This window comes from Mycoplasmatota bacterium (assembly GCA_018394295.1).
Lineage (GTDB): Bacteria > Bacillota_I > Bacilli_A > Haloplasmatales > Haloplasmataceae > JAENYC01.
On the sequence record CP074573.1, the window covers coordinates 2,133,840 to 2,191,510 of the forward strand.

Annotated in this window: 54 protein-coding genes and 1 other annotated feature (2 of these 55 cut by a window edge); of the genes, 12 read left to right on the forward strand and 42 right to left on the reverse strand. The window is 28.4% G+C overall.

Going from position 1 to position 57,671, the window contains the following annotated elements:
• Both KHQ81_09795 and KHQ81_09800 read left to right on the forward strand, forming a co-directional pair.
• Positions 1-373: the 3' portion of a CpsD/CapB family tyrosine-protein kinase gene (locus tag KHQ81_09795; protein QVK17180.1), read on the forward strand. Its footprint begins 368 nt before the window's first position; 373 of the gene's 741 nt are visible here — the last part of the coding sequence; its start codon lies off the left edge, out of view; the stop codon is at positions 371-373.
• Between the two features lie 18 nt (positions 374-391).
• On the forward strand, positions 392-1,087 hold the full coding sequence (locus KHQ81_09800) for a hypothetical protein (protein ID QVK17181.1): 696 nt from the start codon (positions 392-394) through the stop codon (positions 1,085-1,087).
• Between the two features lie 63 nt (positions 1,088-1,150).
• Here the strand turns inward: KHQ81_09800 and fsa are convergent, their stop codons facing one another.
• The 16 genes from fsa to polA all read right to left on the reverse strand — a co-directional run bounded on the left by fsa (position 1,151) and on the right by polA (position 16,402).
• On the reverse strand, positions 1,151-1,798 hold the full coding sequence (fsa, locus tag KHQ81_09805) for a fructose-6-phosphate aldolase (protein QVK17182.1): 648 nt from the start codon (positions 1,796-1,798) through the stop codon (positions 1,151-1,153).
• Between the two features lie 177 nt (positions 1,799-1,975).
• Complete coding sequence (locus KHQ81_09810; GenBank protein QVK17183.1) at positions 1,976-2,341, reverse strand: type II toxin-antitoxin system PemK/MazF family toxin; 366 nt, start codon at positions 2,339-2,341, stop codon at positions 1,976-1,978.
• Between the two features lie 290 nt (positions 2,342-2,631).
• Complete coding sequence (locus tag KHQ81_09815) at positions 2,632-2,973, reverse strand: hypothetical protein (GenBank protein QVK17184.1); 342 nt, start codon at positions 2,971-2,973, stop codon at positions 2,632-2,634.
• Positions 2,939-3,487 carry a helix-turn-helix transcriptional regulator gene (locus tag KHQ81_09820; GenBank protein QVK17185.1) on the reverse strand — a complete coding sequence of 183 codons (549 nt, stop codon included), beginning with the start codon at positions 3,485-3,487 and terminating at the stop codon, positions 2,939-2,941. The genes KHQ81_09815 and KHQ81_09820 overlap by 35 nt, the downstream gene beginning before the upstream one ends.
• A gap of 98 nt (positions 3,488-3,585) precedes the next feature.
• On the reverse strand, positions 3,586-4,254 hold the full coding sequence (gene rplT / locus KHQ81_09825) for a 50S ribosomal protein L20 (GenBank protein QVK17186.1): 669 nt from the start codon (positions 4,252-4,254) through the stop codon (positions 3,586-3,588).
• Positions 4,255-4,285: 31 nt separating this feature from the next.
• Positions 4,286-4,486, reverse strand: a complete 201-nt coding sequence (gene rpmI, locus KHQ81_09830) for a 50S ribosomal protein L35 (GenBank protein QVK17187.1) — start codon at positions 4,484-4,486, stop codon at positions 4,286-4,288.
• A 23-nt stretch (positions 4,487-4,509) separates the two neighbouring features.
• Entirely contained in the window at positions 4,510-5,127 is a 618-nt protein-coding gene (gene infC, locus KHQ81_09835) for a translation initiation factor IF-3 (protein QVK19612.1), read from the reverse strand.
• Positions 5,081-5,199, reverse strand: a sequence feature (ribosomal protein L20 leader region). (Overlaps the previous gene by 47 nt.)
• 132 nt (positions 5,200-5,331) lie before the next feature.
• Positions 5,332-7,263 (reverse strand): threonine--tRNA ligase, encoded by a 1,932-nt coding sequence (thrS, locus tag KHQ81_09840; GenBank protein QVK17188.1) that lies wholly within the window; start codon positions 7,261-7,263, stop codon positions 5,332-5,334.
• Between the two features lie 32 nt (positions 7,264-7,295).
• Entirely contained in the window at positions 7,296-7,568 is a 273-nt protein-coding gene (locus tag KHQ81_09845; GenBank protein QVK17189.1) for a hypothetical protein, read from the reverse strand.
• A gap of 307 nt (positions 7,569-7,875) precedes the next feature.
• Complete coding sequence (gene dnaI / locus KHQ81_09850; protein QVK17190.1) at positions 7,876-8,796, reverse strand: primosomal protein DnaI; 921 nt, start codon at positions 8,794-8,796, stop codon at positions 7,876-7,878.
• Between the two features lie 15 nt (positions 8,797-8,811).
• Entirely contained in the window at positions 8,812-10,152 is a 1,341-nt protein-coding gene (locus KHQ81_09855; GenBank protein ID QVK17191.1) for a DnaD domain protein, read from the reverse strand.
• A 27-nt stretch (positions 10,153-10,179) separates the two neighbouring features.
• Positions 10,180-10,548 carry a hypothetical protein gene (locus KHQ81_09860; protein ID QVK17192.1) on the reverse strand — a complete coding sequence of 123 codons (369 nt, stop codon included), beginning with the start codon at positions 10,546-10,548 and terminating at the stop codon, positions 10,180-10,182.
• Between the two features lie 147 nt (positions 10,549-10,695).
• Entirely contained in the window at positions 10,696-11,310 is a 615-nt protein-coding gene (gene coaE, locus KHQ81_09865) for a dephospho-CoA kinase (protein QVK17193.1), read from the reverse strand.
• A 66-nt stretch (positions 11,311-11,376) separates the two neighbouring features.
• Positions 11,377-12,195 (reverse strand): DNA-formamidopyrimidine glycosylase, encoded by an 819-nt coding sequence (gene mutM / locus KHQ81_09870; GenBank protein QVK17194.1) that lies wholly within the window; start codon positions 12,193-12,195, stop codon positions 11,377-11,379.
• A gap of 161 nt (positions 12,196-12,356) precedes the next feature.
• Positions 12,357-13,505: a hypothetical protein gene (locus tag KHQ81_09875; GenBank protein QVK17195.1), complete on the reverse strand. Its 1,149-nt coding sequence runs from the start codon at positions 13,503-13,505 to the stop codon at positions 12,357-12,359.
• A 257-nt stretch (positions 13,506-13,762) separates the two neighbouring features.
• On the reverse strand, positions 13,763-16,402 hold the full coding sequence (polA, locus tag KHQ81_09880; protein QVK17196.1) for a DNA polymerase I: 2,640 nt from the start codon (positions 16,400-16,402) through the stop codon (positions 13,763-13,765).
• A 79-nt stretch (positions 16,403-16,481) separates the two neighbouring features.
• Between polA and KHQ81_09885 the strand changes: the two genes are divergently transcribed.
• A complete protein-coding gene (locus KHQ81_09885) occupies positions 16,482-17,447 on the forward strand; it encodes a M15 family metallopeptidase (protein QVK17197.1) in 966 nt (321 codons plus the stop codon).
• A 168-nt stretch (positions 17,448-17,615) separates the two neighbouring features.
• Here the strand turns inward: KHQ81_09885 and KHQ81_09890 are convergent, their stop codons facing one another.
• From KHQ81_09890 to KHQ81_09905, 4 genes are all read right to left on the reverse strand, one after another.
• Positions 17,616-18,170: a hypothetical protein gene (locus tag KHQ81_09890; GenBank protein ID QVK17198.1), complete on the reverse strand. Its 555-nt coding sequence runs from the start codon at positions 18,168-18,170 to the stop codon at positions 17,616-17,618.
• A 103-nt stretch (positions 18,171-18,273) separates the two neighbouring features.
• Positions 18,274-18,828 (reverse strand): peroxiredoxin, encoded by a 555-nt coding sequence (locus KHQ81_09895; protein QVK19613.1) that lies wholly within the window; start codon positions 18,826-18,828, stop codon positions 18,274-18,276.
• Between the two features lie 129 nt (positions 18,829-18,957).
• On the reverse strand, positions 18,958-19,653 hold the full coding sequence (dapD, locus tag KHQ81_09900) for a 2,3,4,5-tetrahydropyridine-2,6-dicarboxylate N-acetyltransferase (protein ID QVK17199.1): 696 nt from the start codon (positions 19,651-19,653) through the stop codon (positions 18,958-18,960).
• Positions 19,654-19,985: 332 nt separating this feature from the next.
• Positions 19,986-20,444, reverse strand: a complete 459-nt coding sequence (locus tag KHQ81_09905; protein ID QVK17200.1) for a hypothetical protein — start codon at positions 20,442-20,444, stop codon at positions 19,986-19,988.
• 197 nt (positions 20,445-20,641) lie between these two features.
• Here KHQ81_09905 and KHQ81_09910 point away from each other — a divergent pair, with 197 nt between their 5' ends.
• Positions 20,642-20,899: a hypothetical protein gene (locus KHQ81_09910; protein ID QVK17201.1), complete on the forward strand. Its 258-nt coding sequence runs from the start codon at positions 20,642-20,644 to the stop codon at positions 20,897-20,899.
• A 137-nt stretch (positions 20,900-21,036) separates the two neighbouring features.
• On the opposite strand, the gene KHQ81_09915 is transcribed toward KHQ81_09910, so the two are convergent.
• From KHQ81_09915 to KHQ81_09935, 5 genes are all read right to left on the reverse strand, one after another.
• Positions 21,037-22,251, reverse strand: coding sequence for an ATP-grasp domain-containing protein (locus KHQ81_09915; protein ID QVK17202.1), 1,215 nt, complete (start codon positions 22,249-22,251; stop codon positions 21,037-21,039).
• 4 nt (positions 22,252-22,255) lie between these two features.
• Positions 22,256-23,302, reverse strand: coding sequence for a YheC/YheD family protein (locus KHQ81_09920; GenBank protein ID QVK17203.1), 1,047 nt, complete (start codon positions 23,300-23,302; stop codon positions 22,256-22,258).
• Between the two features lie 342 nt (positions 23,303-23,644).
• The gene (locus tag KHQ81_09925) at positions 23,645-23,899 is read right to left on the reverse strand and encodes a hypothetical protein (protein QVK17204.1); all 255 of its coding nucleotides are present in this window, start codon (positions 23,897-23,899) and stop codon (positions 23,645-23,647) included.
• A gap of 449 nt (positions 23,900-24,348) precedes the next feature.
• Positions 24,349-25,731, reverse strand: a complete 1,383-nt coding sequence (locus tag KHQ81_09930) for a hypothetical protein (GenBank protein QVK17205.1) — start codon at positions 25,729-25,731, stop codon at positions 24,349-24,351.
• 137 nt (positions 25,732-25,868) lie between these two features.
• Complete coding sequence (locus tag KHQ81_09935) at positions 25,869-26,738, reverse strand: diacylglycerol kinase family lipid kinase (GenBank protein QVK17206.1); 870 nt, start codon at positions 26,736-26,738, stop codon at positions 25,869-25,871.
• 158 nt (positions 26,739-26,896) lie between these two features.
• Between KHQ81_09935 and KHQ81_09940 the strand changes: the two genes are divergently transcribed.
• Entirely contained in the window at positions 26,897-27,196 is a 300-nt protein-coding gene (locus tag KHQ81_09940; protein QVK17207.1) for a hypothetical protein, read from the forward strand.
• Positions 27,197-27,302: 106 nt separating this feature from the next.
• Here KHQ81_09940 and KHQ81_09945 read toward each other — a convergent pair whose 3' ends face one another.
• A complete protein-coding gene (locus tag KHQ81_09945) occupies positions 27,303-28,517 on the reverse strand; it encodes an ATP-grasp domain-containing protein (protein QVK17208.1) in 1,215 nt (404 codons plus the stop codon).
• 15 nt (positions 28,518-28,532) lie between these two features.
• Positions 28,533-29,912: a UDP-N-acetylmuramoyl-tripeptide--D-alanyl-D-alanine ligase gene (locus tag KHQ81_09950; protein QVK17209.1), complete on the reverse strand. Its 1,380-nt coding sequence runs from the start codon at positions 29,910-29,912 to the stop codon at positions 28,533-28,535.
• Positions 29,913-30,159: 247 nt separating this feature from the next.
• Between KHQ81_09950 and KHQ81_09955 the strand changes: the two genes are divergently transcribed.
• Positions 30,160-31,149 (forward strand): DUF2156 domain-containing protein, encoded by a 990-nt coding sequence (locus KHQ81_09955; GenBank protein QVK17210.1) that lies wholly within the window; start codon positions 30,160-30,162, stop codon positions 31,147-31,149.
• A 41-nt stretch (positions 31,150-31,190) separates the two neighbouring features.
• Here the strand turns inward: KHQ81_09955 and KHQ81_09960 are convergent, their stop codons facing one another.
• The 5 genes from KHQ81_09960 to KHQ81_09980 form a co-directional block, all read right to left on the reverse strand.
• The gene (locus tag KHQ81_09960) at positions 31,191-32,567 is read right to left on the reverse strand and encodes a UDP-N-acetylmuramoyl-tripeptide--D-alanyl-D-alanine ligase (protein QVK17211.1); all 1,377 of its coding nucleotides are present in this window, start codon (positions 32,565-32,567) and stop codon (positions 31,191-31,193) included.
• Positions 32,545-33,591 carry a YheC/YheD family protein gene (locus KHQ81_09965; GenBank protein QVK17212.1) on the reverse strand — a complete coding sequence of 349 codons (1,047 nt, stop codon included), beginning with the start codon at positions 33,589-33,591 and terminating at the stop codon, positions 32,545-32,547. The genes KHQ81_09960 and KHQ81_09965 overlap by 23 nt, the downstream gene beginning before the upstream one ends.
• Positions 33,592-33,718: 127 nt before the next feature.
• On the reverse strand, positions 33,719-34,591 hold the full coding sequence (locus KHQ81_09970) for an NAD(P)-dependent oxidoreductase (GenBank protein ID QVK17213.1): 873 nt from the start codon (positions 34,589-34,591) through the stop codon (positions 33,719-33,721).
• Positions 34,592-34,713: 122 nt separating this feature from the next.
• The gene (locus tag KHQ81_09975; protein ID QVK17214.1) at positions 34,714-34,977 is read right to left on the reverse strand and encodes a phosphocarrier protein HPr; all 264 of its coding nucleotides are present in this window, start codon (positions 34,975-34,977) and stop codon (positions 34,714-34,716) included.
• Positions 34,978-35,042: 65 nt separating this feature from the next.
• On the reverse strand, positions 35,043-35,708 hold the full coding sequence (locus tag KHQ81_09980) for a PTS transporter subunit EIIB (protein QVK17215.1): 666 nt from the start codon (positions 35,706-35,708) through the stop codon (positions 35,043-35,045).
• Between the two features lie 284 nt (positions 35,709-35,992).
• On the opposite strand from KHQ81_09980, the gene KHQ81_09985 reads away from it, so the two are divergent.
• Together KHQ81_09985 and KHQ81_09990 are read left to right on the forward strand one after the other, a co-directional pair.
• Positions 35,993-36,208: a hypothetical protein gene (locus KHQ81_09985; protein ID QVK19614.1), complete on the forward strand. Its 216-nt coding sequence runs from the start codon at positions 35,993-35,995 to the stop codon at positions 36,206-36,208.
• A 155-nt stretch (positions 36,209-36,363) separates the two neighbouring features.
• The gene (locus KHQ81_09990; protein ID QVK17216.1) at positions 36,364-36,546 is read left to right on the forward strand and encodes a hypothetical protein; all 183 of its coding nucleotides are present in this window, start codon (positions 36,364-36,366) and stop codon (positions 36,544-36,546) included.
• 80 nt (positions 36,547-36,626) lie between these two features.
• Here the strand turns inward: KHQ81_09990 and mgsA are convergent, their stop codons facing one another.
• A complete protein-coding gene (gene mgsA / locus KHQ81_09995; protein QVK17217.1) occupies positions 36,627-36,998 on the reverse strand; it encodes a methylglyoxal synthase in 372 nt (123 codons plus the stop codon).
• Positions 36,999-37,162: 164 nt separating this feature from the next.
• On the opposite strand from mgsA, the gene KHQ81_10000 reads away from it, so the two are divergent.
• Both KHQ81_10000 and KHQ81_10005 read left to right on the forward strand, forming a co-directional pair.
• The gene (locus KHQ81_10000; protein ID QVK17218.1) at positions 37,163-37,990 is read left to right on the forward strand and encodes a UDP pyrophosphate phosphatase; all 828 of its coding nucleotides are present in this window, start codon (positions 37,163-37,165) and stop codon (positions 37,988-37,990) included.
• Positions 37,991-38,169: 179 nt separating this feature from the next.
• Positions 38,170-38,634 carry a hypothetical protein gene (locus tag KHQ81_10005; protein ID QVK17219.1) on the forward strand — a complete coding sequence of 155 codons (465 nt, stop codon included), beginning with the start codon at positions 38,170-38,172 and terminating at the stop codon, positions 38,632-38,634.
• Positions 38,635-38,674: 40 nt separating this feature from the next.
• Here KHQ81_10005 and KHQ81_10010 read toward each other — a convergent pair whose 3' ends face one another.
• The 6 genes from KHQ81_10010 to KHQ81_10035 all read right to left on the reverse strand — a co-directional run bounded on the left by KHQ81_10010 (position 38,675) and on the right by KHQ81_10035 (position 46,540).
• Positions 38,675-39,151: a hypothetical protein gene (locus KHQ81_10010; protein QVK17220.1), complete on the reverse strand. Its 477-nt coding sequence runs from the start codon at positions 39,149-39,151 to the stop codon at positions 38,675-38,677.
• 89 nt (positions 39,152-39,240) lie between these two features.
• Complete coding sequence (locus KHQ81_10015) at positions 39,241-40,938, reverse strand: alpha-glucosidase (GenBank protein QVK17221.1); 1,698 nt, start codon at positions 40,936-40,938, stop codon at positions 39,241-39,243.
• Positions 40,935-41,807 (reverse strand): sugar ABC transporter permease, encoded by an 873-nt coding sequence (locus KHQ81_10020; GenBank protein QVK19615.1) that lies wholly within the window; start codon positions 41,805-41,807, stop codon positions 40,935-40,937. Before KHQ81_10020 ends, KHQ81_10015 begins: the two co-directional genes overlap by 4 nt.
• A gap of 296 nt (positions 41,808-42,103) precedes the next feature.
• Entirely contained in the window at positions 42,104-43,579 is a 1,476-nt protein-coding gene (locus KHQ81_10025; GenBank protein QVK19616.1) for a sugar ABC transporter permease, read from the reverse strand.
• A 703-nt stretch (positions 43,580-44,282) separates the two neighbouring features.
• The gene (locus KHQ81_10030; GenBank protein QVK17222.1) at positions 44,283-45,614 is read right to left on the reverse strand and encodes a maltose ABC transporter substrate-binding protein; all 1,332 of its coding nucleotides are present in this window, start codon (positions 45,612-45,614) and stop codon (positions 44,283-44,285) included.
• A 128-nt stretch (positions 45,615-45,742) separates the two neighbouring features.
• On the reverse strand, positions 45,743-46,540 hold the full coding sequence (locus KHQ81_10035; protein QVK17223.1) for a DUF1189 family protein: 798 nt from the start codon (positions 46,538-46,540) through the stop codon (positions 45,743-45,745).
• Between the two features lie 448 nt (positions 46,541-46,988).
• Between KHQ81_10035 and KHQ81_10040 the strand changes: the two genes are divergently transcribed.
• Positions 46,989-47,606, forward strand: coding sequence for an ECF transporter S component (locus tag KHQ81_10040; GenBank protein QVK17224.1), 618 nt, complete (start codon positions 46,989-46,991; stop codon positions 47,604-47,606).
• Between the two features lie 17 nt (positions 47,607-47,623).
• A complete protein-coding gene (locus KHQ81_10045; GenBank protein ID QVK17225.1) occupies positions 47,624-48,379 on the forward strand; it encodes a type III pantothenate kinase in 756 nt (251 codons plus the stop codon).
• 1,856 nt (positions 48,380-50,235) lie between these two features.
• On the opposite strand, the gene KHQ81_10050 is transcribed toward KHQ81_10045, so the two are convergent.
• From KHQ81_10050 to addB, 3 genes are all read right to left on the reverse strand, one after another.
• Positions 50,236-51,621 carry an HlyC/CorC family transporter gene (locus tag KHQ81_10050; GenBank protein ID QVK19617.1) on the reverse strand — a complete coding sequence of 462 codons (1,386 nt, stop codon included), beginning with the start codon at positions 51,619-51,621 and terminating at the stop codon, positions 50,236-50,238.
• A 157-nt stretch (positions 51,622-51,778) separates the two neighbouring features.
• Positions 51,779-55,330: a helicase-exonuclease AddAB subunit AddA gene (addA, locus tag KHQ81_10055; GenBank protein QVK17226.1), complete on the reverse strand. Its 3,552-nt coding sequence runs from the start codon at positions 55,328-55,330 to the stop codon at positions 51,779-51,781.
• On the reverse strand, positions 55,323-57,671 hold the 3' portion of the coding sequence (gene addB, locus KHQ81_10060; protein QVK17227.1) for a helicase-exonuclease AddAB subunit AddB. Its footprint extends 1,206 nt past the window's final position; only the last 2,349 of its 3,555 coding nucleotides appear in the window; its start codon lies beyond the right edge, outside the window; its stop codon occupies positions 55,323-55,325. Before addB ends, addA begins: the two co-directional genes overlap by 8 nt.

A 57,671-nucleotide genomic window follows, 5' to 3' on the forward strand; every position in this document is an offset into this window, starting at 1 on the left:
TGTTATACCAGTAGGAACTGAGGTTATAAATCCAACAGAAATACTTAGTTCAAAAAAAATAAAAGAATTGATTAATTTTCTGAAAAAAGATTTTGATGAAGTTATAATCGATTCTTCTCCAAGTGGAATCATTACAGATGGTGTAATTACCTCTACAATCGCAGATGGAACTGTTTTTGTGGTTGAAAATGGAAAAACAAAAATTGATATCGCTAAAAAAACGATTGATCAACTAAAAAATGTTGGAGTTAATATCCTTGGAGTGGTTCTTACTAAAGTTAAATACAGTCAAAAAAGATATGGGTATTATGAATATGGTTATGGAAAAAACAAAGATACAAATGATAATCGAATTAAAATAGATATTGAATAATTATTAGGAGGTTGCAAAATGGATGAGCATCAAAGTGAGACAACCATTAATTTACAAGACTTATTTTCATTGTTATGGAAAAATGTTTTATTGATAGCAGCTATAACGATTGCATTAACCGTTGTAGTAGGATTATATACAAATTATGGTGTTACAAAAAAATATTCAAGTGATACAACTTTACGTGTCACCGCAGTACAAAATGGAGAATCAGTTAATTTAGGTGATTTGCAAACTTCACAGAAATTAGTAAAAACCTATTCTGTCATTGCAACAAGTAGAAAAGTACTAACACAAGTCATCGGAGATTTAGATTTAGATTTAACCTATGGTCAATTAAAAGATAATATAGAAGTGACCTCTGTTCAAGATACAGATATCATTTCAATTAAAGTGACCTTATCAGATCCAGATTTAGCATCAACAGTAGCAAACAAAGTAGCCAGTGTTTTTATGAATGAAGTTAGAAATCAAGTTAAAATAAATACCTTAAGTTTACTTGATGAAGCAATTCCCAATGAAAGCCCTGTTAGTCCTAATCTTAAATTAAACATCGTCATTGGATTTGTACTTGGTTTAATGATATCTGTTGGTTTAGTTATATTAAAAGAGTTCTTAGATAGAACGATTAAAAATGAAAATGATGTAGAAAAATACTTGAATGCACCAGTTTTAGGAATAGTTCCTGAATTAGATAAACAATATATTAAATAAAAAAGAAGCATTTATTAACAAACATTAATAAATGCTTCTTTTTAATCTATATCCTCATTCATTTTATTTTGAAAAAGTCTTATCCCAGTCTTGCATGAATTTTTCAATTCCTTTGTCTGTTAAAGGATGTTTAGTCATTTGTTCAATAATTTTATATGGAACAGTTGCAATATGGGCACCTAATTTCGCAGCTTCTACAACATGCATGGTATGACGTATACTTGCAGCAATAATTTCAGTATCAATATTATGGATATCAAATATCGTAACGATATCATGAATTAATTGATATCCATCCATAGAAATATCATCTAATCGTCCAATAAATGGTGATACATAAGTAGCACCAGCAAGACTAGCAAGCAATGCTTGAGAAGCTGAAAAAATTAAAGTAACATTCGTTTTAATCTTATCTTTAGATAAAACACTAACTGCTTTTAACCCTTCTTTTGTCATAGGTATTTTAATCACAATATTTTTATGAAGTTTGGCAAATTCTCTACCTTCTTTAACCATCCCCTCACTATCTAAACTCAATACTTCACAACTAATTGGACCATCTACAATCTCACAAATTTCATTAATAACTTCTTTTAAATCTCTACCCTCTTTAGCGATTAATGACGGATTAGTTGTAACACCTTTTACAACACCTAATTCACTTGCTTTCTTAATTTCTTCTACATTAGCTGTGTCAATGAAAATTTTCAAAGTATTTCACTCCTTTATCTCTTTTTTTTTATTATATCACAAAATAAATTCTAATAACACGATTTACACACTTTCACAAATAAAATAAAAAAAGTGTTATCTGAACACTTTTAGTATTCATTTATTAACACTTTTTAATTAAAAAAATAGTAAAATATTTACTACAAGAAAAATATTTTACTTAAGATTACTAAAAATATATTCTTGAAAACATTGATATCTTTTCTTAAATTGTTTTAAAATATTTTTAGGTAACTCTCCAATTTTATTTCCTAAAGATGTTTTATTTTCAGTATAGATATTCGTAGTTTTTATAATTGACTTAGATTGCAAACCAATTTTAGAAGCAATGTCATCACGTATAACTACATCAAATTTTTCTTGAACTGAAGTTGAACTAATAACAACATAATTAATACTCTCATAATGAACAAAATCTTCATTGACACTTACAATTAAAACAGGTCTTGCTTTATATTTAGTATTGTCATTTGTCAATGGTACTAAAAAGGTCCATATTTCCCCAACTTTAACATCCTGCATTAAATTCACCCCAAATTTTCGTTTAATTTTGTTGTCTAGTCTATTGTACTATATAATTATGTATTATTTTGGCGAAAAACTATACATATTCATATATTTTTTTTGTTTAAATACCTATTATATCATATTAGAAATAACAAGGAAGGTTAATATATTTTAAGTAATTCAATAAATAATGGTAATAATTCTTTTTTTCATTATACCCTAATTTATCTAAAAATTCAAAATATAATTGAGAAAAAACGACTAAAACCATAATGTTTTAGCCGTTTATATTGTGATAAAGTTTCCTACATTTTTGATGCTACATATTCATTAAATAATTCTTTAATAACATCGTCGTCTAAGTATGGTAAAACTTCTTCTTCTTTAATATCTTCCACTTCACCAGCAATAATCTTTTGATATAAGTCTTTAATGATTTCATCCTCTAAAAATGGGAGTAAACTTGACATATCAAATGTTATTTCTTTATTAATATATCGATTGTATAATTCATTTATACTCTCTTCTTCTAAAAAAGGAATAACTTCATTTAAAGAAACATCATTTTCTTTTCCCTCAAGAATTAAATTAACTAACTTCTCTAAACTTTCATCATCTAAATATGGTAACATTTTTTTTACTTTCATTTTTTCCCTCCAAAAATTTTTTTTCATTAAATGATAATACAAAATACAAATTTCTCTTAAATTGATCCTTGAAAGCACTAATAATACGCATTCTTTCATCCAAAGTTAAATAGGGTAATATAGATACTAAATCTACTTTAATTGTATTTTTTATTATATGAGTAATTACAACCATTCTTTCTTCAGGACTGAGTAAATACAGTACCTTTTCTATTTTTACCTCTAAATTACCTTGTATTAACTGGTTAATGACATATTCCCTTGGATAACAGTTAAGGAGATAAGAGAAATCATCCTTAACTGACTTTTGTCCATAAAGCAAATCATCAATAGTTATATTAAATATTTTAGTTAATTCAACCATCATTTCAATACTTGGAATTGATTTACCAGTTTCCCACTTAGATACCGCCTGACGTGTCACATATAAACGGTCTGCTAAGTCAAGTTGTGTCATAAGGTTTCTTTCTCTGTGAATAGTAATAACTTGCCCGATAACCTTTAAATCAATCATAACTATCATCTCCCTTAACTCTAATTTCATTTTATCATAAAAAACTACCATATCAAGCAACCTTTCGTTGCATAAAAAAAAACGCATAACGCGTTTTTTTACTTACTAGATAATAATTCAACGATTGCTGCTTTACGTGAACCACTTGGAATCGCAATTCCACGTTCTTTTGCGATTTCTTTTAATTTAGCAACTGTTAACTTCGCTAATTCTTCAGCTGTTTCTGAAGTTTTAGTTTCTTCTTTTTTAGTTTCTTTAACTTCTACTACTTTTTCCTCTTTTTTAGGTGCTTCTTCTTTTACTTCTTTAACTTCTTTAACTTCTTTTACTTTTTTTACTTCTTTAACTTCTTTAACTTCTTTTTTAGGTTCTTTAACAGCTACAACTGTTTCTGTTTGATATTTATTTGGATTAACTAAAGCATCTTTTGCAACTTCAATTAATTTATTAAATCCATTTAAATCATTAACAGCTAAATCAGCTAAAACCTTACGGTTTACATCAATATTCGCAATTTTTAATCCATGCATGAATTTTGAGTATGAAACTTGTTGCATACGACATGCTGCATTAATACGCGTAATCCATAATTTACGGAAATTACGTTTTGTTTGCTTACGATCACGATAAGCATATGATAATGATTTCATGACTTGTTCATGAGCTGTTTTATATAAAATATGTTTAGATCCAAAATATCCTTTTGCTAATTTTAACGTACGTTTACGACGTCTTCTCGTTACATATCCACCTTTTACACGTGGCATAGTAACACCTCCTTATTAATTTTACTAACGATTAATCCTTATAAACTAATAGATTTTTAACGCGTTTGTAGTCAGAACTAGATACTAATGTTCCTTTTTTCAAATGACGTTTTTGTTTTGTTGTTTTTCTTGGAGCTAGATGTGAAGTGTAAGCATGATGACGTGATAACTTCCCAGAACCTGTACGTTTACAACGTTTAGCTGCTCCACGATGAGTTTTCATTTTTGGCATAATTTTTCAACTCCTTTAATATCTTACTTATTCTTTTTATCAATTGGGGCTAAAGTAATTGATAATTGTCTATTTTCTAATCTAGACTCTGTTTCTACTTTAGCGATATCTTCACATGCTGATGCAAATTTACGTAAGACTTTTCTACCTTGTTCAGTATAAGTAATCATACGACCTCTAAAGCGAACGGAAACAATCACTTTTGCACTTTTTTCCAAAAATTTACGAGCATTTCTTACTTTAGTTTCAAAGTCATGTGTATCAATCACTGGTGTCATACGTATTTCTTTGACTTCAATAATTTTTTGATTTTTCTTAGCTTCACGTTCATGACGTTGTTGCTCATATCGATATTTTCCGTAATTCATGATACGGCAAACAGGTGGTTTTGCCTTAGGTGCTACACAAACTAAGTCCAATTCTTTATCACGCGCTCTACGTTGTGCATCACGACTAGTCACTATCCCTAATTGTTCTCCGTCTACATCAATTAAACGAACTTCTTTGAATCTTATAGCCTCATTGACTAAAGTTTCATTTTTATCCCTACGGATACCATGGTTAATTGTGCCGATAAAAACACCTCCAAATTTTTTAACTAACAAAAAGTGGGTACAACAGTACCCACTAAATATATACATATATATATTATGTGACATCAACCTATCAATTTAAATCAATCAGGTGAGAAGTGGGTACTTCTTCTTTCCACAAATTCAACATTATTATTATACGTGTTCAATCTTCATTTGTCAATATTTTTTATAAATAAATGTGTCATTTGTTTCTCATAACACTATTATATTAACAATTTTTTTAAATATTATTAATATTTAAATATTTTATTATCTATTAGCTGATTTATTAACAACCTCATCATTTAATAATTTAATGAAATCATCTAAGGAAATAGTATTTGATTTTTGTTCACCGTAACGGCGGAAAGTAACTTCATTATTTTCTTTTTCCTTGTCACCTAAAACAATTGAAAATGGTACTTTTTTTACTTGTGATTCACGTATTTTATACCCCATTTTCTCTTCACGCACATCAAGTTCACAACGTATTTTATGTTTGCGAAGTGATTTCTCCACTAATTTTGCATAATCACTATGTAAATCTAAATTAACAGGAATAATATCCACTTGTTTTGGCGCTAACCATAATGGGAAGGCACCTTTATATTGTTCAATTAATAATGCCACAAAACGTTCATAAGTTCCTATTAATCCACGATGAATGACAACTGGTCTAGATTTACCACCTTGCTCATTCACATACTCTAATTCAAATCTTTCAGGAAGTAAGAAATCTAATTGAATTGTTGCAAGCGTAATATCGTGCCCTAATGCTGTTTTAATTTGAATATCTAATTTTGGACCATAGAATGCAGCTTCACCAACAGCTTCAATAAAATCAATTTTATTTAATTTCAAGGCATTACGGAGCATATCTTCAGCGTTTTGCCACATCTTATCATCATCAAAATACTTTTCTTTATTTTCAGGATCTCTTAAGGATAGACGATAATAGCTAATTTCTACTTGGAAATCATTTAAGACACGTTTAATTAATTCTAATGCATCACTAAAAGTACCTTCTATTTGATCTGGTCTAACAAACATATGTGAATCAGTTAATGTCATCATTCGCACCCGTTCTAATCCAGTTAAAGCACCACTGGCTTCATAACGATGTTGGACAACCTGTTCAGCTAATTTGATCGGTAAATCACGATAAGAACGTAATTTACTCTTATAAATCACCATATGATGTGGACAACTCATCGGACGTAATACTAATGATTCATTATCCATTTCCATCGGAACAAACATATCTTCACGATAATGTGACCAATGACCTGATGTTTTATATAAATCTACAGAACCTAATACAGGTGAATAAACATGTTGATAGCCATATTCTTCTTCTATATCAATGATATAACGTTCAATTTGTTGTCGTAATTTAGCTCCATTAGGTAACCATATCGGTAATCCTTGACCAACAATTTTTGAAAAAGTAAATAATTCTAACTCTTTCCCTAATTTTCTATGATCACGTTCTTTTCTTTCTTTTAGAATTTGCAGATAATCTTTTAAGGATTGATCAGTAAAATGAGCGGTTCCATAGATACGTGTTAACATTGGATTTTCTGATTTACCACGCCAATAAGCACCTGCTAAAGATAATAACTTAAAGAACTTAATATTTTTTGTATTACCTACATGAACCCCTTCACATAAATCAACAAAATCATCTTGACTATATAAAGAAATGGCTTCTCCTTCTGGAATTGCATCAATTAATTCTAATTTATAAGGTTCATCTTTAAATAAAGCTTTTGCTTCATCACGAGTTACTACTTTTCTATTAATTTCAATTGCTTCTGAAATAATCTTTTTCATCTCTTTTTCAATTTTTGGAAGATCATCTTCTGTTATCACAGCATCAATATCATAATAGAATCCTTCTTCAATCGCAGGACCCACGCCAAATTTAGCGTCTTTAAACAATCGTTTCACTGCATGAGCAAGTAAATGTGCCCCTGAATGATTTAAAATCTGAAAAGCTTCTTTATCATTCTTTGTGATTAAACGAACCGTTGCATCTTCCTCAATTGGACGATTAACGTCATATAACACCTCATTGACATAACCTGCAACACTCTTTTTACGTAAACCTGGTGATATAGACCCCGCAATATCACTTAATGTCACTAACTTGTCATATTCTCTACTATTTCCATCAGGAAATGATATTTTTATTTTTTCCATTTATTTAACCTCCATTATAATAAAAATTATTTTTACCACACATAACTAATTCCTAAATAGATTAAAAATATGATGACCACTGAATATAAATAAGTTACAACTCTTTGCGTTCGAAGTTTCCCATTTTCTTCTTTATATTCTAAATTGTAAGTAATTAAATATGCTAACCCGAATGATATTCCCAATGAATTCCATACGTCATTAGATACACCCTTCATATAAGGTTTAATACAGTTGATAAGGGTATTGGTAATAAATAAAATTAATAACCCAATAAGAATAGCTATCCAAAATTTTTTCTTCATCCTAGGCCTCCTAAAATAAAAAAAAGTAACACATCCCAAAGGACGAGTTACTCGTGGTACCACCTTAATTTATAAACAATCCTATGATTCTTAAATCATAAATTGTTTATCTCTAGTCTTAACGCGACTTACGGGAATTTCTTTCGAATCCAGTTCAAAGGGAGTAATTAATCTAATAACATTGAAATCTTACAGCCAAGGATTTCTTCTCTATTATGTTTCTTACATTAATCGTGTCCTTATCAATACTTTTTTTATTAAACATGATTATATCTCTTATTATATGAAAAATCAAGACTTATATGAATTAATATCGATAATTTTTTCCAGTTAGTACAATTTCATCTGCTAATGCCTTAATCCTATCACCTATTCGCTCTGCTTTTGACACACTAACAACATGATCATTCGTAGTCGCATAATCAGTAATTAGCTCTTTAATGGTTTTATTTGAAGAAAAGAAGGTAGGCAACTCTTCTAACATACGATATTGTAAAATTGGACCTAATATTTCATCACGAACCCATTGTGTATTCATTTCAGAACCAATATCGTCTAAAATTAAAACTTGAACATTTTTAATTTCACTCATTAAATATTCTAAATTATTTTTACCAATTGCACTTTTTAACTCACGAATCATATCAGGTAAATAAACAAGTGCTACTTGAATATGACGTTTAGCGAGTGCATTGGCCATAGCAGCTAATAGATAAGTCTTTCCAATCCCAAAAGCACCGGTTAAAAAAACTCCTTTTTGAAACTTCTCTGGCGTATAACTTTTCGCAAATGTAGCTAATCGACTAACCGATTTAGCTCGACTACTATTTAAATCAATGTGATCTAAACTAGCACTTAAAATCTTTTTAGGCATATGAAAACATTTTAAATGGTTTGTAATTTCAACCTGTGCATCATATGCTTTTTGATAATGACATGCGATATACTGAATATTTACAAACGTTTGATAATCTTTTAAAATCGGCTGAAACCCAAGATTTAATTGTTGACAATTATCTAGTCCTGTACAATTTAAACATTTTTCATGATTTTCAGAAAAATTAAGTAAATTCATTAAACTATTATTTATTTTAATATCAGTTAATTCAATCTTATGCTTCTTACAATATGATAATAATTTTTGATTACTTAAAACTTGTTTTTTAATGACTTCTACTTTTTGATTAATATCAGTATCAAGATTAATTAATTTCCCTATTTCTTTCACCATATCACCTATCTATCATTTAAAAGATTCGAGCAATTTTTTCAACTCATCAATATCAACAGATTCATCACTTTGCTTATCTTTTTGTGAATTAGAGTATTCTTGATGTTCTTTCATCCAAACAGGTTCTGTCTCCACTCGTTTTGGTTTTTTATATCGATATGTAGGAGCAACTTCTCCCCGTTTTGTATATTCTTTTTCCTTGTTTTGAATCTTCTCAACCATTTCCATTGCAGCCTCAGCTGTGGAAACTTGATTAAAAGCCCAAGTCGAAGCAATTGTTTTTGTATATTCTAATGGAAGCCTACCATCATTTCGAATTCTAACAAACTCAATCAACACATTAATTACTTCACTAGGTAATTTATAATTATCCCATAAAGCTTTAACCACTTCTAGCATACTACTAGGAACTTCTGTATTTCCTTGAAGTTGGCTTAACCACTCTTGTGGTGTTTTTGTTTTATAATTTTTTATTGCTTTTTCTTTACCTGTTAAACGTTTTTTATTCATATATAAAGAAAATTCTTTTTCAGTCATTGCCGGTTTCATATGTTCTGTCAAAGATGACTTTGTCTTTAAACGTTTATAAAACTCACGTGTTGTTTTATGTAAACAATCTAAATCAATTTCATGGTCATTAACACAAGCTAACACTATTTTACTCATCATTAAAGCATCAAATTGATAAAGAGCAGCTTCTTTAACAATGGCCTCTTTTACACTATTTGTCATTAAGTCAGTATTAACAAAACTTCGATTTACGAATAGAGAAAATAATTCAAAATCAAAATCATAATTCAACGGTACAGAAAAATGATTCACTGTTGATGTGACATATTGTTTATCTTCATCAATGGTTTTAACACCATCAATAATTTGATAAATATCATGAAAATTTCTTGTTATATTGACAAGTGATTTTTCTAAAGGCCTAATCATAAACTTCTTTTCAAGATATTCATACAGATTATCACCTACTTGATACAACAAATGAACATTTAAATTACTATCTAAAAAAAATTGTTTTGCATTTAAAGGCTGTTTTAATTCATATATATAATAACCTTCATTTTGATGATAATAGATAGTTAATAATCCAATTGCTTCTAATTTTTCTCGTACCTGTATTAATTTCTCTAAACTCCAATTGAAGAAAGTGAGTAATTGTCGATGTGAGATAATTAGTTCTCCTTTTTCTATATTCACAAAATCCCATAAGGTAAAATAAAGACTACTTGCTTCAATCCCCATCACTGGTTGATACAACAAATTTACCACTTCATGATGATAACTTGACAAATAAGTCTTACGGTAGAGTTTTAATTTATCATTCACATGAACAGATAATTCCATAACGTCACTTCCCTAAAAATCTATCATTTAATTAATCTGTAATCCAATACCCATAAAAGGAATTTCTTTATCTAAATACTTATAAGCCTCTTTAATTAACTTATGTGGTTTATAACCACCAATTAATCGATAAACATTAACCTTAATATCAATTGATACATTTAAAATACCAGCTTTTCTAATCGAAAAAATCATATGAAAAGATGGTGTTTCAACAAATATTTCACCATATTTATCATCAATATTTGATACCTCATAATTATTTTTTTTCAAATAACGTAATAAAGCTTCTTTCGCTTCACGGTACTCACATTTATAATAATGTGTTTGTAGATCTTTGTTAGGTTTAGTATCATTTGTTTCAATATCTTTAATTAAAAAATCAAAAAATCCCATTTTTATCACCTCTATTAGTTTATATCTATTCTTTTATTTTACAAGAAAAATCAAAAATACTCAAACTTAATTCTCTTTTTTTTGTAATTTCTTTATTTTCACTAAAAGAAAAAAATCGCATACTATGCGATATAATATATAATTCACTTATTTAATCCTGTTTTCTTTTTTCATTAATTTTTTCATTAACATATCAAATTGTTTTCTAGTTTCTAATATAGATAAGGAATTATCTATTTTAAAATCAGCTAATCGCAATTTTTCTTTAATATCCCACTGAGCATCAATTCTTTTTCCAGCTTCTTCTTCAGTTAAATTATCCCTCATCATTAAACGACTATACTGTGTTTTTTTATCAGTAAAGACGACTACTGTAAAATCACATAAATCATCAAATCCACTTTCAAAAAGAAGAGGTACATCTAATACAATGAATGGATTACCTAAAGCATCATATTTTTTCATCTCACTAAGGATAACTTTTTTTACTTCAGGATGTATAATACTATTTATTTTTTTTCTTTTTTTATCATCATTAAAAACTACCGTAGCTATTTTTTTACGATTTAAATGACCCGTGCATAATAAAATATCTTCACCAAATGATTCAACAATTTTTTTATAGGCAGGTTCATTTACCTCTACTACTTGCTTAGCAATTAAATCTGAATCAATTACTGGTATACCTTGCTTTATAAACATACCTGATATTGTACTCTTTCCAGTCGCAATACCACCAGTTAATCCAATTATAATAGCCATGTTGACCTCCAATTAAAAAGATACATATTAGTTTTACTACATCATCAAATCTTTGTCAACCAAAACTTATTTTTTTTGACAAACTGGGCAGTAATAAGTACCTCTTCCTGCTACCTTGATTTTACGAACTTTATTCCCACACACTAAACATGGTTCCTCTTTTCTTAGATGAACAAACAGTTCATTTTGAAAACGTCCTGTAATATTATCATCGCTATAGTATGATCTAATTGTACTTCCACCCAAGGCAATCGCTTTTTTTAATACAGAAATAGTTGATTGAATTATCCGTTTTATTTCATCATTATTTAAAGTATATGATAACTTTTCTGGATGGATTTTAGCTAAAAATAATACTTCATTGACATAAATATTACCTAATCCAACCAAAATTGTTTGGTCAAGCAAACTACTTTTTATCGTTCTTTTATTATTTAACTTTTTCTGTAAATAATTCAAATTAAATTGAGAATCAAAGGGTTCTAACCCTAGTTTAGCTAAAGGTTCCCCTAAATATACTTCGTTAATGTTTTTTAAATGCATTGTTCCAAATTTTCTAACGTCATTATATCTTAACTCGGTTTGATCAGAAAAATGAAAAATTATATGAGAATGTTTTTCTACTTCATCTTCATTTCTACGAAGTAAGTACTTTCCTTCCATTCTGAAATGGGAAACTAAATAATAATCATCAAAACGAATTAATAAATATTTTCCAAAACGGTCTATTTCACGAATGGTTTGATTCACAAGTTCTGTTTGAAATGTATTTATATCTGTTTTAATAATTTTATTATATAATACATCTATACTAGTTATTTTTTTATTTATTATTTTTTTTCTTAATGTTTGTCTAACCGTTTCTACTTCTGGTAATTCAGGCATTCTTTCACCCACTTTTATTATATTAACAAGGCAAAAAATCGTTCAATATAATTTCCCGCTTCTCTTATTATATAGAATCAGCTTCTCTATTTCAAATGGGATGTTTTGTATATAAAAAAATCAACCACATCAAAATGTTATGGTTGATTTTTAATTATCATTTAATATTCTCTTTTTTTACGTATATAATATAAAGCTCCACTAGCTCCTACAATTACAACCCCTAGAATGATAGTCGTCCATAATACGGTATGATTTTCCTCTTCCACAACAATTAACTCAAAAGTAAATTCACTTTGATTACCACTTTTATCCATCGCAACCGCTGTTATGATATACTCACCAGGAACTCTTGTTGAATAATTCCCACTAACTTTAACGGTAATGTCATCAGCAGCATTATAATTATCGTGAACACTTAAATATTTATATGGATTAAAATATAACCCTTCTTTAATTTTTACTTTAGGAATCCCTGTTATTTCAGGTGGTGTACTATCTACAACATTTACAATTACCGTTTTCGTTTCTTTCAAATTGTGTAAAGACGCTGTATAAGTAATTTCATAACTTCCGACTTGATTTGGATTAACACTTCCATAATCAACATTAATCTCTGCTTCAACATCATCTAATAGATAGCCATTAACACCAAGTAAAAAGTCTGGTAGCTCATCATATACTTCATGAGTCAATGAACTAGCATTGATAATTAGTTCAGGTAATGCACCAAGTACAACTACATCAACTTCTTTAGTCGTTTTATTGGAAGCTTGATCAAAAACTTCAAAAATAACCTTATATTGATCAGTAGTTCCCATATCAATATTAGAATAATCCACCACGATATTTTCTGTAATGTCTAAATCTTTATCATCATATGCGTATGCGTTCACTAAGAAATCACTATCTTCTAACACATCCCCTTGTAAAAAAATGAATTTTTCATAAGCTACACTTAATTCTGGCGGGGTAATGTCTTCTTGTACATGAATATTGATGAAGTTTTCACCTGAATAGTGACCATCATATGCATAAATAGCGACCTGATAATCACCTATTAAATTCACATCTACAAAATCATCTAAAACGGTTAAGATGTAATCTGTAACAACATTTCCACAACTATCTAAAACCGTCACACCTGCTTTATAATCTGGAATTTCCCCATTGACTTCAACGCGTATATCATCTTGTGGAACTATGACCTGTAGTGGTCCATCACAACTTTCAGCATAAACATTGAAATCTTGATTCATTTGAATCATAAACACACATAACATAACTAATGCAAGAATCAATCGTTTCATGTTGACCTCCTAAGTATTTTTTTGACATTAGTTCATTTATGTTATGTTCTCTAATGATTACCATTAGATATCGTCATAATACACCACAAAAAATAAAAAGAATGACGATACCTGTCATTAAGATTAATTTTTATTAATTAATATCAATTTTATTGATTTATATCAATTCTATTGATTAATATCAATTCTATTGATTTATATTATTTTATTAAATAGTTAAAAATAGCACTAGGAAAATTCCTAGTGCTTTTAACAATTTATTTTGCATCATACCAACTATGACCATAATTAATATCTACTTTAAGTGGTACTTTTAATGATACCGCATTTTCCATTTCTTCTCTAATGATATTTTTCATTATTTCAAGTTCTTCTTTTTTTACATCAAATATAAGTTCATCATGGACTTGAATAAGTAATTTTGATTGTAAATTTTCTTTTTCAAGACGATTAAAAACATTTATCATCGCTATTTTAATAATATCAGCAGCACTTCCCTGTATTGGTGCATTCATCGCTGTTCGCTCACCAAACATTCTTATATTATAATTTTTGCTGGTTAATTCAGGAATATATCGACGTCTATTAAATAATGTTTCTACATAACCATTCAATTTCGCTTCATGAACAATTTTTTCCATAAACTCTTTGATTCCAGGATAGGTTTCTAAATATCGGTTAATAAAATTTTGTGCCTCTTTTGGTTGAATGCCTAAATTTTCTGATAAACCAAATGCAGAAATTCCATAGATTATCCCAAAATTAACTGCCTTGGCTTGTCGTCTCATAAGTGAAGTTACCTCTTCTTTATTGACACCGAATACATCCATCGCTGTTTTCGTATGAATATCTAAATCATGGATAAAAGCATCTATTAAATTTTCCGCATTAGAAATATGTGCTAAAATACGAAGTTCTATTTGCGAATAATCAGCAGATAAAATATAATCACTATCTTTAGTAGGAACAAAAGATTTTCTGATTTTTCTACCTTCTTCCGTACGAATCGGAATATTTTGAATATTTGGTTCAGTTGAAGATAATCTTCCTGTTGCGGTTAAAGCCTGATTAAAGATGGTATGAACCTTTTCATCATCATAAATTACTTGTTTTAAGCCTTCAACATAAGTATTAAATAACTTCGTTACCGAACGATATTCTATAATTTCTTCAATAATCGGATGTTCATTTTTTAACTTTTCTAATACATCAATGCTCGTTGAATACCCTGTTTTTGTCTTCTTAACTACTTTTAATTTTAAATCTTCAAATAAGACCTCACCCAATTGTTTAGGAGAAGCTATATTAAACTTTTTATTAGCTAATTGATAAATGATTTCTTCTAATTCAGAAATTCTTTCTTTAAGACCTTTCCCTAATTCATCTAATGAGTCTCTATCGATATGAATCCCTTCATATTCCATATCCGCTAATATTACAGATAGTGGTAACTCTAATTCTTTATATAATGTTAATTGATTATTCTCTTTTAATTGATCAATTACCACTTGTTTTAATTCTCTTAATGCCACAGCTTTTTTAATCGCATGTGTTGTCACCACTTGTTGATCTGGTTTATGGTATTTTGTGTTTTTTCCATATATATCATCATCATAGCTGACATCATTATAATTAAAATAAGAAGTAATGACACGAAAATCACCTTTTGAAATCGAAGGATTAACAATGTATGCAGCTGTTAACAGATCATAATTAACCCCGTTCAAATCATACCCATGCCATTTTAAAGCAACTTTTGTCTTTTTATAATCAAATGTATTTTTAGAGATGGACGCATCTCTTAAAAACATATCAACGGTTAAAGATTGCTCAATAATATCATACGGAATATAAAATCTTCCTTTATCATTGATAAGTGCTAATCCTAAAATTTCACTTTTGTGATAATTTTGCCCAAAAGTTTCAATAATAATAAAGGAGTTATCCAATAATATAGAATCTAGAGGAAATTTATTGTCTACAATAGTAAAATCAAGATCTTCAGCTTTTTCTTCAACTGATTGATTCATATTTATTTTTTTAATCAATGAATGAAATTCTACTGATTGATAAAAATCAATAAGGTTTTTAACATCATAATTTTTATAAATCGTATCCTCTAACGATACTTCTATTGGAGCATCTAAATTAATAGTCGCGATTCTTTTACTTAATAAAGCTAACTCCTTATTATTTTCAATTTTTTCTTTTAATTTTCCTTTTAAATCATCGATATGATTTAATAAATTTTCAACGGTATCATATTCAGATAATAACTTAATCGCAGTTTTTTGACCAACACCTGGCACACCAGGAATATTATCAGAAGCATCTCCCATTAATCCCTTTAAATCAGTAATTTGACTAGGAGACAATCCATAAACTTCTTGCAAATGATCGATTGTATAAACCTCTGTTTCAGTTAATCCTTTATGTGTAAAACTAATATGCGTTTTATTTGTGATAAGTTGAAGTAAATCTTTATCACTTGAAATAATTTCAATTTCATCAAAATCACTTGTTTGTGCCTTATTTGATAAAGTACCAATAATATCATCTGCTTCGTATAATTCAAGTTCGTAACGATTGACATTTAAAACATCTAATAATTGTTTCGCAATAGGGATTTGTTGGAGAAGTTCTGATGGTGTAGGTTTTCTTCCCCCTTTATATTCTTTATATTCCTTATGTCTAAAAGTTGTTTTTCCTGCATCAAAAGCTACTAATATATGACTAAATTGATAATTATCAAGAATATTCATCATCATAACAGAAAATGCATAAATCGCATTTGTCGGAAGTCCTTTAGAATTTTTCATCAAGGATCCACTATATGCAGTTGCATAATAAGCTCTATATAATAAACTATTTCCATCTATTAAGATTAATTTCTTCATATTCTCACTCCTTTTTGTATTTCATTATCTTATTTTATCATACTTTAATACTCAATTAAATAGAAGGAACTGATGAAACATGAACCGTGTATTAAAAATAATCCTCATTTTAATATTTACTACGATGGTTTTAATTATGAGAGAAAGCATAATAAATCCACCATCTACACTTCATATTAAGTACGTCCATTATGATGAATTTGAAAAACTAGGTTATCAATCGTCTGATTTAAAAATTTTACAGACATTTATGTCAAAAATTCAACTTGAAGAAATCATCAATAAACAAATTTCTCGTGAAGTCTTATTTTCATATCTTAAATATAGGACCTTTATTTTTGATGATATAGAAGATTATGAAAAAATTAGAACAACAAAATACGTCACCCATCAAGCAGCACTAAATATAAAACACCATCCATACATGATGAGTCAATTTTATAAAAAAACAAGAGATGCGATTAATTTAAATAATACATTAACCTTAGTCAATAAAAACTACGCTTTAAAAAAAGACTATGTTCCATCTGACTTAGTCTATACAAAAGATATTAATATGATTATTAAAAACGATTTTAGTCGTAACAGACTGAAAAAGTCAGCTTATCTTGCTTTAAAAACATTATTTGAAGCGGCTGAAAAAGAAAATTTATATTTATATTTATCAAATGGTTACCGCTCCTATGAAAAACAAGAAAAAATATATCATCATTATAAACTCACAATTGGAAATGCTGATTTCTTTAGTGCTAGAGCTGGTCATAGTGAACATCAAACTGGGTTAGCAGTTGATATAACCTGCAAAGAAGTTGATTTTCAACTTGTTCAAAGATTCGCTAATACAAAAGAAGGACAATATGTTAAAAATAATGCCCATCGTTATGGATTTATTATCCGTTATCCAAAAGATAAAGAAAACACTCATGGTTATCATTATGAGCCTTGGCATTTACGATATGTTGGAACAAAAGCAGCCACCATTATTCATCAAAAGAACTTGACACTAGAAGAATATCTCATAAATTATACAGTTATGCCTATTTAACACTTACACTTCACGCCAAAAAAGAAAGCTTTTCTACAACATACATTTAAACTATGTTATTTTAATTAATAAATGGATAATATCCCATTAATTTGTAAAATATCTTATAACATTACCATTGATAACTTTTTATAAAATAAAAAGGACATATCCTATTAAGATTGTCCTCTATCCTTTATTTCTCATATGATGTAATTGATGTTTAATAATATTAATCACTTCATCAGCATCATCAATATTGTTAAATCCAATTTCAATCACTCGATCATCTACAATATCAATATCAAAAATAATTGTCCCTGAATCAAAAATTGTGTTTTTTAGTCGCAATAATTTAACTGTAGGATACAGTTTAGAAAAAATAATTTTTTCTTTTTCACTATCAAATATAACTAAACGGGTATTGGTGATCACATAAAAGATATTCATCATTTTTTTATAATATCTATTTGCATAGAATAATAAAAATAAAAAAGTTCCAAATGCGGTTAAAACTAAAAATAATAGAAACCAATCTCTAAAAAAAGCAAAAATACTAAAATATTCATTCAGTTTCAAATAGCGTAAAACAATCAACATTATATTAGCTAAAAATAATAGAAAAACAGTTGTCATAAACGCTACATTGGGCATTAGTTTAGGTTTTCCACGCCATAATACTTCTTCGTTTGGTTGAAGTTGTTCATATATTAAATCAATTTCTGTTTTTAAAAATTTTCTCACCAAAAAAACCTCCTTAGTCCTACTCTTATTATACAACAAAAAAATTCCAAAATACAACCATAAATCAAAAAAACCAAGCAGTTCTGCTCGGTTTTTATTATCATTATTTTTTGAGAAAATCCGTACCTGGTTGCCATCCACATGGAACTAATTTACCCTCAATCTCATTTTTAAACACCTCTAATGTACGCAATACTTCCTCAACATTTCGTCCGCCTTCACCATGATTAATTGACATATGTTTTAAAATACCATTTGGTGCAATAATAAATGTCCCACGCCATGATATTCCTTTTTCATCATCTAATACACCATAAGCTTCTGAAACATAATGTGCTTTATCAGATGCATGAGGATGTTGTAAAACACCCAATTCTTGGTCTTGCCATGCTAAATGAGAGAACAGACTATCTGTTGAAACCGCAATTACCTCAGCACCTAATTCTTTAAATTTTGGATATATTTCATTAAATCTTCTAATTTCTGTTGGACAGACAAAAGTAAAATCTAAAGGATAAAAATAAAGTACTATCCATTTACCTTCAGCAATAATATTTTCCATATCAACGGTTCCAAAACGATCTAATCCTTCACCATTTGGCATCAGTGCATCCATTTCAAAAAGTGGTGCTGGCTCTCCAACTTTAGCTTCTATCACAAATAATTTATTATTATCTTCCATTGTAAACCTCCTATATTTTTATACAAATATATTTTGTTCAATTAATGTTTAAAAATGCATCTAATTAATATTTGATTATTTCATAATAAATCTAAGAAACTACTTCTATCTTAAATCATCAGATATAATCGTTTTTTTATTTGTTAGCTCATCTCGATATTTTAAAAACTTCGCTTTATTTCCTACATAAACTGCGTTTTCTAAAACATCATCGCACACAACACACCCTGCCCCTATCACTGCATTTTTATGAATATGAACCCCTTCTAAGACCACTGAATTAGCTCCTACAATCACATTGTCTTCAATAATAACCCCTTTAGCTGAAACAGGCTCTATTACACCAGCGATTACAGCGCCTGCACTAATATGACAATTCCGTCCAATATGTGCTCTAGAACCAATCACCGCATTCATATCAATCATCGTCTTTTCTCCAATATAAGCACCAATATTAATCACAGCCCCCATTAAAATTACCGCTTGGTCACAAATCGTTACATTCTCACGTATGATAGCACCTGGTTCAATTCTTGCATTCGTTTCATAATATTTTAATAATGGGATAGCTGTATGATGATGATTATATTCAATATAATAGTCATCAATAAATTGTTGATGACTATTAATAAACTTTTGAACCTCTTCATATTCTCCAATCAATATCACAAATTGGCTACATGCAAAACCTTTTATATCCTTTGGTATAACTAAAGCATCAAAGCGCCCGCTACAATACACTTTAACAGTTGTTCTTTTCTTTTGTTTTTTTATATAATCAATTAAATTAGTTGCATCCAATTTATCCCTCTTTTCTATTCAATTAGTTAATAAATCATATTCATTATTACTTATCAATATGATTAATTAACTATTTATCCCTTATGTTATTATGCTTTTTATTCCCTCTTGTTTTTTCAACATATACTAATAATGAATCTCTTTATGAAAGGAGTTCTATGATTGAAAGATAATAAAAATAGTTTGTGAGATTCATTCAAAGATATAGAAAGCGGTACTATTGTTTCAATACATTTACATGATCAAACGGAAATAATTTTAATTTTTAATTCCATCATAAATAATTGTATCTATAGGAGAACTACTGATGGAAATATCATCATCGATTGTAGTCACATTATTTCAGTATCCTGTTGTTTCCCATGTACCCCTACTATTTCAATCAATAATCCAGGAACAATTAGCTGCACTGTGGAACTATCAGGAAAAGTGACTTGTGCTGGACTGGGGTTAACAGGAATTACTGTTAATTTATCAAGCAACTCTAACATTATCCTTTTCTCTAATCCAACGCCAGTTACAGATATAAATGGTGTATTTTCTATAACCCTAATCATTCCACCACAAACACCCCCTACATCCGTTATTATTACTGGAACAGTAATTATTGATGGTAAAATCATTACAAACAACATCACAACAACAGTTGAATGCATCACCTGTAGAAATCCTACTTTAACTTTAAATTTACCAACCACACTTACCTGTGATGGTAATCCAGTTACTGGAGCTCTTGTATTTTTTGATATCACACCTGCTAACGATGTTGTGGATATTCCTAATCCATCCACAACAGATAATTCAGGTAACTGTACTGCAAGGCTTACACTTTTACCAGGAGCTAGCGGTACTTATACAATACAAGGGAGAACAACCCTTGGTGGAAATGAAGTAACAAGTCCAACAATCGAGTGTACTTGTAAAGTAAAATTAAACTTCAGAAAAAAATCAGTCTCCTGCTACGATAAATTTTAATAATTCGATTTTGATGGGTAATCTAAATATTTTTGTTGAAGAATGTGGTACATCGATTAATCAAGCTTGTAATCCAAATATCGATAACCTCAATTTTCAGTTTAAGGCAAGTAATGGAACAATTTTTCAATTTACTCAGGGACGTAGAATTTCACTTACCTATAGTAACAACACGGCAACTTTAATTGGTGTTATCCAAGGATCAATTAACAATGGTCCGAATCTAACCTATAATGTCACCATTATCGCAATAATTAATACTAGATCCTAATATGGCCGATTAACGCTAGTGATGGTACCAATACATTTAGTACTGTTTCGCCTTATACAGCTAATAGTTCCCCTAACACATTTATTACTAGTTGTACATAAAAGATTAAAAACTACCCTACTCGGTAGTTTTTAATCTTATTCTCTTAATATATGAAATTTTATTTTACTTGCAGCTATTTTCGCATTAATTTTTGCTTGATGTTCATCTTGACCATTTGCGATAACATATGCGTATCGATACCCCATTGATGTTGGTGTATATATCGTAGAACCCCTCTGTGGTTTGATAAACACCTTAATTACACCGAATTTATTTAATGCTTCATTTCTCCCAGTTACCTTCAGTAATTTACCCGATAATAAACTGATAAGATATTGTGCATTTGTATACATTTCATATTTTGGAGTCAGCTGAAGTGGCTTTTTCAATGCTAAATTAAGCGTTTGTTCTGCTAAATTGATTCCTAATCCATAAAATATAAATTCATTCATCGCAACACCAGAAATTCTCGGATTAATTTCAATTAGTTTCCACTGATTGTTCACATAACGCATTTCTAAATGACATGCCCCATTTTTCATTCCGTGACACATAACAATTTCAGTCACCGCTTCTCTTAAAGATTGTTCAAATTCACTATCTAAATCAAGCTTTAACTGATACCCTGTTACAATCGAATGCCCACTATATATATAAATCTCTTGTTGAATAATCGCAACAATTTTGATTTCTTTATTTTCTACTAGTGATTCAACTAAAAACTGTGGTCCTTTAATATATTGTTCAACAATCACCTGATCATGATATCCATTTGATAATCTTTCTAGTCTATCTAAATACTCGCTTACGCTATTGACTAAATAAACATCCTTAGACCCCGTTGAATTTGGCTTTTTTAAAATTAGTGGTAACCTATGATAAATCTCATCAACTGATTCATAATAATTATCTTTTAATATTTTATACCAAGGTACATAAGGTGTTTGTTTTATACATTCGCGAGATAATAGTTTATCATGCATTTTAAATATCGCATCACTTGTAAAACATCCTACACCAAATTCATCAGCTAATAAACTAGCGATATATACATAGGAATCGACAAAAGAAATTATTGTTTCAATTTCTAAACCATTTTCTTGAAGTTCACTAATATTTCTTTTTAAATCAACGTAATCTGTGACGTTACAGAACACCATTTGTGACACATCTGGATAGGCTTCTTGGTTACGAATTTGGTTAATTCTACTTGTCAATAATACTGTTTTATAACCTAATCGTCTAGCTGCTTTTATGGCTTCTCTACTAGAACCAGATTTTTGTGTACCTATAAATATGATTGATTTCATTTTATCACCTGTTTACACGTTGATTCTTAGCTAAATAAATCGCATAATTGATCGTGTTTTTAACAACATCTAATTCTAAATAAAAAGTTGGAGGACATCCAGGACGCCAATTCACTTCAAAAATCCAAATTTTATTCATATCATCTAACCCAGCATCTATACCCAATTCATCAATTGTTTCATTGAAAAATTTTAGTTGTAGCTCATCCATTTTTTTCGATAGTTTAATACTAAAATGTTCAAGATATTGCTTAATATCATAATATTTTTCACCATATTCTTGTTTAAGAAAAGGTACTAAATAATTAGTCGAACCACCATTACTAATATTAGATACTATACTGCCTGGTGGACTAATTCGAGGATAAATAGCGGTTATCACCCATTTACCTTCCCCATTCTTTTGCGTATGAAGTCTAAAATCATAGGCATTACCAGTTTTGGTTTTACAATTTATATATGGTTGTATTAAATACTTTTCTTCTTTCAATTTCTTAGAAACATAGTCAAGAAGTTCATCTTTGTTTAAGAGAGTTTCTTCATCTTCAGAGTGAAGATAATACTTTTCTTCTTTTGGTTCAATGAAAGTTATATCCTGTCCTTTATGTCCATTCACTGGTTTTATAACCAAATTATGATACATTTCTAAGTGTTTTATAAAATGATTTAACGAGTAAATAATATGCGTAGGAATAAGATAATGTGAAAATGTCCCATCTTCTTTCAGTCGATTATAGACTGATATTTTATTTCCAATAGAATGGGTTGTAAATGGAATTATTTCTTTTAATTGCCTAATGATTGAATCAGATTGTTTAAATTTCTCTGGACTTCCTGTATTGTAAATAACATCTGGAAATCTACTTTCTACCCTTTCCCACTTTCCTTCACGATAAAAATATCCATAAATTCTTCTTTTCTTAAAGTCAACTGCTTTAGGAGAAAAATACAGTAATTCTGCACCTTCCGCTTTCGCAACAACTGCATATGAATAGGATTTTCTCACTTTCCCTGGATCCTTACGATGATGCAACATACCAATAATAATCACGATATCCCTCCTCAGATAATAATATTTGCAAGGTATTTCTTACAAGTATTTTCTTTATTTTCAATGGCTAGTTGCCATTAAAATTTTTCAAATGTGTAGACCTGATGTTACAATATTTGTATAAATATTTGGTAAAGTTCAATGCTAAATCCCCGAGCGAAACAAAGAATTTTGTTAAGGATTTTTAAACTTTCATCATGACACTTGAATCATAAACTTATTAAACAGATTTTACATCACCATAAATGTCTTAGCAGCATTAGATAATACATTTAGGGATTGAAGGTTTAGTGTGCGAGACAGAAGTTAGTTCAAGTGATTAGGTCTACACTTTGATTAACGTTAAATCTTGATTTCAAGATGAAAGATGGGATTTTCTACGAAGCAATTAACTTCTACCTTGCTTATTGGGATTGATGTTTGTTTATGAACTAATGTGATATTGTGATCTTGATTATTCATGAAATAAACTACTAAAAACAAAACTAATAATAACCAATTTAGTACTGAACAACTAGTCGATAATCCTATTTTAACATTTAGTTTAACTTGGAACTCTAAACAGTCAGTTAATTTCACAAGCAAAATAAATATCACACAGTGGTAATCCTTATCTAAGAGGTTACGTTATGGAAGCTACTAATAACACTAGAAAGAACTATATATAATGAAAGTAAAAACCCATAAACTTAAAATAGCTCTCGCACTAATACCACGTAAATTCATTTGAATGATCTTTGCTATGCAGCGTAAAAATCAACTCTATTCCAACAAAGGGATAGACAATTTGACTGAATACTCAATTTTTAAAAATTATATATCTAGTAATTTATTTCAATATACTATTGTATAAATAAGAGAGTTCTTTTTATTTCAGTAATATCCTTGACATATTACCAGAATGCTTTTCTATAATGAAGTAAAGTAAGCTATATTATTTTATGGTATTTCAATAAAATTGAAAATGACTTTTATCTTGTTATCAGAATTAATAATGAAAATTAGTCTCTTAAAGTTAATGATTTCATACAAAAACAAAAGAGACCTTATGGTCTCTCAATCATTTTAAATAACATTTTTTTAATATCAAGATTATGATAATAAGTCTTTAAAATAACAACACTATCGTTTAGAATGAAGTTTTTTATATATGGAATACACTCATCAATGGTTCTAAAAGAATATAATAATGGCTTTTTCGCACCAGTTTTTAATGCACCTTTAATTACTTCATCAGCATATTGACCAATTGCGACTAAATAAGAATAATGTATTGTTTTAGTATACCTACCCATTTCTTGGTGAATTATTTTTTGATATTTCTCATTCTTGTTAACTGTTTTGTCTAAATCACCTAAAATTAAAATGATTGGTTTACTAGTATATATTTTTGAGACTTCATCAAGTAAACCTTTAACGCTTAAAATATTAGAACCATACTGATCATTAATAATAAGCGAATTATTAATTCCTTTTATACATTCGCTATGTCCTTTTAATTGTTGATAATTACCTAATCCTTTAATGATAGATTCATTTGACAACCCACATAATAATCCTACTAATATTGCGCACAATGCATTTTTAACTTGATATTGACCAAATGTATTAATACAACAGTTTAACTCAACTTGATCTAAATGCGCCTTAAACATCGTTTTTCCATCTTGATATCTGATATCAGTAGCGTAAATATCCGCATCACTTTGTAGACCATAACGGTAAACTTTACCTTTTACTTTATCTAGTGGGCAAGTTGTATTGTCACTATCGATTATTAATACTTGATTTTCTTTTATATTATCTTTTAAGTCTCTATACATATGCATTTGACTATGTTCAATCTGAGTCACAACATAAATTGTTGGCTCTATAATATCTGATATAAAAGGGAGTAATCCTTTCTGTTTTATTTTTGTTTCTAAAATACAAGCTTGATGTTTTGATTCCAATTTAAATAAATAATAACTCATCTTTGAAATATCGTTATACTGCGAACGATTAGTTAAACAAATTAACTCTTCTTGTAATATACTCTTCATCATTTCTTTTATGGTCGTTTTACCGATAGTACCTATAATTTCAATCATAGGTATCTCTACTGCTTCTCGTACAAATTTCACCATTTGATAAAAAGCTTGGTACAAATCGTAAACTTTAATAATACCAATAGATGCTTTCTGCCATTTAGATGAATCTATCTTTGTATTTTCTTCAACAACAACCCCAGCTATTTTATATTTTGATAAATGACTAATTAAATAGTCCTCATCATGAATCTTTTGAGTTAAAAAATACAAACTTCCTTCTTTAAATGAGTAACCTGATTTCATAAAACCATTAATTTTAACCCCTTCTGGCCAATAAGTGATTTCTCCATCTATAATATCTTTCACTTCAGAAACAGAATAATCGCTAATATGACTCACCTCCTGCATTACAAATTTACAATTTGCATTACAAATCATCTTATTAATAGAATACGTTTAAAACCGTATATTGCTTGTGTATGTATGTCATTTTTTATAAACATAAAAAAAAACAACTAAAATTAGTTGTTTTAAAATTAATACCTGATCATTTTCACACTTTTAGGAATAATTTTCACTTCAATTGGCGAGTCAAATTCATATAGTTCTCCATCAATTCCACAAACAACAGAGTCCTCATTTGTTTCAATTAAGAAATGTCGTTTGCTTTCAAATTTAACTAGTTTCTTAAATTTAAAATGCTTCCCTGAAAATACAGATGGAAATAATAATAATAATTTAAATCGATTCATTTTTTTTACAGTACATAAATCTAAAATACCATCATTGATTTCTGAGAAAGGATTTATTTTCATCCCTCCCCCATAAAACTTTCCATTATGGATAGTTGATAGATACAACCGCTTTTCTTCATCATTAATTTTATAATATTCACATTTATAAGTAATCAATGTTGATATAACAGCACATAAATAGGCTAATCCACCATGTAAAAATCGTTTAAATTTTACTGATTGTTTTAAAATAGCAACGTCAAAACCAAAACTAATGTAATTTAAAAAATAACGACCTTTAACCTGTCCAACATCAATCACTACATGTTGATTCTTTTCTATCATATTAAAAACTTTATCAATTTTCTTAGGTAACCTTAATACACGTGCGAAATCATTTCCTGAACCAAATGGAATCACACCAAAAAAGACATCAAGTCCAACAATCGCATTTAAAACTTCATGTGCTGTTCCATCCCCACCAACTGCAAATACATGTGTGATGTTATTTTCTAAGATTATACTTTTTAAATCATTTGCATATTGATAAGGTTGTGTTTCATAAGTCATAAAATCAATATTATTATCTCTTAATAAAATCGCTAATTGATTCATTTTCGCTTTTGCTTTATTTTTTCCCGAAACAGGATTCACTGCAAATAAATACTTCATATTAAACCCTCTATTTTCAAATTTTTAATTAATAATACTATTATACAAAAAAAACTTGTCAAAGTAAATTTTTTTTCGTCGAAATAGGTACTATTCCTATGCAAAATGTCATAGAAAACATAGACTAATGATATAAATATGATATTAGGAGGTTAAAAATGTATAGAAATCAATTTTCTCCAGTACCTTATCGAGCAATCCCATATAATGAAGTTCAAGGAGTTGATAATGAAGGGCGCTTTTTACCATTTTTAGCAGGAATCGCTATTACAGCTCCATTCTGGGCAGGAGGTTTTGGATATAAACGAAGATGCTGTTATCCTTACCCTACCCCTTATCCTTATCCATACCCAGTTCCTTACCCTTACCCTTATCCCTACCCATATACTTATAATACTTATCAAGGAGTAGTTGGTTCACCTTACAGTTATTATTATGGTAGACCTTATGTTTATTAATTTTTTAAAATCATGATAAGCGAAGAACTGAGTTGAGTTTACCTTAAATTAAATAAATATCATGAAAAAAATAGCAGCTATCCGCTATTTTTTTTTAAATAAAATACTAGGATCGAATTTTAAAATGTATTTCTTTAATCGCACTTTTCGCATTTTGGATTGCCTTTTCTTTATTTTCTCCTGTAGCCAAAACATAAGCATAACGATTTCCCATAGATTTTGGTAGACATACAATATTCCCTTTTCGTGGTTTAATATATACTTTTATAACCCCTTTTTTCTGCATTGCCCTTTTTTTGCCTGTCACCGTTTCGATGGTACCTGCCTTTGGAACCGTGATATATTGAATATAAGCATGCTTTTTATATTTGGGTTTAATATCTACATATTGATTCAATGCCAATTTTAATGTTTCTTTCGTCAAATCAATCCCATAGCCTGCTTTAATTAATTGATTCATCCCTCCACCTGAGATGCGTGGATTAATTTCAATTAGCTTCCATATTCCATTTACATATCTTAATTCAAGGTGACAAGCGCCATTTTTCATACCATGTAAATAAATGATATCAGAAATAGCCCTTTTTAATGGTTGGTATAATGATACTGATGGGTTTATAACTAAATTATAACCTGTCACAATAAAATGATGATTGATTAAACTAATATCTTGTTCAACAATACCTATAATGTGAATCAAACCTCTAATAACTAAGACTTCTACTAAATATTGCGGTCCTTCTAAATATTCTTCAATTAATATTTTTTGTTTGGGATATTTTTTTCTTAAATTTTTTACTTGTTGTTTATATTGATCATAATTTTTTATTTTATAAACGTCTTTTGATCCTGTAGATTGGGGTGATTTTACAATACACGGAAGTATTTTAGTAATTTCATCTTTTGTATAGGGCATGTCGTGTTCTAAAACCTTAAATTGAGGACTGTAAGTCGAATGCTTCATCAGTTCTCTTGATAATACTTTATTTTCCATCTGATAAATCGCATTCGTTGTAAAATGATTCACAGCATATTCTTCAGCTAAGCGACATGCAGTGTAGATATATGAATCAACAAAACTAACGATTGCTTTGATATCAAAAGCTTTTAATTCTAATTGTTTAATCATCGTTTTCATTGCTTCTACATCATTTAAGTCACAATACCTCATTATATGAACATCCATAAACTCTTCCCGTTGGACCATATTCTTTTTTTTGTTTGTAAAAAGAACAGTGAAAAACCCAAGATCCTGTGCTGCTTTAATTGCTTCACGACTTGAACCTGATTTTTGCGTACCTATAAAAATGATTGTTTTCATATGTTTATCCCTCCCTTACCTATCGTCTTTAATTAAATGCTTAATGATATTTTTCATTTTATTATCTAACATTGAAGTTTTAAATAGGACCCTAACATTTGGTTTCAACAAACGTGATAAAACCATCTTAATTTCATCTTCATTGTGGCAGTGAAAAATATTTTTTTCATCCATTCCATTCAATATCGCTTCATCTCCTATTTGTTTAGAAAACTGATCGATTGTGACTAGATAATCAATCTCATAATCAACTATCATTTTTCCAATTTCCTTACATTGTTCTGATGCAAAATGGCCCAGGTAAGAAATATTCCCTAACACAACAACTTTAGTGTTACCTCTATAGTTAAATGTTTTGAATGCTGCCTTTATAGAAGTAGGATTAGAACTCCAGGTATCATCAATAATAACACTATCATTTAACCCTTTATGTATTTCGAAATGTGATTTAATGGGCTTGAATGAAGCGATATGAGTTATTGCTTTTTTAAGTGGCATTCCTAATATATCTAAGACAGCTAAAGCACTCAAAGCATTATACACATTGTGTTCTCCTAAACAAGGGATACTCACTTTATATTTTTCTTTTTTATGGTATAGTGTAAAACACATCTTGTCATGCTCAAACCGGATTTTCGAAGCAGTATAATCTGATTTATGTTTAATTCCAAAAGTTTTTAGTTTCCCTTTATATGTGCTAAAATCTATTTTTTTTATATTTTCATCATCACCATTAATAATTAAAGTTCCTTTATTTTTAAGTGCTGAAATCATTTCACCCTTAGCTCGAATGTAGTTATCTAATGTTTTACAACCACTTAAATGATCAATCCCAATATTTGTGATTACACCAATCGATGGTTTAAAAAATTTAGCACTATAAATAATCTCACCTGGTTCCGTTAAAGCTGTTTCATAAACACCATATGTTTTGGTATCATCGATATCCATTAAGTAATCATGATTAAACCTAAGTGAATTTTTACTTAGTACAGTCCCTGTGATATGATATTCTTTCGCTAAAACTTGTTTAATCATTTCCTTTGTGGTTGTTTTCCCACAAGTACCTGTCACCGCAATTGTTTTAATTGAAAAAAGACTACGATAATACTTGATAAACTGTTCGTAAGTTCTATCAATATCTAAAACAAAAAGAAATTTTTCTTTTAGATAGAGATTATTTTTTAAAAGGGGTTGATCAGTCACAATATAACAATGTTGTAATTGTTCAAATTTTTTCACATTTATAGTTAATTTTTTATTTAAATGAAAAACAAGGGTGTTGTTATCAATATCATTAACTGATGTCACAACGCGTTTAATCTTTATAGGTGTTACAGGAACAGGAGTTATTCTTAACACCTCACATAATTTATTTAATTCCAATATTTTCATTTACTGCTCACCTTCTTAATAATGTCAACTATTCTTGGTATAAAATAAACTTTATTATAGTATATGAAAAGAAAACATTATTGTATGGGTATTAAAATGAAGTATGATTAAGACATGATAAAATTAAACGATATAATCAATATGAATGTTTAAAAATAAATGCACATGATAGCTATCTTATTCAAAATCAACTGGTGTAACATATTATAAAAATAAATTAAGTATTGTTTAAAAGAAGGTGAATTATATGAATGTATGGTTAAAAAAGTTAAAAAACCATCCGAAGTATCAGTTATGGAATATGAAAGAAATAGAATTAAAAGATAAAGAAATATACGAAAAATACATTCAAGAAACAACTTATGAAGCAAGTGTGTGGTCTTCTAATTTTACTTATTTATGGGCACATACCAATTCAACCAAAGTTAACATCTTTAAAGCGATGATAGATGGTCTGTTAGTGACCTTTATTCTCTCTCATAAAGGAAGGTTATATTTACCCTGTTTACCTTTTGGAAAAGCTGATGTAGAACATCTTGTGGATGTTTTATTAAAATGCGCGAAATTATGTTTTGAATGGAATCAACAAAGTCGTTATTTTAACAAATCAACAATCAACCCGATTAATTCAATTCAATTAGACTTTCTTAAAACCTCACAACGATTCGAACATTATTTTCGAGAAGAGAGGTTAACAGGCTTAGAGCGACATTATTCAATCGATAAATTACTTGACTTAAGTGGAAAAGACTTTAGTAAAGTACGAAACAAAATCAATAAATTTAACCGAATGTATCCTAATTTGGTTATTAGAAACTATCAACCTGATGATTTTCAATCCATTATGGAATTAGGAGAAGGTTGGGAAAATACATCAGGAGGAAAATATCGACGTATCATAGATGGTTTTTATTTTGAACCAATCATTAGTCATTATAAAGAATTAAATCATATCATCATTGTTTTTGAACTAGATGGAAAAATTATCGGTATGACAACAGTAGAGATTTTACCAACGGGACAAGCGTGGGGATGCGTCACAAAGTTTATCAAAGATTATCATGGAATATCAGAAAAATTAACGATAGAAGTGATTAAAAAAATCCATGAAATAAACCCTCAAGTAAAGTACATTAATGTAGGTAGTGATTTAGGTAGTAAGGGATTAGCCTTTTTTAAAGAAAGATTCAGACCTGTTTTAAATTACGAAAGATACGCTGTGTTTTATAAATATTAATTAATAACAAATAAAAGAAGGCTTTGCCTTCTTTTATTTGTTTACTCATTTATAATATCATGGATTAATGTCGTAACTTCTTTATTTTTTATGGAAACTTTAAAAAGAACCATTGTATTCGAATCAAGCAAAGATTCTAAAGTACTTTTTAAATCTTCAATAGTTTTACAATATAGGATACGACTATTTTTCATATGATGATTGGCTGCACTTTTTGCAATCTGTTTAGAAAATATATCTAAGGTAATTAAAATATCAAACTTATAATCTACAATCATTTTCCCAATATTTTCATATTGTTCTAAAGCATAATCACCTAAATAAGAAATTTTACCTAATACAGCAATTTTAACTTTATCTTTACCCAACTCCTGTATTACTTCAAAAGCTGCTTTCATAGATGTTGGATTTGAACTCCAAGTATCATCAATAATAATACTTTTGTTGATTCCTTCATGAAAAGCTAAATGTGACCGAATAAAAGTTATAGAAGCTAAATCTTCTATGGCTTCCTCTATATTGATTCCTAGCTCATCTAAAACTGCTAATGCTGCTAAAGCGTTATAAACATTATGTTTACCATATCCAGGTATATAAGCTTTATATTTCTTATCTCGTGTTTTTAATGTAAAAGTCATTCCTTTATCTTTGTAGACAATCGCTTCTGCTTGATAATCAGAAACATTATCTATCCCAAAAGTTATGATTTTTCCTTTAAAAGGAGACATATCGATTTTTTTTATATTGTCATCATCATGATTAATAATCAATGTTCCTTGATAGTTAAGTCCAGCTAACATTTCTCCTTTAGTACGAATATAATTATCTACTGTTTTACAACCACTTAAATGGTCAATCCCGATATTAGTAATCACTCCAATCGTTGGTTTAAAGAAATTACAACCAAAAATTAGATTTCCTGGATAAGAAATAGCTGTTTCAAAAACACCATAATCTGTTTTATCGTCTATCCTTAATAGATAACCTAAATCAAATGAAAGGGCATTTTTATTACCAATTGTAGCTGCAACTGTAGATTTTTTCTCTAAAATTTGTTTAATGATTTCCTTTGTTGTTGTTTTTCCACACGTTCCTGTTATTGCTATAACAGGTAAATTAAATAATTTACGATAATAATCAATAAACTTTTGATAAGCCTTTTTAACATCTAATACATGTAAAAAGAATGACACTTTTTCTTTATTATTGTTTAATATGGGTTGATCTGTTACGATAAAACAGTTTTTTGATTTATTAAATAACTTAAAATCTAACTCCTCTTTTTTATTTAAATGAAAAACTAGCGTATCATCCTTTATTTTCTTAATATCATTTTCTACATGATATATAACAGTATCTTCATTGTGAGTTGTTACATTTAGCAGTTCTTTTATTTTATTTAATCTTAATTCTTTCATCCTTATAACCTCCTCTTTTTTGATTCGCAATATGATATGCATACATAACCGCATTATATGCAGTTATGGATTGGATATAAAGATGTCCTGGTCGCCAATTCACTTCATAAATCCATATCTTCTTATTTTCATCTATTCCTATGTCAATTCCTAGTTCATCAAATTCATGATTGTATAAAGACTCAAAATGTTTAGCAAACTGTAATGAAAATAATTCTAAATACCTTTTTATATTAAAATAATCATCTTCAAATTCTTCAAATAAAAAACTATCTATACTAGTGATTTGACCACCCTGATCCAAATTTGTAGCTATTTTACCTTTCAATCCAATCTTAGGATAAATAATGGTATTCAACCATTTTCCATCTTTATCTTTTTGTAGATGTAATCGTATATCATAAGGATCACCAGTTTTTCTTCTACAAAGAACATATTTTTGTAGTAAGATCCTATTATCTTTTAATAAATCACTTATATAATCAAGTAAATCTAAACGATTCATTTTTTTTATCTTTTCTTTTTCTTTTACTATAAACATTTCATTGTCTTTTTCAATATATAAAACATTATTCCCATGTTTACCGTCTATGGGTTTAAGAATGACTTGTGAATGATGATTAAGGAATATTAATGCATCAATTGGTTTTTTTATTCTCGCAAAAGGCAACAAATATTTTACGAATAATTTCCCTTTTTCTATTCTTTTATATATTGATAATTTTGTTCCGACAGGAAAACTTGTAAATGGAATTAATTTCTTTAACTCTTGATATATTTCTATTTGTTTTTTTGTTTTGGGTCCAACAACATTCATTACAACATCTGGATAGGGATATTCTTTTTCTATCCAATTACCATCTTCATAAGCTAAACCCAATATGGTTTTTGTTTTCAAATTAACACCCTTTGATGAAAAGAAGAAAAACTCTATTCCTTCCATCTTCGCAACAGATGCATAGTTATAGGCTCTAGAAACCTTATCCGGTTTTGCTCGATAATGAAACATCCCAATTAGGGGCATATATATCACCTCATATCTAGAATACTAGTATATAATAAAGTATGAAAAAAAAGTGGTATTGATTGGGTAATGGGGTTGTGTGTCATAAAAAAAAACCTATAAAATCATTTTTATAGGTTTATAATCATTAAATTGTATCATCTTCATAATATTTTATAATTGCTTGTGTCCCCAGATTACCATATCCATTTTCCATTAAACTCGAATATAAACTTTCAACTAAATCCAGACCTGGTAAATCAAGTGCAACATTACGAGCTTCATCTTGCGCTAGATGCATATCCTTAATAAAATGTTTAATGAAGAAGCCTGGTTTATAATCTTTGCTCACAATTTTAGGTGCATTATTATCAAGTTGCCAACTGCCTGCAGCACCTTTAGAAATACTTTTTAACACTGCTTCAACGTTCAAGTTTGCTTGTTTAGCGTAAACCAATGCCTCAACCATACCAATCATATTGCCTGCAATGACAATTTGATTAACCATTTTAGTATGTTGTCCACTTCCAGCATGACCTTGATAAACAACATTTTTACCTAATGTATCAAATATTTCTTTACATTCAATGAAAATATCTTCATCTCCACCAACCATAATTGATAAGGTTGCATTTTGAGCACCAACGTCTCCACCTGAAACAGGAGCGTCCAATACATGAATATTTTTAGTTCGTGCTTTTTGATCTATTTCTTTTGCTAAAGAAGGGGATGAGGTTGTCATATCAATCAATATTGTATTCGGATTACATGAATTTATTAATCCATTCTTTCCTAAATAAACATCTTGGACATCCGTATGTAATCCTACAATGGTTATAATCAAATCACAATTTTGAGCTAAGTCACCAATCGTCGGACACCAAGTCGCTCCCTTTTCAATTAATGGTTCAGCTTTTTTTTCAGTTCGTGTATAAATATATAATGCTTTATATTTATCTAATAAATGTAAAGCCATTGGTATCCCCATTACACCTAATCCAATAAAACCTATTTTTTTCATGTTTTAATCCTCTCCTTGAGGTTATATTTTAACTTTATATATTATAACTTCTTTTTTATTAAAATGCAACATTAGATAAATTTAGCGCAATTAAAAAGCTGACATAAGTCAGCTGTTTAAAATTACTTAGAAATTCCTTGAGCCTTTAATTCTTGTTCAATAGCTTCAAGTGCTTCACTTTCATCATCACCTGTAGCAATTATGTTTATTTCAGCTCCTTGACGTATACCTAAAGACATAACACCCATAATAGATTTCAGGTTCACTTTACGTCCTTGATATTCAAGTGTTAGTTCACTTGCATATTTGCTAGCTGCATTTACTAATTTAGTAGCAGGACGAGCATGTACACCTGCTTCATCTGTTACGATAAATTTTTTTTCCATTGATGTTTCTCCCCTTTTATGTTATTTTACTATATTTTACAACAAATTGGAAACATTTACAACCATTAAACTTGTGTTAAATATGCTTTAATCGCATTTTCTAAATCTTCAGCATTACTACCAATTACAGCTTGAAGTTTATTTCCAGCTATAAATGCACCTTTTGCACCAGAATTTTTCATGCTTTCTAAATCGACTGCTTTAATATCTTTTAATTCAACCTTTAGACGACTATACTCATACGAAACAGAAAGTATATTCTCTTTACCACCTAATAGATTGAGAAAGTTTTCAACCACTTGATTGTTAACCACAATTTTTGCTTCTTGTGATTTTTTAATATAATAGTTATCATATAAAAATAAACTCATAAAATAAATCATATAAAGTATAAGAATACTACCAAAATAATAATAGTAATCTACCGCAAAATACAAGAAAACATAACTAACAATCAATGAAGTCAAAATTAAAGCATATCGCGAATAAATCAATTTAGTTTTACGAATATGTCTAATATATAAATTAAACACTTGTCTTGAAGCATACAACACACTACCTACCATAAACAATAGATAAAAAATAATTAAGATACTTATTTTAAAACCATACGAATAGTTAAAATGATAATAAATATCAATATTATTTTGTGTAATAAATAAATTAACTATGTAAAATAAAATAAATATTATGGCGATAATCAATAAATTGACTAAATTTGCTTTTTTCATGAACTTTCCTCCTGTAATTATTTTAACGTGTTTTAAAAATATATCAAGACTTAATTTATTAATTTAACATTATTTTTATTATATCATAAAAATGATAAACTATTAAAATTTACAATTCTAATTAGATATAGGATATTTATTTAAGTATATAAATACATTTTTATAATATCACTACAAATAACCCATCCATATAATTTGTATAAGCATTTAATATAGTAACATCAAATGATGGAGGTGATATATTGAATATTTTCCCTAACAATAACTTAATATGTCCACGACCAATAGCTAACCCAGTTGCTCCAGTTGAAAAAAGAAGAAGACGATTAGATGGTTTACAAGAAGGTGATGCAATATTAGTTCAATCGCCATCAGGAATATGTGAACAAGGAATATTTTTAAGACTTGAAGATAATTTTTTAGTTTGGGCGAGGAATATTTCAGGAACAACATATATCGCAGTAACCAGTTTAGATGCAATTAGCATCACAAAAGTATAAGAGGACATTTCAAGAGAAATGCCCTTAGTCACAAAATAGACTCTGTAAAAATACAGAGTCTATTTTATTTTATGAGATAGTTATTAAATAAATGATAAATATGCCCGAAAATTGTTTAAATACATATAATAATAGTGAGTTAGGGAGATGATATTATGGGTGTATTCGATTCACTGGTTGAAGGCGATCAAATCCATGTGATTGCTGCAAGTGGTCATTCAGATACAGGCGTATTTCTACGAGTTGAAAATGATTTTCTAATTTGGGTTAAAAACAATGCTGGAAGTGCAGTTTACGCCCTTACTAGTTTAGATGGAATTAGTATCTTTAAAGTCTAAATACTAAAAGCACTAAAACAAACTATTTAGTGCTTTTTTTGTTCTAAACAAGACGTAATAAAAAATTAATTGACATCTTCTTAATACTCATCTTGAATACTGTCTAATAATTTTTCTGCTGTGTTCATATTGGTTGCTAATGCTACATTATAGACATCACATAATCGTAATAATGCACTAACATCAGGTTCATGTGGCTGAGCTGTTAATGGATCACGTAAAAATATAACAATATCAATTTTATGATTAGCGACCATAGCTCCTATTTGTTGATCGCCACCTAATGGACCTGATTTCATCCGATTAACCTGTAATTTAGTATCTCCCATAATATGCAATCCTGTCGTACCTGTTGAATATAAATCATGTCGCATAAAAACCTCTTCAAACCTTTTTGTTAAACCAACCATCTCTGCTTTCTTTTTATCATGAGCGATTAAAGCTATATTCATCGTTACCTCCACATCATATGATAGTTATATTATAACATATGGTAATAAAAATAGAATCCCAAAAACGAATGTTTCAAGAAGATATCATCTTTTTTTATTTTTACCTTTTCTTTAATACAAAATTTGGCTATAATTAAAATATCAAAAAGAAAGGGTGTTTTTCATTGGATAAACTAATTCTTTTATTAAAATATATTTTTTTTGGAGCGGTTCAAGGGATTACAGAAACGTTACCAATATCATCTAGTGGTCATTTAGTTATTTTTAGTGAATTATTTAATCTAGAACAAGGAAATGATCTAACATTTGAAATCTTACTTCATTTTGGATCATTAATTGCGATTATTTATTTCTATCGTAAAACAATTTGTGAATTAATCAAAAATTTCTTTTCATATTTATTTCATAGAGAGAAAAATACCTACACCGATTTTAAATATGTTTGGTTACTTGTTTTAGCAACTTTTCCTATTGGATTAATTGGTTTTCTGTTTCAAGATTTTATTGCAAGTCGTTTAAAGAATTTATTAACTGTTGGAATATCTTTACTTGTTACAGCACTTATTTTATATCTTATTAGTCGCATGTCTAAAGGAAATAAAGAAAAAGAGAATATGACTTGGAAAGATGCATTATTTATTGGGATTGTACAAGCAGCTGCCATCATTCCAGGGATAAGCCGTTCAGGATCTACTGTTTCAGCTAGTTTATCAAGAAAATTAGACATCGATAATGCCTTAAAATTCTCATTTTTACTTTTTATTCCTGCTGCATTAGGGGCAATGCTCTTAGATATTGTCCATTTCATTAAAGAACCTACGGCTCCTGATTTAATTATCCCGTATATTACAGCCTTTTTAACATCAATTGTATTCACATTAATATCTTTGAATATTTTTATTGGTATTATTAAAAAAGGAAAACTTAGTTATTTTTCTATCTATTGTTCTATTGTTGGTTCACTTTCAATTATATTACATTTTTTCTTATAATATCTTTATTAATATTTTGTATAAATAAATCTTCTTTCAGATGAAAGAAGATTTTTTCTTTATAACATTAATATCCATAGGTATCACACTATTTATTTAAATATATCCCCCTAAAAATTATGAAAGTCTATACTTAAATTATATTGTATCATATTTTAATTATGAAAGGAGGAAATGATATGTCTATTGAAATTAAAAACAATAATGATGTAGAAGAATCTTGTTGTAATCCTAATCACCATCATCCAGATAACAACGAGGCTTGTTGTTTATGTCAAAGATTAAAATACATTTGTTATATGCAAAAAAAATGTTGCCAGGAAGCATGTTGCTTAAATTGTGAAGCATGTGAGTTAGGTAGTAATATTCCAGGACAAAATACTTTTAATACAAGACCATTTTATCTTTACTTAACTGATGGCACTCAATTTAGTTTTATTAATCCAATTGATGGTACTGAATATACTGTATTTAGGGTTGAATCAATACGTAATTGTTGTGGAGTATTAAGAGCTCTAACTTTAACTTTTACAGGTTCTACACTTGATACCGCTGTTTATACAGCAACTGATTTTTGTTGTACAGTGGATATTTGTAAGTTTATTGGAATACAATGTTTACCTGATACCTACATTAGTTGCTAAACTTGTTTTATCTTATTACTTCAAAAGTAATAAGATTTTTTTATACCTTCAAAATGATAATATCTTCAATATCTTGCATTAATATTTCTTGTTCTTTATCTTCTATAGAAACTATTATTGATTTTTCTAATAATTTTATAAAATAACATTCAATAGACTGATTATTTTTTTCAATAGATACTAAAACATAACGTCCTAAATTTGCTCTTTTGTTCAGTAAGACCATTTTATTCATTAACTTTTTCTTCTTTATTTCATCTTCTTTACTAAAAGATTGATCTAATTTAATATTAGAATTTCTTTCTTCATAGGTTCTTTTTCTAGTATTTTCAGTTTTCACTTCTTCTCTATCCTGTTTTTTCTTTTCTTCTCTTGCTGGTCTGACATCTTTCTTATAATCTCTTATAAATTTTTGGTTACTATTATCAAACCGACTATCATATACATATTGATTTTGACCTTTTAATTGACTTGATTGAGCACTATTGATAAACAGTAACGGTTTATTGTCTTTCATTATAACACCACCCTACTACAATATATGATAAATAACCTAATAATTATACAAAAACACCTGAAAAAATCCTCATTTTAAATGAGGATTTTTTATTGTAATCGATACACAATTGCTTCAAAAGGTCGTAAATGTATCTCATTATTTAAAGGTTGTTTTTCATAATTACTTAATATAATAGAAGCATCTTTTTTCACCAAGTTGTTTGGAACTTCTACCTTAATATAATCTTCAAAGAAATTAGCAAGTACTAAATAACATTCTTTTTCAAAACTTCTTGTATACATAAATATATTTAAATCATCTTCTAAATATAGTTTGAATTTTCCATATATAAAACACTTTGTATTTTGTCTAATTTCAAATATTTTTTGATAATAGTAATAAATCGAATCTTTATCACGCAAATTATCTCTTGCGTTAATATCAACATAATTTGGATTAACCTTCATCCATGGTTCTACACGACTAAATCCAGCATTTTGAGAATTATCCCATTGCATAGGTGTTCTTGCATTGTCTCGTGACCGTTTATGAATTCTATTTAATATATCTTCTTTTGTCGCTACATTTTTTAATACTGTTTCATTATATAGAGTAAATATTTCTACATCTTTATAATCATTAATATTAGGATAACTAACATTTGTCATACCAATCTCTTCACCTTGATAAATAAATGGTGTTCCTCCCATAAAATATAACACTGTCCCTAACATTTTAGCTGATATCTTTCTATAAGCAACAGAATCATTTCCATAGTGTGAGAGCACTCGTGGTTGATCATGATTACTCCAAAATAAGGTGTTCCAAGCTTTACCATATAATTCTATTTGATACTTCGCTAATGATTTTTTTAAATCAGGTAAATGTAACGATTTAAATGTCCACTTACCAGGAACATACTCAGCCGATGCATCATCTACATCAACCCAACAGTGATCAAAAGATATTAACATGTTAAATTCATTTCGGTTATAAGCACAATACTTTAAAGTATCTTCTATACTAGCTCCACCGGCTTCGCCAACGGTCATTACATCATATTTAGATAATACTTCATCAACCATTTCTTGAATCCGCTCATGAACTTTTGGCCTGTTTGAAAATTCATAATAACAAGGGGAATAATCACGACCTGAAGGAACCGGATGATTTGGAAAATTAAAGTTTCGGTCCAAATGTGCAACCGCATCCACCCGAAATCCATCCACTCCTTTTTTTAACCACCAATGCATCATTTTATAAATATCTTTACGCATATGTGAATTATTCCAATTTAAATCCGGCATTTTCTTACTGAAAATATGCATGTAGTATTCATCAGTGGAATTATCATATTCCCATACAGACCCACCAAAAAAAGACTCCCAGTTCGTTGGTGGCTCATCTTCTTTACCATTTTGCCAAATATAATAATCTCGGTAATCGTTATCCTTAGATTTTCTTGATTCAATAAACCAAGGGTGTTCATCTGATGTATGGTTTAATACTAAATCAATAATAAGTCTCATATTACGATTATGTAATTCATCAATTAAATTTTTTAAATCAAGAAATGTTCCATAATCTTCTGATACTTCAAAAAAATCACTGACATCATACCCTTGATCATCCATGGGTGATTTATAAAATGGACATACCCAAATGGTCGTTACCCCTAAATTCTTTAGATAATCTAGTTTTTCAATAATTCCTTGTATATCACCAATACCATCGTTATTACTATCATAGAAACTTCTTGGATAAATTTGATAAACAACGGCTTCTTGCCACCATTTCCCCATCATCCTTTATTAGCACCCGCTGTAATACCTTCAATAAGATATCTTTGAAGTAAGGAATATAGTATCGTAATTGGCAAAGCAACCATTAAAGCACCAGCAGCAAATAAGGTGAATTGTTGTGCTTTATTATTTATCAAATTATATAATCCTATCGCTAAGGTTTGTTTATTATTTGATGAAATAACCATTCGTGGTAACATAAAATCCATCCATGGACTCATAAACATTGAAATCGCTAAAAAGGTTATGATTGGTGAAGATAATGGGAAAATTATTTTTGTAAAAATTTTGATTTTACTAGCGCCATCAATCATTGCCGATTCATCAAGCGATTTTGGAATGTTTTGTAAATAACCTTTAACTAACCAAACATTATAAGGAATTGCACCTGATACATAAACAAATGTTAAAGCCATTGGCTTATCATTAAAACCAAATGTGACAAACAAATTATATAAAGCGATTAATCCCATAAAAGATGGAAACATTTGAAGTATCAAAATACCTAATAAACCAAATTTCTTTCCCTTAAATTTAAATCTTGCAAATACATAAGCAACCATTGTCACAAAGATAACAGAGAAAATACAAGTTACAATTGCGACCAACAAAGTATTTTTATACCAATTAACAAATTCGTATTTTGGTCTTTCGGTCCCTTTTACTTTGTTCACCAGTAACTCCTGATATTGATGTAATGAAAGTTTATCTGGCCATATGTGCCAACCAATTCCTCCTTTCGGAGAAAAAGAAGCACCAATAACCCATATAACAGGAATTAAAATTATCAATGAGATTGTAGTCAATTCTAAGTAAATGAGAAATCTTAATAATATTTCTTTAAAAGATAATAATTTTTTAACAGACCCCATTTTTGATTCGTTTATTGGTTTGATAACATAGATAGGAATAAACGCAAGTAGTAAACTTATTCCCATAAGTATAGCAGTAAATAATGGAAATGGATAGTTGGTTTGTCTAACCGTATTAATGACCATTTCACCAACAATGAAGATGATTATCCCTAAAAAGAATGGTACACCGGTATATAAAAATCCAAGTAATTTACCTCGTCCTTTTTTATCAGTTACTTCTATCGCTAAACTCATCACTGTCACAACAAGGACAATCGATAAGAATATAATTAATATACTATAAAATGCACTCATTATACCATGTCCTCCTCTTTAAAGGCTTTTGTCTTTGTGAAGTTATAAGCAGAGAATGACCCAATAACAATAAAGATAATAATACTAAACACACTTGCCATATTATACATTGGATTAGCAGAATCTGTGGTTAATTTATAAATCCATGAAATCAAAATATCTGTACTTCCTGCATTACCAGCAAAATGGATATTACCAGGTCCTCCACCTGTTAAGAAATAAATGAGACCAAAATTATTTAGATTAAACGCAAATGACATAATTAAGAGTGGTGCTGTCATGTATAAAACAATTGGAAGCGTAATTTTCCAAAACTTCTGATTAGGAGTTGCACCATCTATATCAGCTGCCTCATACATTGTTTTATCAATACTAGTCATAATTCCAGTCATTAATGCCATGTAATAAGGCGTTCCTAGAAACATATTAACTAAGATAACGGTTGATTTTGCTAACCATGGTTTCCCTTGATCATCAAACCAGCCTATTACCCCCGATTGATTCGTTAATCCTAAATCTTGAAATACACTCATTAATCCCCATTCACGTAAATAATTATTGATTAATCCGAATTGACTATTAAAGGCATTACTAATAACAAGTAGTAACACTAATTGTGGAATTGCCCATGGCAAAATAATAATTGTCCGCCATATCTTTCTTCCAATAACCCGTTTATTATTTAATATAATAGCTTGTATTAATCCACCGAAAAAGCAAGTTATCGTAGCAAAAATAGCAAAGACTATGGTCCATAAACTAACGTTAATAAATGTATAACCCCAGCCTGTACCCGATTTACCAAAGTTTGTTAATAAAGCAAAATTATCGAATCCAACCCAATCAAATAATAATAACCGTTTCCCACCATAATTAGTAAATGCAACCATTAAGCCAAAGATAATTGGCATGATTGAAAAGAAAATCATTAAAATTAATGCAGGTAGAATTACGATATATTCAAAAGAACCTTCCCATAATTCATGTAAGTATTGTGAAGTTAATAATATTTTTTTAGTTTTAATTTGTTTTTCACAGCTCTTTTTGGCATCCATAATATTATAAATATAGATACCAAGAAAAATTACTAAAATAAGGATAGCAATTAAGCCATTAATCAATAAACGATTTGAACGATCACCTGGAATAAAATAAATATCTGAATAAACATCTTCTCGTGTACCTAAAGTAACAACTCCCCATATGCCTTTAACAAATATACCAGTATCTCGAATATCTAGTTTATTAAGTGCACCTGTTAAGTAAGGAATATATTTCCCAGAGAATATTTCTATTGCGATTAAAACAATTTGAAAAAATAAGAATACTAAACCTTTTATTACTTGTTTATTTTGAATTTGTCCTAAACCCCAAATAAAAAATGATGCTAAACCTCTTAATTTTGGTGTGTTTTTACTAATTTGGGAATAATAGATTTCATTTCCTTGTAACCGAATTTCATCTTTTGCTTCCATTATCTTTATTTTTACTTGGTTTATTTTCTCAAGATATTGTTGTTTAATATGAAAAGAACTTAATTTAACCTCTATCAGTTCTTCTTTCTTTTCTTTTTTGAACTGTTTTTCTTCTTCCTTTGAAAGTTCAGTTTTCCCCAATATAGATTGATATTTCTTATTTATTTTTTCAATCTTTGAATCTACTTCTTTTTGATTAACTTTGATTTCTTTCTCCATATTAGATTTTAATGAACTAATTTCTGCTTCTAATTGTTTAATTTTAGCATTTTTTACTTTTTTAATCTCTTGTTTAGTTATCTTTAATTTTCTTATTTTCTCATCTAACTGTTTGTTTAGTAAATCTATGTTTTCATCTTGTTTATTTTTGATTTCTTCATAATAACTTTGTTGATTCTTTTTCAATTGGTTTATTTCTTCTATGTGTCTACTTTTATTAACTTCTTGTTCTTTTTGATCTACATTATTTTCTTTAAAAGCAATTATTTCCTTATTATGTTTATCTAATAGTTTGTTAAGATCAGAATTTGCTTTTATTTTAATTTGTCTTAAATTTTCTTTATGATCACTTTTTAATTTCTCTATTTCAATTCTTGTTAAGGTATTCAAAGTAAAGTACACCTACTTTCTTATAAAAAGAACTTGATCATGGCATTACATGACCAAGTCTTTTTAAAACTAAATTTAAACTACCATATCACAATTATTGATTTAAAGCTCGTGCATCATCGTAATCTTTCTCTGCTTTTTGTGCTGCTTGTGTTGGTGTTATTCCTTCTGGTGCATTCCATGCATTTCCATACATACCGCCAGCAAATTGCCAGTAATAACCCATTTCAGAAATAGTTGGCATTGGTTGTGAAAATTGCATTTGATCGATAATTCCTTTTAAATATGGGTCATCAGCTAATCCTTCAATAGCAGTCGTATCTTTTAATGTTGGAAGTTTACCAGTAACATCATACATCACTTGAGAGCCAGATATATTGGCCATAAAATTAGCTAAAGTTCGTGCTGCTGCAGGATATTTTGTAAAGGTAGAAATTGCAGCTAATTGGTTTCCAGCAAAAGTATAAGGTTGAGAATCTTCACCGTTTACATTTATAGTTGGTATTTTTATTACACCAAAATTTAATCCAGCATCTTTATATCGTTGAATATCCCAAGGACCATCTAGAATATAAGCCATTTGTCCATTTTCAAATACTGCTTTGATATTATCACCCGATAAAGAGCCAGATTCTACATCTAAAGCTTCTAATCTAAAATTGCGATGCCACTCTAAAGCACTAATCATTTCAGGTGAAGCAAAATTTATTTGATCTGGGTCTTTATGTGTTGGTCCAAATAATTCATAATGATGTGCAGTTGCAATGAAGTGCATATCATAAGCATTCGCAACATCCATTCCTATCCAATAAAAGTTGTTATCAATATCATTGTATTTAGCTGCTTGGGATTTAATTTCTTCCCAAGTACTAGCTACTTCTTCGCCTTTTTCTGCAATTATATCTTTATTATAGAATAATGCGAGTGATTCACCAGCAATAGGGAATGCATAAATTTTTTCTTCATTATTTTTTGTAGCAGTAACTGTTTGAACTGAAGTTTCAATGATTCTGTCTTTCACTAATTCTTCATATTGACCAATAGGACCTATAACATTTGTTCTTAATGCTTGTCCAATATGATCATGTGGCATAACAAATACATCTGCACCAAGACCAGCCGGACCATCTAGTTCCATTTTGGCACGTGTATCAACTGAACCAACCACCTCATAAGTAACAGGTACCTCTGGAAAAAATTTATTATATTCAGCAATTAATGCCTCTGCCCAAGTTGCATTATCAACCCATAACTTTAATTTAGCACCAGTTTCCGGACGATACTCATTTATTTGTTCATCCCATTGTCCTGGGTCAACATTCCACTTGTAATAAGGTTCAACGGTCGTTGTTACACCAACTCGTCTACATGCTTGTATTCCTAATACAATGGTTAGTATAAATAGAATCGATATTATTTTTTTCATGTTTTCTATTCCCCCTTCGGAATAATATTTAAGTAATTTTGATTTTCTACTATGTAGTTATATAGTTTGAATAGCTTATACATTTGCTTTCAAAAATATTATATGTAAATATTATTAGATGAAACGATTTAGATAAAATTACCTTTTATTACATTTTTATAAACATATAAAAAGAATAATGCTAAGGAAAAATTATATATAACAACACCGAAAATAGGAGATATTATTATACTCACAAAAAAGGAAATAAGGGTTGGTGTTAATGAAGAAAGAATGACGATATTTAATAATTGTTTATAACTTAGAGGGTGTTTATTCCCAATATTAAGAAGTGTTCCTAAACCTGCTAATCCTAAAATAAAGATTATATTCAATGATACAACAATCAAATAAATGGTTAATAGTAAAGGAAGTAAAATTAAAGGTTTTATACTTAAAAACAAACGATTTGATAAATCATCAATTACATATTTTGACTCTGTCTTTTTATAAGAATTGAAATCAACATTTTTGAATTGTTGATAATTTAAGTCATAGGTTGATGTATCATTAACAATTGATATTTTATCTTTTAAAAAGAGGATATTGGTTTTATGTTGAACTAAACTATCATCATTTTGAGGATTAATGACTAAATTGAAATTATTGAACTCCTGTGTAAAAACATCACTTGAATTACATATTAACTTTGAATTGATTACCTGACAATTAGGTAATTGATTAACATGATCACGTGATAATCCTTGATAGATTTCTTTTGATATTATTGTAGGATCAAATGTATCCATTTGGATGATAGAAAAGGCTAACCCAAAATTTAAAAATAAAGAATATATTATTAATAGAAATAAACTTTTACTTATTTTAATATTTTTTAACTCTGATATCGCATTTATCGAATATATCGTTTGAAATAACTTTTTCATTTTTTTCATCCTTTTCTTTTATTTATTTTTAGTATAAATCGAATATAAAAATAAATGAGGTGGATTAAAGAAAAAGAAAATATTCAATCATAAAAATCATCATTTAAGTAGTAAAATAGAAAAAGACTATTTATTTACTTATTAAAAGATTTTTAAAGATAAATATGGAAATTTAATGCTAATAAATATCAGCATGTACACTCATAACAATATATTATTAGATATATATTGTTTTTTTGAAAAAGAAACTTTTATAATATAAAGGTTGATTATTAGTTTCATTAATAATATAATAATACTGACAAACAACGATTAAGAAATAACATTATTTGCTTAATCATTGTTTGTTTAGAATTCAAAATCTTGCTGATATTAAGAATAAGTCAGACAAGTAAAAAAAAATATTATTTTATCGGCATCTTTTTTAAGAGCTGGAAAGGAAGATTTGATGAGAAATCAAAAGACTCAAGATTTAGTTTATTTAGCTTTATTTTTAACGATTATTATCGTTATGTCTCAAGTTCCTTGGTTAGGTTTTATACCTTTAGGATTTACCAATGCAACCATAATACATATTCCTGTTATTATTGCTGCCATTTATTTTGGTAAAAAATTGGGGGTATTAACAGGCCTTATGTTTGGTTTGGCTTCATTATTTACAGCTTACGTTAGACCATCAGCTGTTATGGATTTATTTTTTCAAAACCCAATTGTATCTATTCTACCACGCATAGCGTTTGCGTATCTGACGGTCATTATCTATCAAGGATTAAAGGGAATAGTCAATCCAAACGTACGAGTTGCAATAACTGCTCTATTTGGCTCAATATTACATTCCATTTTAGTTGTTGGAACAATACTATTAGTACATTTTAATAAGACAAAAACATTTGTGCCTGCTGAAGGGGATGCTCAAACTTATACCATTAATTTCGCAATATTATCAGGGCTACTTGTAATAGTTATTTCTGAAGCGGTAATTAGTTCTATAATTACAACTCCAATTATTAGAGCACTTAATGCTAAAAATAAACAAGACAATATAAATGAATTAATAAAAGACTAGGTTAGGACGTGTAAGATATGTTATTATTATTTGATGTTGGTAACAGTAATATTAGTTTTGCTGTCTATGAAGAACATACCTTAAAAGATAGATGGCGAATTAAAACTGATACCAATAAAACAGCTGATGAATATTCTATTATATTAAATAATTTAATATCAAAATATCCAATTCATGGTGTTGTTATCGCATCAGTAGTTCCAATTATCACAAATTTATTAAATACTTTTTCTACCAAATATTTAACGATTAATCCACTCATCATCGGTCCTGGAGTAAAAACAGGATTAGATATTCGTTTAAACAATCCTAAAGAAATAGGTTCTGATTTAGTAGCTTCTGCTGTGGGAGCCATGATAAAATATCCACAACCATGTATCATTTTTGACATGGGAACAGCAACTACTATTACCTTACTAGACCATAATACCTTTCATGGCGGAGCTGTATTACCAGGTATTGAAACAAGTTTATTTGGTTTAGTTAAAAAAACAGCGCTTCTACCTCATATTGATATAAAAGCTCCAAAACGGGTAATAGAAAAAGAGACAGTTACCTCAATGCAATCTGGTATTGTCTATGGAAATGCATCAGCTATAGATGGAATGATAGATCGAATTGAAAAAGAATATAATAAAAAATGTTTCGCTGTTGCAACAGGAGGATTAGCTAAACATATCATTCCGCATTGTTTACATCAAATAAAAATTGATAGATATCTTATTTATGATGGATTAATCGAAATTTATAATAAAAATAATGAAGTAAAATAAAAGCATAAAAAAAATCCTACTGACAATTTGATTAGTAGGATTTTTTATATAAATTTTGTTAATAGGTTATCAAGCATTATTTCATCTCCATTTATTATTTTATTTAAACAAATTATATTCTACGTTTATTTTTCTCCTCTATCTTCTTAATTTGTTCTTTATAACGCTCTAATTTAACCTGAAATAAATAATTTTCCATCATCTTTCTTTCCTCCCTTTAATTTTTTTTTTATTTTTTAAGATTTTCTTTTTGCTCAACTTTCTTAATTATTTCTTTATACTTATCTAATTTAACCTGAAATAAGTAAACATCCATCATCTTCATCCCTCCTTTAATATAATAATTATTTTCGAAGGTTTTCTTTTTGTTCTACTTTTTTTATTTGTTCTTTGTATTGGTCTATCCGAACTTGAATTAAGTGATCATTCATCATTTCTATTCCCTCCTTTTATCTTTAAACTATTTTCTTAAGTTTTCTTTTTGTTCTACTTTTTTTATTTGTTCTTTGTATTGGTCTATCCGAACTTGAATTAAGTGATCATTCATCATTTCTATTTCCTCCTTTTATCTTTAAACTATTTTCTTAAGTTTTCTTTTTGTTCTACTTTTTTTATTTGTTCTTTGTATTGGTCTATCCGAACTTGAATTAAGTGATCATTCATCATTTCTATTTCCTCCTTTTATCTTTAAACTATTTTCTTAAGTTTTCTTTTTGTTCTACTTTTTTTATTTGTTCTTTGTATTGGTCTATCCGAACCTGAATTAAGTTATCAAGCGTCATCTTTATTCCCTCCTTTTATCTTTAAACTATTTTCTTAAGTTTTCTTTTTGTTCTACTTTTTTTATTTGTTCTTTGTATTGGTCTATTCGAACCTGAATTGAGTTTTCAAACGTCATCTTTATTCCCTCCTTTTATCTTTAAACTATTTTCTTAAGTTTTCTTTTTGTTCTAACTTTTTAATTTGATCTTTGTATTGGTCTATTCGAACCTGAATTGAGTTATCAAGCGTCATCTTTATTCCCTCCTTTTATCTTTAAACTATTTTCTTAAGTTTTCTTTTTGTTCTAACTTCTTAATTTGATCTTTGTATTGGTCTAATCTAGTTTGAATTAAGCTATTATACATTTTCTTTCACCCCTTTATATTTATCTTTATATAAGTAATTTTTTTTGTTTTAAACACACAATTTAAAAGTATATCAGTTTTTTTTAAAAATGCAACAGTTTTTTGTAACTTTTTTAAATATTCTTTGATGAAAATGCTTTCATAAAAATTTCCCTTTTATTACGGTGATATTTTACTTTCTAAGGTTCTCTTTTTGTTCTAACTTCTTAATATTTTCTTTGTATTGTTCTAATTTAACTTGAGCTAAGTAACTATCCATTATCATTAGTTTTCCCTCCTATTATTTCTAAGGTTTTCTTCTTTTTCTAACTTCTTAATATTTTCTTTGTATTGGTCTAATTTAACTTGAAAGTAATCATCCATCATCATCATTTTTTCCTCCAATTAATTATAATTTATTTTCTAAGTTTTTCTTTTTTTACTTCATATTAATGTAACAATGTTTTGTTACACTTATAGTATATCAGTTTTTTTTAAAAATACAACTCTTTTTTTAATTTTTTTTAAATTATTTTTAATATTATTTCCAAAATTGCACACCCGATATTCATTATATTCATTTTTTATCAAAAGTTTCCAACTTTTTTTATTTTTTTCTAACGTAACAATGTTTTGTTACAATTATAGTATATCAGTTTTTATACAAAATGCAACTAAAACATTAAAAAAAATTAATTTTTTTTAAATTTTGATTAAATAACATAAAAAAAAGACCCTATAAAGGTCTTTTTAATCATTATTCTCAGAATTCTTATCTCCATCTAATTCTGATCTTTTTATTTCTAAATGGATTTTCTTCATGCGTCTGTTATGTAATTCTTTAACAGTAAACGTTAAAATTAATTCATAATACTCGTCAGCATCAATTGTAGTTACATCATGTTCAATTTTAATTAAAGATGTATACACATATTGATCTCCAACAATAGGTATTTCCTCTAACTTTTCATATAGCCAACCACCAACACTATTATAATGGGTTTCTGGTGCTTTTCCGAACTCTAATTCCTCAAATAGATCTTCTAATGAAATTGATGCATTGACGATATAATTATTTTCATCTAACTTCTTAATTTCAAATTCTTCTTCATCATGTTCATCATATATTTCACCTACAAGTTCCTCTAAGCAATCTTCCATTGTTACAAGTCCTGAGGTTCCTCCATACTCATCAGATACTATTGCTAAATGTTGCTTATTTCTTTGGAGTAATTCCATTAAGTCATCAACATGCATTGACTTAGGAACATATATAGGCTTTCGCATTAATTCTTTTACTTTAATTTGACTTTGATCCTTAATTGTGATTAAAGCTTCAAAGAAATTGCGTTGATATAAAATTCCAATAATATTATCTTTTGAGTCCATATAAACAGGCATACGTGAAAATTTTTCTTTTAAGAAACAATCTTTAATGAAATCTATTTCGTCATCACAATAGACACCTACCATATCAACACGTGGGGTCATAATATCATAAACTTTAGTTTCACTTAAATCTAAAACACTTCGAATCATTTCTTTTTCTTCTTCTTCTATTACGCCTTCTTCTTCCATGGTATCAATTATGACTTCAAGTTCATCTTCTGTAACAGAAGGTAAACTATTATCCTTATTTTTTTCAAAGATATTTGATAATCCATTTTTTATCTTCATGATAATAAATACAAATGGATAAAATATACGAATAAAGATTAATAAAAGCCAACCAAAACGCACACAAAATTTTAATGAATTTTCTTTCGCATATGATTTTGGTAATATTTCTCCAAATATTAAGATAAATACGGTTGTAACCAATGTAGCTACAATAGGACCTTTAGTTTTATCAAATACATCAATTGATAAAATGGTCACTAAAGATGCTGTTGCGATATTGACAATATTATTACCAATAAGAATCGCTGATAATGTTTTATCAAAATGGTCTGCAACATATAGAGCTTTTTTAGCCCCTCTTTTTCCCTCATCAGTAGCATTTTTTAATCTAATAAGATTAACGCTTGAAAAAGCAGTTTCACTAGATGAAAAAAATGCTGATAATATCAATAGTAAAAATAGTAGTAAATAACTAATGATACTCTTAAAAGTAGATACATCTACTTGCCCTTGCATAAATAATAGTAAATAGCTAAAGACCGACGGGTCCTCCACAATAACAACACTCTCCTTGAATTGTAAATTATAATTATTATATATTATATCAAATTAATTAAAATATGTAAATATAGTAAATATTTTACGCTAATTATTTTATTAAATTTTAATATTTTTAAACATCCATCTTAATAAATTGGTTTATTTCAAATAAATATAAATATGCCATAACATGTTTTTGGGGATAAATATGCTCCATCGCTTCTTTATAAACGCTAATTTGTGTTTCATACTGTTTTTTCAATCTATTAATATCTACCTTTGTATCATTTATACGGTCTGATTTAAAATCGATTAATATACAATCATCCTCAAACTCTACCAATAAATCCACAACCCCTTGAATCAATATGTCTACATCTTCCTTTAATTCAGGATAAACTTTATGACTGCTTACTAAAGTGGTAAAAGGCATTTCTTTATGGATTTTATCAGTTTCACCTATTTTTTCTACAATCTCATTATGTAAGAAACGTTCAATCTTACTTAAATCAATTAACCCCAGTTGGTCTTCACTCATAATTTCTTTAGAAATCAATTGTGTTTTTAAATTATTCAAATCTTCAGCAGTGTAAGTTTTATGATAATCAAGGTGTTGCATAAACATATGATAACTTGTACCTCTTAAAGTAGCGTTTGCTCGATTTATATCAATAAATTTTGGTGTTTTCAACATGATATTATCTTGATGATTACTTAAGCTATTAACTCTTTTAATATCAGCTATGGTTTGTTTCGCAAAATGAATCGTTTTTTCAAAGTGAGGATAACAGTAATTTAGACGTTCACTAAAAGTATGCATATATTCCTTATAATCAATATCAAACGTACTAGAATGTTCTTTCATAACTTTATCAACATCTAATGACGCTATTAATTTTACCTCACATTGTGGTATTTTTAACTTATTGAAATAAAATGTTTCCTCACTATTTAATAAAGTTTTAAATGAAGGATGTCTTGTCAAAGCTAACATAATTAAACTTAGATAATCCGTTTTTTGTCTTTCTTCACTTGGTAATACAATCTCATTAAGTGAAGAAATATGAATTAACTTTTTCGCTTCTTTCTCGAAATCATCAACCGTTCCCACTAAAAACAATCGTTCTTTCGCTCTAGTTAAAGCAACATATAAAAGACGCAATTCCTCAGCTAACATTTGATGACGTAATTTATCTTTAATCAGACATTCATAGAGCGTTTCATATTTAACACGGTTCTCAATATCTAAATAACTAAAAGCAATTCCTAAATCCTTTTCAAATAATACTTGCGATACTTCATCTTCTGTATTATATTTTTTACTTAAATTCGTGATAAAAACGATAGGAAATTCTAACCCCTTTGATTTATGAATAGTCATAAAGCGAACTAAATCTTCATTTTCACTCACAGTTCTTGCTTGTGGTAAATCTTTATCATTTTCATTTAAAAAATTAATCAATTGAATAAATTTAAACAAACTATTTGATGTTAGATGTTCATATTGCTTTGCTCGTTCAAATAATAAATCTAAATTTGATTGTCTTTGTTTACCACCTATTTGTCCTAAAACAAAATCATAATAATTCGTTTCATGATATATCTTAAAAATCAGTTCAGATAATGGTTCATTCTTTACACTTTCTCGCCAATTTTGTAGTTGTTCAATAAAATTGGTTAATTTATCAATTAAACCCTCATCCTTACCTTTTTTAATATAATCTAATACTTTATCATAATAATAATCTGAATAACTATTTGTTTTAATCTTAATTAATTCTCTTTCATTAACTTGAAAGATAGGACTTCGTAATGTAGCGACTAATGGAATATCTTGTAATGGATTATCAATTGTTTTTAAAATTGAAGTCACTGTTAAAACTTCTATTGAATTAAAGTAACCTGATAATTCTGCGGTTAAAAAAGGAATATTATAAGTCTTAAAGATATCATGATAAGTATCTTGGTCACTCTTAGTTCGTGATAAGATTACAATATCTTTATATTTTACAGGTCGCAAATCTTTCATTTTGTTATCATATACTAATGTATTATTATCCATTAACTGTCTAATTTGCTGGGCAACATAACGGGCTTCAATTTCTCTTTTCTCAAGGATTTGATCTTTAGTTTCATTTATCTTCCTTTTTTCTAAAAGATGAAAAGAGATAAACGATGCATCTAATGTTTTCTTCAAATAATCCTTTTGACCAAATACTAAGCTAGCATCATCATAAGAAATTTCACCAACTTCTTCATCCATTAATTGATGAAATAAGTAATTAATAAAATCAAGTATTTCCATTCGACTTCGATAATTTGCATTTAATTTAATTAATTCCCCATTTTGATGGATTTGATATTGTTTATATCTTGTTTGAAATATCTCAGGTTCAGCTGAACGAAAACGATAAATAGATTGTTTTACATCCCCCACCATAAATAGATTATTACCTTTAGCGATTGCTTTCATAATAGTTTCTTGCATTGAATTGGTATCTTGAAACTCATCAATTAATATTTCCTTAAATAAACTTTGATAATATTTAGTTGCTTCATTATCAAAATTATTACTAGTTAATATTTTTAAAGTCATCTCCTCTAAATCACTAAAATCAACAAGATTTTTCTCTCTCTTTAACTGACTAAAACGTTCGTCAAATAAATCCATTACATAAAATAATGCTTCAAGTACCAATTTATTTTCTTTTATAAATTTAACTTGACTCTTTTCCCTATAGAGAAAATATTTTTTTCCCAGTTTTTTCGTAATAATCTCTTTCCCATTATTACGAAAGTTTTTAATAGCTTCTTTACTCATTTCATCAATCTCATCGCATTTTGAACGTAAAGTTGAAAATTTAACAGATTTTAAATAGAGAAATACTTGATCAAATGGGCCACTTAGACGTTGTCGTATAGTCTCTAAAATCTTAATGTCTTCTTGATATTGATCACCATAAGGATGATTAAATTGTTTTGCCAAGACACTTGCTTTTTTAAAATAGTTTTCTGCTTCATTTAATCTTTTATTAATCGATTTTATTACCAATGGGTAATAACCCCATGAACTTAATGTTTCAGAGACCTGATATCTATTTAAAATTTCTTCCTTAAATTGTTCCTTAAATGGTAATGTTCGCATTTTAAAATATAAATCAGTAATTAAACGCTTTAAAAAGTCATCATGTGTTTTAGGTGAAAAACGATTTACAAGTAGCATGAAATGTGCATCATTTTTTTCATAACTTTCTTCAAATAATTGTTCTAATGCTTCTCTAGCAATCATAAATATTTCAACATCATCACTAATTTTATATATAGCGTCATAATCAATTAAATAAAAGAATTTTCTTAATACCTGATTACAAAACGAATGAAATGTTGATATATGCGCATTTGCAAGTTTAGGTAATTGTTTTCTTAAATGTATATTACTGTTATCTGCTAGTAATTCCTTCGTTATTGTAACTCTTAGTTTCTGTTTTAATTCAAACGCTGCTGCTTCTGTAAAAGTGACAATTAATAATTCATCAATATTCCAATGTTCATTTTTAATTTTATTTAAAATTCGTTCAATTAAAACAGTTGTTTTCCCACTTCCAGCACTAGCAGACACTAATAAATTAGTTTCACTTGTTTCGATTGCTTTCAATTGTTCTTTCGTAAATTTCACACTACTCATTTATATCACTTCCAAACTCTTTCACAATTTTATCAATTACTTCAAAATTATCACCGACTTTAGTAATCTCTTTATATCTATTTTCTTTTAATTTAGCATCAAATTTACAAATCGAATGATATTCACAATATTTACAAGGTGTCATTTTCTGATACATCACAGGTTTAATATCCAATTTACCACTTGTCATTTCTTCCATCGATTGAATTATCGCTTGGTTAGAATAATGACTTAATGCATTGATTTCCTTTAAACCTAACACTTTCGATTGCGTTTTATGATAACCATTTTTCGTGAAAGTTACCTTAACAATATCAGATTTACCATCACTAGATAATTTATCATCAAACAATGTTGATACTGATTTTTCACCTAAGGTATAACCATTCATTTTATATTGTTCATGATGTTTTGATAAAATCTCAGAATCATTCATTTCTCTATCGGCTGTAATTTCAGAGTTTTGTATATGATAATATAACACACCTGCTGGTTTTGCTTCTTTATTAAATAAAGCATAAGAGTTTTTTAGCACAACATCTAAGTAGGTAAACAATTGTAAACTTAAACGATGATAAATTTTCGTAAAATCGATATCGCGGTTCCCAGATTTATAATCAATAATTCTAATAAAATGGTCATCATCTAGATTTGAAACATCAATTCTATCAATATATCCTTTTAGTCGCATCTCAAAACCTGTAGAAAGTTTTTGTGGTTTTACGATTAATTTCTTAGCATCATGACTAAATTTTTCTTCAACAGCGAATAGTTTAAACTGGGAATGTTTAGATTGATAACGCATGGTCTGTAGTGATTTTAATAATGATTGTTTAATTTTGTAAAGTAAATATTGATTTCCTTTATTATTCAAGAAATACTTCCGTTGCATCTTTAAAGAAAAGTCATCCATAGTTTGGTTGACAAAATTATTAATCTCATCAACAGATAACTCATGAAGCATTTTATTATGATTAATCAAGCGAATGGCTACTTCTTTCATCGTTTCATGGTATAAATCACCAACATCCATTGGCTTAATTGTCTGGATATCTCTTTCTTTTAATTTTAGTCCCTTATCTAAAAAATAAGCATAAGGACAACTATTGAATTTTTCAACACTCGAAATACTTGCGGTAATGGTTTCACCATAGATTTCTTTAATATTTTCATGATTTAGTTTGGTGGGTTCATTTAGATAAGTAACCCCAAACAACTTACTTCTTAATGACTTATTATGTTTGTAATAGCCATATAATGCTTTCCAAATATCATGAACCTCATAACCTTTTCTTAGTAAATTAATCGACTGTAAAATAAGCTTAGATGACATCGTTTTAGTTGTTATATAATTGATATTATCTTCATCACCACTTGGGAAATCATATATTGTTTCTACCTTTAATTTAGGAAAAAATTTCCTAACCTTTTCAATTATTTCTGAAGAATAAGCTTCTTTTTTATCATGACTGGATAAAGTATAAGATAATATTAACTCATCACTTGCTGAACATAATACCGTATAAATAATAAAATATTCTTCTAAAAACACCGTTTCAACTGTTGGCATGAGTTCAATTTCTTCATTCAATAAAAATTCTCGTTCTTCACTTGTAATTAATCCACTTTCAGTTTGGATTTTAGGAATTTCATTTTCATTTACTCCTAATACAATAGCCTTTTTAACTCCAATAGATTTAGGATCATCAAAATGACCCATCATCTCAAATCGAGATCTTTTTAAAGTACCAACCATCACTTGATCTATAGCTGGGGGTACTATCGCAAACTTCATCCCTTTAAATCCTGTTCGCAAGATTTTTATAAATTCGTCGGTACTAACTTCATAATCACCACATACCTCAACTAATTCATCAAACAAATCCATTAAGTTATTATAAACTTGTTTATGTTTCTTACTTTCATTTAAATCAACATCTTTATTATTTACCAGTCCATAAACTTTTTCATATAATTCTAGTTTCGTTTCAACATTTAATTCAACTAATAATTGATAAATAGCATCGACTTTTTCTTTAACACAATTAGCCTGCTTAAACTTTTCTTTAAAAGGCAACATGATATCACTAATTTCATTTTTAGTTTCATTAATGATAACTTGTAATATTTCTTCTTTTTTGGTTTTTTCCCTATTTTTTTCACCTAATTTTTTATAAATATCAATATCCCATGAAATCTTTTCCCAATCACTCCCCTTGATACCATGTGACAAGCAATAATTTTCTAATAAATCTATTCTGTTACGATAATCTGAAATCATACGATAATAATTTTCTTTTGTTAATTTCACATCGTTATAAACTGTTGGAATAAAAATTTC

What these genes read in the sequence shown, in the direction of transcription:
- KHQ81_10020 (QVK19615.1), bottom strand. Translation starts at nt 41,807, where the DNA reads ATGGGGTCTGTTAAAAAATTATTATCTTTTAAAGAAATATTATTAAGA.
- KHQ81_09875 (QVK17195.1), bottom strand. Translation starts at nt 13,505, where the DNA reads ATGAAACGATTGATTCTTGCATTAGTTATGTTATGTGTGTTTATGATT.
- KHQ81_09820 (QVK17185.1), bottom strand. Translation starts at nt 3,487, where the DNA reads ATGATTGATTTAAAGGTTATCGGGCAAGTTATTACTATTCACAGAGAA.
- thrS (QVK17188.1), bottom strand. Translation starts at nt 7,263, where the DNA reads ATGGAAAAAATAAAAATATCATTTCCTGATGGAAATAGTAGAGAATAT.
- KHQ81_10015 (QVK17221.1), bottom strand. Translation starts at nt 40,938, where the DNA reads ATGATGGGGAAATGGTGGCAAGAAGCCGTTGTTTATCAAATTTATCCA.
- KHQ81_09815 (QVK17184.1), bottom strand. Translation starts at nt 2,973, where the DNA reads ATGAAAGTAAAAAAAATGTTACCATATTTAGATGATGAAAGTTTAGAG.
- KHQ81_09950 (QVK17209.1), bottom strand. Translation starts at nt 29,912, where the DNA reads ATGAAAATATTGGAATTAAATAAATTATGTGAGGTGTTAAGAATAACT.
- KHQ81_09940 (QVK17207.1), top strand. Translation starts at nt 26,897, where the DNA reads ATGTATAGAAATCAATTTTCTCCAGTACCTTATCGAGCAATCCCATAT.
- KHQ81_09955 (QVK17210.1), top strand. Translation starts at nt 30,160, where the DNA reads ATGAATGTATGGTTAAAAAAGTTAAAAAACCATCCGAAGTATCAGTTA.
- KHQ81_09980 (QVK17215.1), bottom strand. Translation starts at nt 35,708, where the DNA reads ATGAAAAAAGCAAATTTAGTCAATTTATTGATTATCGCCATAATATTT.
- addA (QVK17226.1), bottom strand. Translation starts at nt 55,330, where the DNA reads ATGAGTAGTGTGAAATTTACGAAAGAACAATTGAAAGCAATCGAAACA.
- mgsA (QVK17217.1), bottom strand. Translation starts at nt 36,998, where the DNA reads ATGAATATAGCTTTAATCGCTCATGATAAAAAGAAAGCAGAGATGGTT.
- KHQ81_09800 (QVK17181.1), top strand. Translation starts at nt 392, where the DNA reads ATGGATGAGCATCAAAGTGAGACAACCATTAATTTACAAGACTTATTT.
- KHQ81_10045 (QVK17225.1), top strand. Translation starts at nt 47,624, where the DNA reads ATGTTATTATTATTTGATGTTGGTAACAGTAATATTAGTTTTGCTGTC.
- KHQ81_10035 (QVK17223.1), bottom strand. Translation starts at nt 46,540, where the DNA reads ATGAAAAAGTTATTTCAAACGATATATTCGATAAATGCGATATCAGAG.
- KHQ81_09910 (QVK17201.1), top strand. Translation starts at nt 20,642, where the DNA reads ATGGGTAATCTAAATATTTTTGTTGAAGAATGTGGTACATCGATTAAT.
- KHQ81_10040 (QVK17224.1), top strand. Translation starts at nt 46,989, where the DNA reads ATGAGAAATCAAAAGACTCAAGATTTAGTTTATTTAGCTTTATTTTTA.
- KHQ81_09990 (QVK17216.1), top strand. Translation starts at nt 36,364, where the DNA reads ATGGGTGTATTCGATTCACTGGTTGAAGGCGATCAAATCCATGTGATT.
- KHQ81_10005 (QVK17219.1), top strand. Translation starts at nt 38,170, where the DNA reads ATGTCTATTGAAATTAAAAACAATAATGATGTAGAAGAATCTTGTTGT.
- KHQ81_09855 (QVK17191.1), bottom strand. Translation starts at nt 10,152, where the DNA reads ATGGAATTATCTGTTCATGTGAATGATAAATTAAAACTCTACCGTAAG.
- KHQ81_10025 (QVK19616.1), bottom strand. Translation starts at nt 43,579, where the DNA reads ATGGAAGCAAAAGATGAAATTCGGTTACAAGGAAATGAAATCTATTAT.
- KHQ81_10030 (QVK17222.1), bottom strand. Translation starts at nt 45,614, where the DNA reads ATGAAAAAAATAATATCGATTCTATTTATACTAACCATTGTATTAGGA.
- KHQ81_09935 (QVK17206.1), bottom strand. Translation starts at nt 26,738, where the DNA reads ATGAAGTATTTATTTGCAGTGAATCCTGTTTCGGGAAAAAATAAAGCA.
- KHQ81_09965 (QVK17212.1), bottom strand. Translation starts at nt 33,591, where the DNA reads ATGCCCCTAATTGGGATGTTTCATTATCGAGCAAAACCGGATAAGGTT.
- KHQ81_09970 (QVK17213.1), bottom strand. Translation starts at nt 34,591, where the DNA reads ATGAAAAAAATAGGTTTTATTGGATTAGGTGTAATGGGGATACCAATG.
- mutM (QVK17194.1), bottom strand. Translation starts at nt 12,195, where the DNA reads ATGCCTGAATTACCAGAAGTAGAAACGGTTAGACAAACATTAAGAAAA.
- KHQ81_09810 (QVK17183.1), bottom strand. Translation starts at nt 2,341, where the DNA reads ATGCAGGATGTTAAAGTTGGGGAAATATGGACCTTTTTAGTACCATTG.
- KHQ81_09975 (QVK17214.1), bottom strand. Translation starts at nt 34,977, where the DNA reads ATGGAAAAAAAATTTATCGTAACAGATGAAGCAGGTGTACATGCTCGT.
- coaE (QVK17193.1), bottom strand. Translation starts at nt 11,310, where the DNA reads ATGGCTATTATAATTGGATTAACTGGTGGTATTGCGACTGGAAAGAGT.
- polA (QVK17196.1), bottom strand. Translation starts at nt 16,402, where the DNA reads ATGAAGAAATTAATCTTAATAGATGGAAATAGTTTATTATATAGAGCT.
- KHQ81_10050 (QVK19617.1), bottom strand. Translation starts at nt 51,621, where the DNA reads ATGCAAGGGCAAGTAGATGTATCTACTTTTAAGAGTATCATTAGTTAT.
- KHQ81_09860 (QVK17192.1), bottom strand. Translation starts at nt 10,548, where the DNA reads ATGGGATTTTTTGATTTTTTAATTAAAGATATTGAAACAAATGATACT.
- KHQ81_09945 (QVK17208.1), bottom strand. Translation starts at nt 28,517, where the DNA reads ATGAAAACAATCATTTTTATAGGTACGCAAAAATCAGGTTCAAGTCGT.
- KHQ81_09885 (QVK17197.1), top strand. Translation starts at nt 16,482, where the DNA reads ATGAACCGTGTATTAAAAATAATCCTCATTTTAATATTTACTACGATG.
- KHQ81_09960 (QVK17211.1), bottom strand. Translation starts at nt 32,567, where the DNA reads ATGAAAGAATTAAGATTAAATAAAATAAAAGAACTGCTAAATGTAACA.
- infC (QVK19612.1), bottom strand. Translation starts at nt 5,127, where the DNA reads ATGTATATATTTAGTGGGTACTGTTGTACCCACTTTTTGTTAGTTAAA.
- rplT (QVK17186.1), bottom strand. Translation starts at nt 4,254, where the DNA reads ATGCCACGTGTAAAAGGTGGATATGTAACGAGAAGACGTCGTAAACGT.
- KHQ81_10010 (QVK17220.1), bottom strand. Translation starts at nt 39,151, where the DNA reads ATGAAAGACAATAAACCGTTACTGTTTATCAATAGTGCTCAATCAAGT.
- KHQ81_09845 (QVK17189.1), bottom strand. Translation starts at nt 7,568, where the DNA reads ATGAAGAAAAAATTTTGGATAGCTATTCTTATTGGGTTATTAATTTTA.
- KHQ81_09915 (QVK17202.1), bottom strand. Translation starts at nt 22,251, where the DNA reads ATGAAATCAATCATATTTATAGGTACACAAAAATCTGGTTCTAGTAGA.
- rpmI (QVK17187.1), bottom strand. Translation starts at nt 4,486, where the DNA reads ATGCCAAAAATGAAAACTCATCGTGGAGCAGCTAAACGTTGTAAACGT.